The following is a 57,671-nucleotide window of genomic DNA, read 5'->3' on the forward strand; positions in this document are numbered from 1 at the left end:
ACTAGGATGAGAGAGTATATCAGTAAATATTCCAGTAAGGATTTCAGTGAAGAGGAAGCAGTGAAAATGGCTGTGGACGAATGCATAAATGAAGATGTGTTGCGAGAATTTCTGCTGGAAAATAAGGCGGAGGTGGTTAGAATGTTCTTGACAGAGTATAACGAAAAGCAGACATTAGAAAACACATATAATGATGGTGTTGAAGTTGGTAAAGAGAAGGGCATAGAAATTGGCAAAGCTCAAGGCATAGAGATGGGCAAAGTGCAGGGAATTGAATTTGGAGAACGCAAAAAACTTGTTGAAATGGTATATAAGAAAATAAAAAAAGGAAAAACTGTAGAAGAAATAGCAGATGATTTGGAAGAAAATATAGAAGTTGTCAAGCAGATTTGTGGTAATATTAATGCCGTCGGCATAAACAAGAACTTGGAAGTAATCATAGAACAATTAACAATGAAATAGAAAATAGAAAAAAGTCCTGCAAGTGTTTTGAAAAAATGGAACACTTGCAGGTTTTTTCTTTCCCACAAAAGACCTTTTAATGTTCCTATATACGTGTTAAAATTATAATAATATGGGTTGTTATTCCATATAAGAAATAATAACTTAAAAATTAGAAAAGTGAGATTAAAGTATGTACGATTTTTTAGTAGTAGGTGCAGGACTTTTTGGAAGTATTTTTGCACATGAAGCAAGTAAAATAGGAAAGAAAGTATTAGTAATTGATAAGAGACCACATATAGCAGGAAATATATATACAGAAAATATTGATGGAATCAATGTACACAGGTATGGCGCACATATTTTTCATACTAATAACAAAGAAGTATGGGATTACATACAGCAGTTTTCTGAATTTAACAGATATACCAACTCGCCTGTGGCAAGATACAAGGACGAATTATATAACTTGCCATTTAATATGAATACATTTAATAAAATGTGGGGAGTTTTCACACCGGATGAAGCGAGAAAGAAGATTAAAGAGCAGGTAGAAGAAGCAGGAATTACTGAACCAAAGAATTTGGAAGAACAGGCAATTTCAATGGTAGGAAAAGATATTTATGAGAAGCTTATTAAGGGATATACAGGTAAGCAGTGGGGAAGACCATGCGATCAGTTACCAAGTTTCATTATTAAGCGTTTGCCTGTAAGATTTACATATGATAACAATTATTTTAATGATAAATATCAGGGAATTCCTGTAGGCGGTTATACACAGATTATTGAGAAAATGTTGGCTGGCATTGAAGTGAGACTTAACGAGGATTTCTTTGACAAAAAAGAAGAATACAAAAACATAGCAGATAAAATTGTATTTACGGGAATGATTGATGAGTATTTTGATTACTGCTACGGAGAATTAGAGTACCGTTCATTAAGATTTGAAACAGAGGAACTTGAACAGGAAAATTATCAGGGCAACGCAGTAGTGAATTACACAGAGTACGAAATTCCATATACGAGAATTATCGAACACAAACATTTCGAATTTGCATGTCAGGGTGGAAACGAAGGCAGCATACCTAAGACAATTATTACAAAAGAATATCCTGCAACTTGGAAGAAAGGCGACGAACCTTACTATCCAATGAATGACGAGAAAAATAACAAGTTATATGCACAGTACAAAGAGTTAGCTGAAAAAGAATCAAATGTAATTTTTGGTGGTAGACTTGGAATGTACAAGTATTTTGATATGCACAATGTAGTGGAAGAAGCACTTAATTGCGTGAAAGAAAATATGTGTGCGAAAAACTAAGTCCAGAATACTAAGTATTCATAAGGCAAATTGAAAGGAAAGTCTAGTACAGCATACGGAGAAGATTATGGCAAAAGAAAAAAAGAAAGTGCTGCATATGGTAGAAGCAATGGGAGGCGGAGTCTTTACATTTATAGTAGAACTTGCAAACGGGTTGTGTAACGATTTTGATATTACCATTGCTTTTGGAATGCGTGAAGAAACACCAAAGAATTATGCAGATTTTTTTGACAATAGAATACAGCTTGTGGAAGTAAAGAATTTTACAAGAAATCTTAATCCAATGAAAGATTTGAAGGCGTATCTTGAATTAAGAAAAATCGTAAAAGATGTTCAACCGGATATAATTCATACTCATTCTTCAAAAGCCGGAGCTATAGGTAGATTTATGTTCCCAGGAAAATGCGAAAAAGTTTTATATACACCTCATGGATATAGCTTTTTAATGGAAGGCGTCTCAAAAAATAAAAAAAAATTATACAAGTTAATAGAAAAAATATGTGGTGCAAAGTCAAATTGCATTACCATTGCCTGCGGTGAAAGTGAATGGAAGCAGGGACTTACAGTTTGTAAAGAATCAACATACATTAGTAATGGCATCAATATGTCGAAAATGGACAGAATACTTGAAACTTTGCCATTGATAGGGAAAAATCATCAATACACAGTTTATACCTTGGGAAGAGTTACATACCAAAAAAATCCAGAAATGTTTAATGAAATTGCTAAAAGGCTTCCGGATATTAGATTCGTGTGGATTGGTGCAGGTGAATTAGAAGATAAACTGACGGCACCTAACATTTTTGTTACAGGCTGGGCAGATGGCGACTGTAGATATGATGTGGCAAATGCCGGAGATGTTTTTCTGCTACCGTCAAGATGGGAAGGCTTGCCAATAGCTTTGCTGGAGGCAATGTACATGGAGAAACCATGTGTGGTTTCAAACGTTACAGGTAACTGCGATGTGATAAAAAACAAGGTAAACGGTTATATGTGTAATACGGTGGATGAGTTTGTGAACGCTATTGAAGCGTGTAGGAATTATGCTCAGGACAATATTATAAAAGAAGCCAAAAAAAATATAAAAGAGAGTTTTAACACAGATATTTTGTGCAAAAAATATAAACAGGTTTATAATGGGGGATATTAAAATGAGGAAAGTAAAAGTATTGGTTCTGATTACAGCCATGGACAGAGGCGGCGCAGAAACAATGGTAATGAATTATTTGCGAAATATAGATAGAGAAAAAGTTCAAATGGACTTTTTAGTGATTAGAAAATATAAGTCAGATTATGAGGACGAGATTAAACAAATGGGAAGCAATGTATACCATTTAAATCCAATTTTTCTAAAGAATATAGGCAGATTCAAAAGAGAATTCAGAAAATTTCTGACGGAACATAGGGAGTATACGATTATACATTCACATTTAGAAGAGAGAAGCTATTTCCCAATGAAAATAGCAAAAAAAATGGGTGTTCCAGTGAGAATCGTTCACGCTCATTCAATACCAAATGACAAGGGACCAAAGCAGTGGGCGAGACTCTATATGAGAAATAGATTGAAGGGGCTGTACACTCATGGCTTTGCCTGTTCAGAAAAAACTGCTAAGTGGCTATTTGGCAACAATATGAAAAATATAACTATTATGAACAATGCAATTGATACTGAAAAGTTCAAGGCAAATGAGAAGACAGGTAAGAAGTTGAGACAGCAGCTAAAAATAGATGAAAAAACACTGGTAGTTGGTCACATAGGCAGATTTGTTAAACAAAAGAATCAACAATTTTTAATAGATATATTCAGAAATGTTAATAACCAAAGACCAAACAGCAAACTTTTGTTAATAGGTGGCGGAAAACCAAAAGCGGAGCAAAAGTATAAAAACGAAATAATGAAAAAAATCAAGGAACAGGGCTTGGAAAATAAGGTTAAGTTTCTTGGAGTTAGAGATAACATAGAAGAACTTTTGCAGGTGATGGATGTTTTAGTGATGCCGTCAACAAGCGAAGGCTTTCCGGTGACTTTGGTGGAAGCACAGGCAGCAGGTGTCAGATGTATTGCCTCAGACAGAATAGACTACAAGGTAAACATTACCGATGAAATTCAGTATGAAGCTTTAGAAAGTGATGCTGCAGACTGGGCTAATCGAATAATTTCATTTACAAATACTGAACTTGATGCTGAGGAAATGAACAGAAAAGTAAAGATAGCCGGGTTTGATGTAAAGGAAAAGGCGAAAGATTTAGAAGAGTTCTATATTGGTGTTTCGAAAAGTATTTAAAAACTATTTATCAATAGCGAGAAAATATTTAAACTAAACCTGTGAAAATAAAAGTTATAGATAGGACACAGAATTTACAATGCATGAAGATGGAGGAACCATGAAGCTTATAAAAATGTGGTGCCATTTTAAGGCGAATATAAAGAAGATAACATACAAATTAATATATGGCAAAAAACTAAAAATCGGAAAAGGGACTACGTGGCGCAATGAGTTTCACGTAGCAATTGAGAATGGTGGCACTGTTGAAATTGGAGAGAATTGTTTCTTTAATAATGGTTGCTCGTTGAATGCATTAGAGTTCATAAAAATAGGGGATGGAACCATCTTTGGTTCAAACAGTCACGTGTATGACCACAATCATGTGGTGAAAGACGTGGGACAGTCCATAAAAAGTCAGGGTTATACCTGCAAGGAGACTGTTATCGGAAAGCATTGCTGGATTGGAACTAACGTGGTGATAACCAAAGGCGTACATATTGGCGACAACTGCACAATAGGCGCAGGAGTTGTGGTGAGAGAAAACGTTGAGAGCGGAAGTGTAGTGAAGTAGTTGCATAAGAGGAGAAACATAGTGAATAGATATATCGCAAAAGAAAAACAAGGGGCTTGGCTAATAATAAAGATTCTTATAGCAACATCAGTGTTTTTATTAATATGCTCTCGTGCATCTTCCATGATATTGAAAACTTATGGGGATGATTCGGATATTTTTGTTATGTTAGGTAAACTTACAAAAGATGGAATGGTTCCATATAAGGAGTTCTTTGATCATAAAGGTCCGTTTATTATATTAGTAGAATATTTGGCATTTTTGTTACCCAATTATAAAGTGGGATTATTTGTTATAGAATTATTATTTATTGCAGCAACATTAATGGCGGAATATAACATTTTTAAATTATATTTTAATGAGAACAAGTCTTGTATTTTTACAATTGTAAGCTTATTTGTATTAAATATATATTATCAGGGAGGAAATTTTACTGAAGAATATTGTCTTCCATTTTTGATGTGGAGTACATTCTTTTTTGTAAAATATTCGAATAGAAAAAATAAGAAAAATGTGGAGCACAATTTAGGGTATGCCTTTTTTTATGGTATTACATTTACTGTATGTGCTTTAACTAGAATTACAAATGCTTTGCCGTTATGTGCGATAATACTGGTATTATTTGTATATGTATTATTTGAAAAAAGGTATGATATTATTTTAAAAAATATTCTTTGGTTTGCGTTAGGAATACTGGTTAGCATTACACCATTTGTTATATATTTTATTGCAAAAGGTGCTCTGAAGGATGCAATCTATGCAACATTTATATTTAATTTTAGATATGCAAAAGCAAGCACAAATGAAAAATATCTGTTAAAGGAACAAATTAAGACAATAGTTTATTTAATCCCAATTTTTACAGTATTTTTAGTAAGCTGTTTCAAAAAGAATAAGTTGAAGACAAAAAATATATTATCTATATGTATGGTTGTTATGAGTGTATTTGCGATAGCATTACAAATAAGTGGGCAACCATATCGACACTATCTTATAATATGGTTACCATTATTATGTATTGGTGTATGTATAGTTGACTTGAAATCGATAAAATATAGAACGTATAGATATGTTTTAATGCTTTTCCTTATTATAAGCTCGTGCATAGTGATAGGAAAAAATGTGAGTGTTTTAGCTGATAGTTGTAATCTTGTCACAAAAAATGAAGAACAAGATTATGCAAAATATGTTAATGATTTAAAGGAAAAAATTCCAGGTGATAAGTTAGACAGAGTTATTGCATATAATGTTTTAGCTAAGTTCTACATTATATCGGATATAAAGCCATGTTATAAATATTGTATATTACAAGATTGGCAGTGTAGTCATGATAGTGAAATGACATTAGAGTTTGAGAAAATGATTAAGTCGTTAAAGGCTCAGTACATTGTCATTACCAGGGATAGTATAAATGCTTATGACGGATATATTAATCAACATTATCATCAGAAATATGAAAATAAGTATTTTGAACTGTTAGAAATTAACTATAATACAAATTACGTTAAAGGAAGATAATATGAAAGCAATTCATGTTCTTGTTTTGGATACGGTAATGGATCGTGGTGGTGCAGAAGCCATGATTATGAATTATATGAGAAATATAAATAGAGACGTAGTGAAGTTTGATTTCCTTACAAACAGGGATTATCGGGCTGCTTACGAAGATGAAATTGAAAGCCTTGGTGGCAGGGTATACCATATGTGTCCAATGTATCCCGGCAAATTTCATCAGTATAAAAAAGAAGTTAAGGAGTTTTTACAAGAACATCCTGAATACAAAATTATACATAGTAATTTAGAAGAGAGAAGTTACCTACCACTTAAAGTGGCGAAGAAAATGGGTGTGCTTGTTAGAATATCCCATTCTCACAACAGACCGCTGGGAATTAATCTGAAACTTCTTGTAAGATATTATTTTAGATTCCTGCTGAAATACTACAATACGCACATGTTTGCCTGCGGAGAGGAAGCAGGGGACTGGCTTTATGGCAAAAAGAACCGGGATAAAGTTATCATTATGAAAAATGCCATAGATGCTAATGCATATAGATACAATGAAGCTGTTCAGGATGATATGAGAAAACAGCTTGGACTTACAAATAAGAAAGTAATTGGTCACGTGGGAAGATTTTTCCCACAGAAGAATCATGAATTTTTAATAGATATATTTGACGCCATTCACAAAAAAGAACCAGACACAGCGCTGGTACTAGTAGGTGGTGGCGAGACAGATGACGTTCTAAAAAATCACATTAAGGAAAAGGTAGCCAAACTGGGGCTGACAGATTCAGTGAAATTCCTTGGTGTAAGGGACGACGTGGAAAAAGTAGTGCAGACATTTGATGTATTCCTTTTGCCATCGTTGTTTGAAGGCTTGCCGGTAACAATGGTGGAAGCACAGGCAGCAGGTTTGCCTTGCGTAATATCAGACAGGGTGCCGGTGGAATGTGACATTACAGGTAATGTGACAGTGGTAACCTTAGACGAAACACCTGAAAAGTGGGCGGATGTTGTAATAAATCAAACAAACAATTTTGAGAAAAAAGATACTTACAGCCAAATTGTAGATGCCGGGTTTGACATTAAGGCACAGGCAGTATGGTTGGAAGAGTTTTATAGGAAAGCGTTGGAGGAGAATGGATTTAAGTTATCAGAGAATTAGACAAAAGAATAGAGATACAACATTGTTATTAATACCTTTGGTAGCAATACTTGCAAAATTTATTCACTTGTATATGCTTCCGGATAAATATTACTTTGATAGTTGGAGACTACTTACTATGCTTACAGGTGGTAAAGGAATGACCAATTGGGGAGGATATCAAAGCACAGTAGATTTTTATAAGGCAATAAATTTCTTTAATTGGACAACGTTAACACAATGGAGCATAGGACTTGGAATAATTCTCACACCAATAGCCATGATTATAATTTCCAGAACAAAAGAAATGGAAATGAGAGAATGTTTTTTTTCGTTGATGATTGTAGGACTATTAAATATATATGTGTTCAGTATTACTAAAGAGACAATTCAGATTTGTTTCTTCTTTTTGGTGTATTTGATTATTCAGTCGCCTTTAAAAAACACATTGCTTAAGGTAATAGGTTGTGCGTTAGTGTTTTATTGGGAGAGTACATTCTATAGGTCTTATTACATAATTATGGCGGCAATGACAATATTCATGTATCTGATTTTTGTATGGCTTAGACAGAGAGAAAAAATCAAACGAAAACATATAGTGATTATAGTGGTTATGTGTTTTGTGGCTGTGTTCGCATTCTTCTATGCAAGTCAGTTTGTAGCACATGATGATTACATAAGTGCATTAAATTCAAGAGATGGCACAACGGAAACGAATGAAGGCGCAAGTACAAGTATTGAGAATCCAATAAAAGTTAATGGTAACTTAGGAATCTTTATGTATGATTATGTAATTAATGCGGTGCGTATGATGGTGCCAATAGAATTGGCGTTTAAGGGAATATTTTACTTGCCCTTTGTAGTTTTTCAGTTTTTTATATTGTATTACTACTTTAAGGCGATTAAGAATATTAAAAGTTTGGATGACAACATGATTGTTGTTGTGGCGTGTTATAGTGCCTACTTCTTTGGCTCAGTAGTTTTTGAACCGGACTTCGGTTCGTGGGTAAGACATGAGGCTGCAACATTCCCAATATTACAGCTTTTGGCATACAAGAGTAATTCGTACAAAAATTTGGAAGAAAATTTAGAAGAAAAACCAAAGAAAAAAAGGGTGGTTATTTATGAAACAGAGGATGTATAACACTTTCTCAAGGATATTTAAAAATCATGCAATTGCAAAAGTGCTGTCGGAAGTGGGCTATGCGTTACTGATGGCTTATTATATGGTGGCGAGAAATTTTGTAAAGAGCAGAAAAAAGAAAATCTATGATGCTTCAAAAGTAAGGGAAGAATTACTTAGAGAGTATCCTATTGAAAATATGGAATCGGAAATAATTAATCTTCCAACAAATGAGCATGTAGATTTGTCGATTATTATGCCGGCATATAATGTAGAAAAGTATATAAAGGAAGCAATAGATTCTGTTTTGAATCAAAAGACAAAATACAATTATGAGTTAATAATTGTTAATGATGGAGCAACAGATAATACAAAGAAAATAATTCAGAGCATAGAATCTGACAAAATAAAATATATAGAGCAAAAGAATCAAGGGTTGTCAGGCGCAAGAAATACAGGAATTAACAATGCTGTTGGAAAATACATAACATTTATGGATTCAGATGACTTGTTAGAAGATGGTTCCATTGAAATCATGATGGATGCATTAATTAATAACAAGGCAGATGTTGTTGTGGGAAGTTATGCAATGTTTATGGATATTAATCACAAACAAAAATGTTTAAATGAACCTAAAATAATAGAAAATAATCCGGGACAGGCAGTGTGCAATCATGGGTATGCCTGGGGGAAAATCTTCAAACGGGAAATGTTCAATAATATTAGATTCCCTATGGGCAAATGGTATGAGGACACAATAATTTGCAATGTACTATTTAGAATGTCTTGTAAAATGGTGGTTTTGTCAGATATAGTATATGACTATAGAATTAATTACAGTGGTATAATTAGAAATGCACGCAATTCAATTAAGACTTTAGATCACTATTGGGTAATGGAAGATGCAATTAAACAGGCTGAAAATAATAACATAAAAAATGATAAGGTTTTGTACAATTTAGCTTTTGGACATTTATCATCATTACTGTACAGAAGAGTATCAAACCTTGACGACAAAGTAATAGAGGATGTTTTTGTTTTGGCATGTGAATTAATTAATAACATTAAACCAAGTGAATATGAAGTAAAAGGAAGAATTATTAACAAAGATATTCAAGATGCCTTTGAAACATATAATTATAAATTATGGAAATTAGCTAGTTTTATAGTATAGAAGCAGATATAAAAAACGGAGATAAAATGAAAAAGATTTGTTTTTTTTCAGGAGACATTACAAGAAGTGGTGGAACTGAAAGAGTTGGAACAGTTATAGCAAATGAATTACATAAAAAAGGACAGTTTGAAATAAGCATTGTTAGCTTATGGGAAGATAAGAAGAAAACATTCTTTCATTTAGAACAGGGCATAAAAAGAGATACATTGTTCTCAGACCATATCAGTGGGAAAAGAATATTAACTTATGTAAAAGCTGTTAGAAAATATGTAGAGAACAATCAAATAGATGTGTTGGTAGATATAGATGGAATACTTGATTTGTATTCAATACCAGCATTAAAGAAAAACAAGTGTAAGTTAGTGTCATGGGAGCAGTTTAACTACTATGTTAATCCTTATGTGAACTACAGAAAACTAACAAGAAAAATGGCAGCGAAAAAAGCAGATGCCATTGTAGTTCTTACAGATGAAGATAAACATTTTTATGAAAAAGAGACTGACGTGAAAACGAAATTAGTGAGAATTCATAATCCGATGCCTGGCAATGTTAACACTACAAGTTACAATATGGACAGCAAAACAATAATTAGTGTTGGCAGATATACAGAACAAAAAGGGTTTGACATTCTAATAGATGTTGCAAATCAAGTGTTCAGTAAACATTCTGATTGGAAATGGCTTATTATTGGTGATGGCGAAGATAAATATGATTTGCAACAGAAAATAGAAAAATATAAATTGCAAAAAAATATTATTCTGAAAGAACACGTAGATGACATAAATGAATACTATAGGAAAGCTGCAATGTATGTTTTAACATCACGCTATGAAGGTTTCGGACTTGTTCTTACTGAAGCTAAGACGCAGGGGCTACCATGTATTAGTTTTAATTGTCCTGCTGGTCCAAAGGAGATAATTGCAGATGGAATCAATGGTTATCTGGTAGATTGTTTTGATATAGAACAAATGGCAGGGAAAATTAATGAACTTATAGAAAATGAAAATAAGAGAAAATTATTTTCTGAAAATGCGTTGGTTGGAACAGAAAAGTTTAACTTAGAAGAAATTGTTGAACAGTGGAGTGAACTGTTTACACAATTGTTGACAAATGATTAGATTAGTGGAGAAAAAATGGAAAAGGTTTCGGTTATATTACCTATATACAATGTTGAAAAATATTTGAAAAATTGCATAGAGTCAGTCAGAAATCAAACTTATGAAAATCTTGAAATCATATTAGTTGATGATGGTTCAATAGACAATAGTGGAAATATATGTGATGAAATTGAAAAGACAGATGAAAGAATTAAGGTTATTCATAAGCAAAATGGAGGACTTGCAGCAGCACGAAATACAGGATATCTGGAAGCAACAGGAACATATCTTATGTATATAGATAGCGACGACATTGTGAAGAAAGATGTTGTAAAGAACTGCGTTGAAGCAATTGGAAAAGAGAACTCAGACGTTGTGATTTTTGGCTATGAAAAGATAGATGAAATAGGAAATATTATCGAAACATGTAAATGGAAAAAGGCAACATACACAAATGAGCAAATGCTTGGAAAACTATATGATTCGATTCGAGAAATGTCTTTTGGTTATGCATGGAATAAACTTTATCGTAAATCAGTAATAGATGAGTCAAAGATTCTTGGAGACGCAAAAGTAATTGATAGAGAAGATTTAATTTATAACTTGGAACTTCTTAATTATTGGAAAAAAATTACTTACATAGATTACGTTGGATATGAATATTTGCAACGAAGTACAAGCTTACTTCATAATTCTAATCTGGCAAGATTAAATGGAATTGAATATTTCGTAGAAAAAATATTTGATACAGAAATAAAAAATAATGAAGTAAAAAAGAAAGTTTTTAATATGGTTGTACTTCATTATATGGCGGATGCGATTACAAAAAATATTATTTGGAATGATGATTTGTCAGGAAGAGAAAAGAAAAAGCTGGTTAAGAAAATAATGGAAAGATGCAGTCATCAGGAAGAATTATATTTAGATGAAGATAATCCAAGATATTTGCAGCAGATGTATAAAAGTATTAAGAGTGGAAGAAGCGGATACTTTTATTGGTATGTGAAGTTGGGAGATTGGAAGAGAAAGGGAACAGATGGAAAATAAATATAAGTTTACAAAAGAACATACATAGGTTGCAAAAGGTGTAGCAATATTGTTGATGTTATATGATCATTTATATTGGATGAATCATGGAAAATATACTGCATTTATAAAATTACCAAACGTAAATGATATTCCATAGTTAATTGGCTCAGTAGGAAATATATGTGTAGCAATGTTTTTATTTTTATCCGGTTATGGAATGTTTTTTTCTCAACAAAAGAGAAGTTATTCGATAAAGGATTCATTAAAAAGAATATATAATATATGGATTCAATATGCTTTTATAACAATTATAATTATTGCACTTGACTCAGCTTTTGGAAAAATACAGTTAGATATTAGAAAAATAGTATTAAATGTTGTTGCATTAGATTATTCATATAATAAATTTGCTTGGTTTATGATTACATATATTGTAATTATTTTAAAGAGAGAAATATTTATCCTGAAATTATATATATAGATAACGAATATGCACAAAATATGGAATTAGAGGAAATCTTAAAGAAAATTGGAATAACTAAATACAAGATACAACAGATGCCAGAAGGTATTGTAATTAACGTTGAATAAAAAGGATATTGATATGAAACGTATGGCAGTGATTTCAGCAGGCTTTGTACCTGTTCCAGCGGTAGATGGTGGAGCAGGCGAAGTGCTTACGACAGAGCTGATAAATGGGAACGAAATAGCTGGAGATTTTTTTATGGATATATATACAATAGAATCTCCAAAGCTTAACAAAATTAAATACAAGAATGCAGAAATAATTCAAGTACATATTAATCCAATTAGGTGGTTTTGGTGTAAAGCAAGAAATGCTTTTTTGAAGTTGTTTAAGTTTAAGTATCGTTTTATACCATATAACCAGGAATTGATACATAAATACTTTCGGGATAATTATGACATTATTTTGGTAGAGAACAATATGCAGGTGTTTGAAGATATATATAATCATGCGAAACATGGGAAAAATCACATGATTTATCATATGCATAATGACATAGATGGAACTACAAAACCTGAATACCTATGTAGATTTATTGCAGATAAGGCAGAGAAAATACTGACTGTAAGTGATTATTTAAAAAAGCATTTTAATCAGGTTGCACCAAATGACAAAACAGAAGTTTTTTATAATTGTGTGGATTTAGCAGTTTTTAATCCAGACAAACTTAAGAAAACAGCGGAGTTGAAGGAAAAATATAAAATCAATAATAATGATTTCGTGTACATGTATACAGGAAGAGTTTGTCCCGAAAAAGGAGTGTTGGAATTAATTAGAGCTTTTAAAAAGGTGTTAGCTAAGGTGCCAAATGCTAAGTTAATGGTTGTAGGTAGCAGATGGTATAATCAAATTGATAAAGATGAATATTTTAATTCTTTAATTGAAGAATCAGAAGAAATAAAGGACAAAATTATCTTTACAGGTTATGTATATCCAGAGGATATGCCGGAAATATATGGCTTGGCTGACGTTTTAGTAATACCTACACTGTGTCAGGAAGCTTTTGGTATGGTGGCTCTTGAAGGGATGGTAATGAGAGTACCAATTATATCTACCAAGTCTGGAGGTTTAGTGGAGGTATTAAATGCCGATACAGCTATTTTAATAGATAGAGAAAATATTATTGATGAATTAGAATGTGCTATGTTGAAAATTAAAGAAGTACAAATAGCAGAAAAATTAGTTAGAAATGCTAGGGAGAAATTGGAAAGAACAAGAGAGTTTTGGAAAATCAATTATTATGATGAGTTTGCAAAAAGGGTAAGATAATATGAAGAAGATTGCAATTGTGACAAACGGTATATTGCCATTACCGGCAGTGAAGGGTGGTGGAGCTGAGACTTTAGTTCAGCAACTTTTAGACGAAAATGAAAAACAACAGAAATATAAATTTATTGTTTATAGTGTATTAGATAAACAAGCTGTACAAGCACAAAAAAAATATAAGTATAGTCAATTCATGTTTGTCCCACATAAACAAGATAATTTGTTGAGTAAAATAAAGCGTTTTTATAATAGAAAAATATATGGAATAAAAACATATCCGGAACCAATTGATTTTAAGAAAATAATTAAACTGATAGATAAGAGTAATGTGGATGAAATAATTTTGGAAAATACAATACAGCCGTTTATTTCTTATACAAAAAAATATGATAAGAAAGTTTGGCTTCATTTACATAATGATTTTATAAACACAGAGTTGGATAATAGATATGTAAATTTAATTAAAAATGCAGTAAACAAATCGGCAGGAATCATTACAGTAAGTAATTACATTAAGCATAGAGTGTTAGAGCTAGAAAATGTATCGAGTTCTAAAATAAGAGTATTAAAAAATTGTACTAATCTAGAAATATTTAGACCTTTGTCTTTTGAAGAAAAAAATAAATATAGAGCAAAATATGGAATCGGACAAGATGAATTTGCTATATTATTTGCAGGAAGAATTTCTAGAGAAAAAGGAGTAATGCAATTACTTAATGTGGTTGAAAATCTTAATAAGAAATATTCAAATATAAAAACAATTATTGTTGGGAGTTCAAAGTCAGGAACAAATAATATAGATAGTTATACATCTGATGTTATTGCTAAAATAAAAAAATTAGGCGATAAAGTTAAATTTACAAGCTATATAAAATATAAAGAACTAGGGAATGTTTACAATGTTGCTGATGTCGCTGTTTTTCCAGCAATATGGGAAGAACCAGCAGAATTAACAATTATAGAAGCTATGGCATGTAAAATACCTGTTATAACAACTTATTCAGGAGGAATAGTTGAATATACAGATAAGAACAGTAGCATTTTGTGTAATAAAGATGAAAGATTAGAGAAAGAATTAGAAGAAAATATTATAAAAATAATAGAAAACAAAAAGCTTAGTAATAAAATAGCTGAAAATGGCTATAAGAAAGCAAAAGAATATAATTTGCAAAAATATTATGAAGAATTTTGCAAAATAATTGACCGCAATTCGGAGAGTTAAAATGAAAGTAAGCATAATAGTACCTGTTTACAATGCAGAAAAGTATTTAGATAAGTGTGTTGAAAGCATAACAAAGCAAACTGAAGAAGATATTGAAATTCTTTTAATAGACGACGATTCTACGGATTCATCAGGCAGAATGTGTGAAGAATGGGCAAAAAAAGATTCTAGAATACGAGTGTTTCACATAGAAAATATTGGTGTATCTAATGCTAGAAATCAGGGAATCAAAAATTCTAACAGTCCATATATCATGTTTGTAGATAGTGATGATTGGATTAAAAAAGATATGGTGGGATGTCTGCTGAAAAATATTGAAGAATCCAAGTCACAAGCTGTGTTCTGTAATTATATAACTGTAAGAGATGGAGAAGAGATTCCATGCGAAGGTATATTAGAATACAAAGTATATCAGAGTGATGAAGTATCTAAGATAATCAGTAATATGTTTGGTGGAGGCAGATACTATTCATCAATATGGCGTGGAATTTATAAAAGAGAAATAATAGAAAATAGTAACATTTATTTTCAAAATCTACAGTTCGCAGAAGATTTGGTTTTCAATTTAGAATATTTGTTGAATTGTAATAGAGTAAAAATAATAAAAGACGAATTGTATTATTACAGAGTAAATAGTACATCAGCATTACAGTCATTAAAAAATAAAGTAGATGAGATTCAGAAAGTACCGTATGAGATTTATTCCTTAATAACAAAGTATAATTGTTTAGAAAAATATAGTGTGGAGATGCTTAGCGAATTGTCTTTGACGGCTAAGAGACTATTTGACATTAATAATAAGTATTCTAACTTTAAAGTAAACGCAGCAAATTTTAGAAAATGGAATTTTAAAGAAATAGAGAAATATTCAAATAACGACAGAATATCTAAAATGTATTTTCAAAGAAAATGGATAAAGTTGTATGTTTATTTGTGGATTGAGAAAATTAAAAATCATATACATAGAGAATAGTTGGAGAAATAGATGAAGATAGCAATGATTACTCCTGGGTATTTGCCTGTTCCGGCCGTAAAAGGTGGAGCTGTTGAGGTCTTAATAGAAGAATTACTAAAGGAAAATGAAATAGAAAATAAATGCACGATAGATTGTTACACAATTGATGATGAAAATATCCAAAAAAGAGGCTATAGAAATACAAATATTAAAGTAGTAAATATAAAAACATTTACAAGGATAAAAAATAAAATAGTTAATAGTCTGTATGCTTTATTTAAAATAAAAAAATGGAGAACTTCTTTTTCCAGAGAACTTATTAAGTTACTAAAAAAGGAAAGCTATGATTATATAGTAATACATAATAATACTATGGCGTACAGGGACATCTATGAAAAAACAGCCAATAAAAATAATTTGATTTACGTTTTACACAATAACATTGGTGATGACCCAAATCATATAATCATCGCAAAATTAATTGGAAAAACAGCAAGAAAAGTATTAGCAGTTAGTAATTATACAAAGAATGATTTTATAAAAATAACAGGATCAAAAAATGTAGATGTATTATATAATTGTATAGATTTTAAAAGATATTTGGTTAAGATATCCCATAAGGAAAAACAATATATGAGAGCGGAATATGGAATTAGTAGCAAGGACTTTGTTTTTATATATAGTGGAAGAATAGATATTTATAAAGGAGTCTTGGAATTAGTAAAAGCTTTTAAGAAAATAAATAGAGAAGATACAAAACTGTTAGTTGTTGGCAAATCATGGTTTGGCGAAGAAAATGTTAAGGATGAATATACTTGCAAAGTACAGAAAGAAGCAGAAAAGGTTAGAAACAAAATTATATTTACTGGTTTTGTTAATCCAGACAAAATGCCTTTAATGTATCAAATTGCAGATTGTTTAGTGGTGCCTTCTATTTGGGAAGAACCATTTGGAGTGGTGGCTTTGGAAGGAATGGCATCAGGACTTCCTTTGATTGTTACTAATTCTGGAGGCTTGCCCGAAATTGTTAATGACAAATGTGCAGTTATTGTTAATAAAGAAAAAGATATTGTCAATAACTTAACAGACGAGATGAACAAAATGATGATAAATGAGGCAAAAGCTAAGAAAATGGGAGAATGTGCAAGAGAAACTGTACAGAGTAATCTAGAGTATGATTCCAGAAATTATTTTGGATTGTTTTTAAAAAAAACAATAGGTTAAAATTCGAAGATTCTTATTGTTTTATGAGGTGACAGATTCTATGAAAAGAAAGAAAATACTTTTTTATTGTGATTCTATGAATAATGGGGGAACAGAAAAAGCTACACTAGATTTGGTAAACAATTTGTCTAGTGATAAATATGACATAACGGTTATACAATTGGAGCCAGACGGTAGATATCAAAAAGAATTAGGCAAACATATACACAATAAGCAAATTTTGCCGGTTGGGCCTGAAGATAATTTTAAATATTATTGGAGATTGAGAAGATTATATGAGTCAATACCTTTGAAATTGTTACATAAATTAGTAATAGGTGACAAATATGATATAGAGATAGGCTGTGGGTATAGTTTTCCAACAAAAATAATACAAAAGTCAAAGACGGCAAGAAGAATTTCATGGATACATATGGATGTGGAATTAGACAAAAATTATGTACCAAGTCTTACAAGAGAAGAAGGACAGGCATATTTTAAGGATGTAGATGAGTTTGTATGTGTGTCAAAAGATTGTGCAAAAAAATTTAATAACAAGTTTGGATTTAACGAAAAAACAAAGGTTTGCTATAATATTGTGCCTGTTAAAGAAATAGAAAATAAGGCAAAAGAAAAACCAGAAGTTTATTTAAATAAGGACAAATTTAATATTGTAAGCATAGGTAGATTGACCAATCAGAAAGGCTTTGATATTTTAATTGATGCTGTAGAACCAATAATTAAAGAAAATAAAAATTGTGAGTTATATATAATCGGAATGGGGGAAGATTATGAAGCGTTATCAAATCGAATTGAAAAGTTGGGCTTAAAAGATAATGTACATTTGCTTGGGTATGTGAAGAATCCATATTCAATATTGATTCAAGCAGACGTTTATGTATGCTCATCAAGACATGAATCTTTTAGTTTGACAGTGGCAGAAAGTTTAATATTAGGTATACCAGTTATTTCCACAAGATGTACGGGACCTATAGAATTACTTGAAAACGGAAAGTACGGTATGCTAATTGGACATGAAAGTTCAGATATTCAAAATGCTATTGAAGAACTAATAATGGATAAAGAGAAGCTAGAAAATTATAGAAAGATGGTTTCGCTAAGGAAAAGTTTCTTTGAAGTCGAGAAAAATATAAAAGAATGGGAGACAGTTTTGGATAGGTAAATTTGTTTGCAAATAAAACAATAAGTGAAATAGGAGTATATGTTGATTTTTTTTATGAATAATTGCGAAAATAATACTGTGGAAGCAAAGAAGGAACATAAAAAGCAAGTAAATTAATATGGAGAGTATGGGATTATGTAGAGTTGCCACTAAAAGAGAAGAGAGTTACTTTACATAACAAGGAGTGTTAGTTTAGAGAATGGATGGAAAATTAAAATGAAGGATGTAGAAGTGATGAAGAAAATTGGGATAATTACGTCAATAAGCAAAGGAAATTATGGAAATAAATTACAAAATTATGCATTGTTAAAAACACTGAAAGATTTAGGTTATGAGGTTGAAACTGTAAACAGAAAAAAGGAAGACAAAGTTAAATTAATATTTTATAAGTTAAAAACATTAATTAGGGACATATTAAAAATAAATTATAGATCAGGAATTTGTAGAAGAGAAAATATTTTTAGAAAATTTGACAAGAAATATTTAAATATAAGTAGGTATTGGACACATGAAAATCATTATAAAAGTGGGATCAATGAGGAATTCGATTATTTTGTATGCGGAAGTGATCAGATATGGAATCCGATGTATGATACATGTTTAGCTGATATGGAAGGAGCAACAGCATATTTTGCACCATCTGAAAAAAGAATTGCTTACGCTGCTAGTTTTGGGGTTGGCGAGTTACCAAAGAAATATATGAACATGTTTAAAGAACTTTTAAAAGATATGAAAAAAATATCTGTAAGAGAAGAATCTGGGGCAAGAATTATAAGGGACATACTTAATGTTAATGTTTCGGTAGTGCTAGATCCAACATTGCTTTTAAGTAAAGAAGAGTGGTGCAATTTTCAAAATAAACCTAATGTTGAATTACCAGAGAAATATATCGCAACTTATTTTATAGGAAATAAGAGTGAGGAAGTTAAAAGTTATATAGATAGTTTATCAAAAAGATATGATTATCCAATTGTAGATATATATAGTGAATGGTTGTGGGATAAGGATATTGATAATTTAAAATATTTTTCGTTTGATCCAACAGAATTTGTATATGTAATATCTCATTGTCAAATCTTTTTTACAGATTCATTCCACGGAAGTGTATTTGCAACAATTTTTGACAAACCTTTTAGAGTTTTTGAAAGAAATGATAATGTTCCAGATATGTGGTCGAGATTGGAAAACTTAATTAAGATTATTGGAAATAATAGCGTTATCGGACAGATTGATGAAAATTTAGACAATATAATAGGGGAAAAAATAAAATATAATAAAGAAAATATAGATATGTTAAAGGATAAATCAATTAGATATTTAAAGCAATCTTTAAATTTTGAGACAGAGTTATAAATTTGAGGAAAGAAAATGAAAATCGAAAGAACAAAAAACGCAACAAGAAACATAATATACGGAGTGTTCCTAAAAATTTATCAATTATTAGGACCATTCATTTTAAGAACTATATTTATATACACATTAGGCATGGAGTATTTAGGTTTGAACAGCTTGTTTACCTCTATTTTAAGTGTGCTTAACTTAGCAGAGTTGGGAGTTGGTTCAGCTCTTGTATTTAGCATGTACAAGCCGATTGCTGAAGATGATACAGAGAAAATTTGTGCCTTAATGAATTTGTATAAGTTATATTATCGAATTATAGGGGCAGTAATCTTAATAATAGGACTTATATTAGTACCATTCATTCCTAAGTTAATTTCGGGAAGTGTGCCTGAAGATGTAAATATTTATGTTTTATATTTAATGAATTTAGGAGCAACAGTTTTATCATATTGGTTGTTTGCCTATAAAACATGTTTATTCGGAGCACATCAAAGAAACGATATGATTGCTAAAGTTACGATTGTTTCATCAACATTACAATACATAATTCAGGCAATTTTTTTAATAAGCATATCGAATTACTATTTATATTTAACAATTACACTTACAACTGGGATATTTAATAATTTATATGCAGCATATAAATGTAATAAAATGTATCCTAAATATAAAGCAAGAGGAAATCTTGAAAGAACAGAGGTAAAAGAAATCCATAGAAAGGTAAGAGATTTGTTTACATCAAAAATAGGTGGTGCAGTAGTTGATTCAGCAGATACAATTGTCATATCATCCTTTTTAGGATTAACAACTCTCGCAATATATAATAATTATTTTTATATAATGTCATCCATATATGGATTTATAATGATTATTTTCAATGCCTGTATGGCGGGTGTAGGAAATAGTCTTATAGTTGAAAGTGAAGATAAGAACTACAATGATTTAAAGAAATTTTTATACATAGTTTGTTGGATAGCATCAGTTTGCACATGTTGCCTGCTTGGATTGTATCAACCATTTATGAAAATGTGGGTGGGCGAGAAGTCTATGTTAAGTTTTAATTTGGTTATTTGCATTTGCATTTATTTCTTTGTTCGAAATATAAATACACTTATTAATATGTACAAGGATGCAGCAGGAATGTGGCATGAGGATAAGTGGCGACCACTGGTAGTTTCTTTGGCTAACCTTGGCTTAAACCTAATATTAGTTCATTATATAGGCTTGTTTGGAATTTTGCTTTCCACAATTTTAACAATGGCATTTATTGGTATGCCTTGGTTAATATATAACCTGTTTACTGTTATTTTTAAAAGAAATGCAATTGAATTTCTTTTTAAGATGCTTTTCTACACAGGGCTGGTGTGCATTATGTGCGTAATTACTTACGCTGTTTGCGTACATATATCATTGTCAGGTGTAGTAGGATTTGTAGTTAAAGGAATAGTTATATTTGGCATTGCAAATATAATATTCTTAGGAGCAACCTTCTTGATGCCTGAGTTTGGTCAAACAAAGGAATTAATTTTGAAAATTATAAAGAGAAATTTCTAGAGTTAAAAATCATCACTCAATGCAAAAGAAGTAATAGATGTAAGGAAAAAACATGATTAACAAAAGTACAATTAAAGCCTATGCCTGTATTAATAAAAACACATCAATAAGACAGAAGAGTTCCTCCGGTGGATGTTATTTCGCTCTTGCAAAAGATTTTATTGAACAAGGTGGAATAGTGTACAGTGCAAGGTTCAATGATGGGTTTAGCGTGGAGCATGCAAAATGCTCCAGTGTAAATGAGCTTGCACAGTTTATGGGAAGTAAATATGCACCAAGCAGATTAGGAAATACTTTTAAAGAGATTAAGGAAGTTCTTGAAAAAGGAAAAAGGGTAATGTTTGTTGGCACTCCCTGCCAAAATGCAGGCTTAAGTTCCTTCTTAAAGAAGGATTATCCAACCCTTTTAAAGGTTGATTTTATATGCCATGGAATGCCTGATGAAAAAGTGTGGGACAGGTATTCGGATTACTTAAAAGAAAAAGGTGAAATAAAAAATATTTATTTTAGAAATAAAGATAAAGGTTGGTATGATTATAATTTTAAGGTAGAATATGTAGATGGAACCGTCTTTGAGGAAAATCATAGCGATAATATTTATATGCGTGGCTTTTTAGCAGATTTGTTTTTGAAAAAAGCCTGCTATGAATGTAAGAATCGTGGCTTTAATAGAGTAAGCGATATTACCTTAGCTGATTATTGGGGAATAGATGATGCCATACCTGAAATGTTTGATAACCAGGGAACTTCAGCAGTTTTTGTGAATACCTTAAAAGGCGAGAAAATATTTAATAAAATTAGTGAACAGTTTAGTATTAGACAGGTTAATCTAGAAGAAATAACAAAATATAATCCTTCATATTTTTATAATGCTAACATGCATAGAAACTATAATCAATTTATGGAAAAGTTGGATAATTGTAAGGATGTAATAAAGCTAATTGAAAACTGTTTAAAAGATAAATTTATTGTAAGGGCATTAAGAAAAGTTAAGAGAACAATCAAAAATCTCTTCCATATTTCATAGCCCCCACCCAAAGGAGAAATCATGAAGTACATTAAATATATAATAATTGTTATTTTTTTAGCAGCAACAATTACATATGTAATCAACTGGGCGTATACCAAATCTCACACCAATGAGAGCGCACCGGTTATATCTGTAGATAATGCAGGTCAGGTTAAAAAAGTATCGGTCAAGGACAAGGATGCTTTATTAAAAGGTGTTGTTGCAAAGGATAGCAAAGATGGTGATATTACATCAAGACTTGTTGTGGAGTCGATATCCAAATTTGTGGATAAGAAAAATCATATTTGTAATATTACATATGCAGTTGCCAATTCAAGAGGTGTAGTAACCAAGGCAACGAGAAAAATTCAGTTTACAGATTATAAGAAACCAAGATTCGTTTTGTCGCAGTCCTTGTGCTTTGAAACAGGTACAGATGTTGATGTTAAGTCGGTTATTGGAGCAACTGATGTGTTCGACGGCGACATTAGCAGAAAAGTAAAGATTTTGTCAAAGGATATTTCGACAAATATTTCAGGTGATAATACTATTACGGCTCAGGTAACTAACAGTTTGGGCGATACAGTGAAATTAAAAGCGGTTGTAGTTATTAAGCAGGATAATAATTTAAGCCCTGTAATTAAGTTGTCGCAAAACATTGTTTACACAAATGTTGGAGAGTCTTTTAATCCAAAGAAATATATTCAAAGCGTAGAGGATAATAGTGGAAAAGCGATTTCCAAAAACAATGTGCGTGTAACAAGTTCGTCTGTAAAAACAAAAAAAGCAGGTTGCTATTTAGTTGAGTATTCTGTAAAAGATTTAAGTGGAAATGAAGGAACAGCCTATTTGACAGTTATGGTTGAAGAGTAGCGAGGTTTAACAATGAAGAATAAAATTATTAATTTACGAAATATAGATTTGTTTAGCTTAGCCAAAGATGTTATTAGCAGTTGGTGGATAATCGTTATGGTGGCAGCAGCAGGAGTCATGTTTACCCATGCTTATATTAGCACTACTTATGTTCCTGAATATACAAGTACAGGTATTTATGTAGTTACACCAAAGCAAAGCACAGGCTATGTTTATACAAATAAAATTTTTGCACAAAACGTTGTGGGAATTTTTCAGAATTTAATGAATTCTGATATTATGAATAATAAAATTAAAGAGGACTTGCATGTATCGTCTTTAGATGCAACTATGAATGTTTCCCTAATTGAAGAAACTAATTTAATGAAAATTTCAGTTACATCAAAAGATCCTATTTTGTCATTTAAGACAGTAGGAGCAATTATGGATAATTATGCAGATCTGTCAGAGTATTTAACATCTGATGCAGTATTTGATCCTCTTGAGGCACCTATTGTGCCTACTTTTGCAGACAATTCACTTATGCCTAGAAAGAAATCTCTTCAGGTAGGTGGCATATGTGGGGTAATTACGCTTCTTGGATTATGTTTGGTTAGTATTTTAAGAAGGACAATTAAGACCGAGGCAGCAGTTGAAGAACAGTTAAACACAGACTTGTTTGGTACAATTTACCATGAAAATAAAAACAGAACTGTGAAATCAAAAATTGTTCAAAGTGTAAAAGCTCTGCTTATTACAAGTCCCATTATTACAACTAAGTTTATAGAATCTTTTAATAACATAAGAATAAAACTTGAATACGAACACGACCGCAAGCCATCTAAAAATGTTTATTTGGTGTCAAGTGTTTGTGAGAACGAAGGAAAATCTACGGTGGCGCTTAATATTGCCTTGTCTCTTGTAAAAGAAGGCAAGAAAGTTATTGTTATTGATGCAGATATGCGTAAGCCTGCCATTTGCAAGATGCTTGATATTCCAAAAGAGCAGGTAACTGATATGGTAAGACTTTTACAGGGGGAATGTGGTTTAGATCAAACCATGTATCGTGATAGGCAGGGGCTTAATCTTGTTATGCCCACAAAGGGCCATAGTAGCACTTATGAATTTGTAAAATCAGGTGCCATGAAGGACTTAATTAAAAAGTGTAGAAAATTTGCAGATTTTGTAATTATAGATACACCACCAATGTCATTACTTTCAGATACGGAAGCGTTGCTTGATGATGTTGATTTTTCATTGCTTGTAATCAGACAGGATTTTTCTTATGAAAAAGATATTGAAAACTGCATTAATATTATGAATGATGCAGATAGCAGATTCTTAGGCTGTATTTTAAATGATTATAAGAAGTTCAAAATAAGAGAAACTGCAAGTGTATTTAAGAAATTTGAAGATGGGGAGGAGGTTGCTCATGAATAGTTATAATACTAGGAAAGCTGTTGATAAGGAACCTATGGACCTGTCTCAGATTATTTCCAATTTTTTTAAGGCATTAAAAAAACTCTGGATAATAATGGTAGTTGCCATTGTAGTTTGTGGATTTATTGGTCACCATAATTATTCGGCGGGCTATTCACCTAATTATGAGACAAAGGCAACTTTCTCAATTACAGCAGCACAGTATGATGGTCGAGAGGACCGTTCATACACAAACAATACCCAGTTGGCATCTATTTTAAGTGTAAGTTTTAATTACTTAATTAACAACGAAGTTTTTTATGAGGTAATTAAAAAAGACCTGAACATTGACTATATGCCATCAACTATTACAATTTCGGCTGTACCTGATACAAATATTTTAAGTATAGTTACAGCAGGCCCTAATCCACAAATGAATTATAAGGTGGCACAGTCTGTAATGAAAAATTATGGCAGTGTGGCAGAATTTGTAATTGGTGACACAAAGCTTGAGGTGTTAGAAGAACCGGTTGTTGCTGAAGAACCAACGAATCCATATTCACCATGGAATCAGACTATTATATATGCTTTCATTGGTTTATTAATTGGAATTGTACCAAGTATTATTTACGGATTTTTCGTTAGAACTATTAGAAACAGGGAAGATGTTGAGAAATATCTGAATGTAAATTTTCTCGGCATTTTGCCGGGAGTTTCTCTTAATCAGAGAAAAAATAAATTGAAGAACTGCTCTATTTTAAATAAAGCTGTTGGTTTTAGATATTTAGAGGCTATGCGTTCTGTTAACTCAAGGTGTGAGAGAGAATTTGCAAAACATAATGCGAAAGTTATATTGGTTACAAGTACAGTAAAGGGCGAGGGGAAAAGTACAGTGGCTCTCAATCTTGCGTACTCATTGTCAAAAAGCCAACATACGGTAATGTTAATTGATGGAAATCTCCGTTCACCATCATTACACAAAATGGTTGAACAGGATACATACGATTTCAAAATGGATGATTTCCTTGCAGGTAAGTTAAAAAGCAGTGGGGCAATTGTCAACTTAGAGGGTACAAGAGTGCTTATGATTGCACCAACAATTCCATCAAAGGATCCCATTAAACAGTTGAATTCTGAAGCCATGGGGAATTTCATTAACAACGCAAAAGCAAAAGTTGACTATGTAATCATAGATGCACCGCCATGTAGTGAATTGTCTGATGCGGCAGTTCTTGCAAAACACAGTGATGGTGTAATTTATGTGGTAAAAGAAGACTGCGCAAAAGTAAATAAAATCATTGACACAATTCAGGAATTTTCATATACGAGAATACCGATTTTAGGTTGTATTTTAAACGGCTCTGCAGGAAAACTTAATATTACATACGGCTATAACTATGGAAAACATTATGGTTATGGCTATCGAAAAGGATATGGCAGCAAGTATTACGGAAAGTATGGCTATAATTATTATAGTGGTTATGGCACATACGGTGATTACGATGATGAAGAAAATCCTGTTCCTGGAGGTTACGGAAAAGTTTCAGAAAAAGAATTCGGAGCCAAAGAGCAAAGTGTTTCAAATAAAATTTATGTAAGAACCACTGACCACCAAAAAGAGAAAATGGCAAAAAAAGAAGGCGAGAAATTTGAAAAGTATGCCGAGAAAATGAATGATAAAGACAAAGCATAAACGTGGACGATATTGGGAAATACAAATGTAGGTCTGTATTTTAGATAGACTACATTAGTGATATCGATTGTGTTATCTGTTTTCTTGGAAAAAATAAAACAGGGAATACATTTTCCAATTTTACAAATTTTAAATTAAATATTAAATAATAAAAAGGCTCCTTAGGATAAAACCTATCATAAGGGGCCTTGATTTATATCAGTCCGCAGATTGTAAAAACTTCTTTTGTATTTTTGATGTCCTCATCACTTAAGGATTTGATTATTTTTAGTTTGGCTTTGCTTTTTTTATCAAAACGAAGCAATCGCTCTATATTAAGTCTTAACCAATACAGTGGCAGAAGCCATTTATGATTTTTCAGGAATGAACCGTAAAAATTAATCATTGTATCCATTGAAGGAAAGAGTTTGGCTGCTAAAGAGGTCTTCTTCTTTCCACTTTTGGCTAATGAACCGGCTTCCTGATTCTGTGAATTACCAAATGCTCCACCAAGGAAAATATATTTGGTTAAAAGTTGAACATCTTTATGGTTATCAAAATTATTCACACCATCAAACCAGTATAGGCAAAGGTTTTCTATTGTATTTTTGAACTGTAGAACACCTAAAACTTCAAGACAGGAATCCACCTTAGCACTTTCAATATATTTATTTTTATTCATAATATATAAATCCAGAAAATGCTTAATTCCGATGCCACCATTTAGAAAATGTTTTGCCATATGTATAACATGATAAATGTAAAAATCTTCTTTAGTCATTAAATATTGATTTGGTTTGTCAGGCAATGAACTGCAATGTCCCCAGATTTTTTCGAGATAGTTGTACCAAAGAGTGTAGCCTTCATCAATCAAGTGAGTTTGCATTTCAACTAGCAGGTGGTTACTTTTATTTATGCAACAAATATCTTTGGCACTACTGTGGGCAATGCCGTAACCCATAGCTTCGAATAATTTTGTGACTTCTTTTAAATCTGCCCCCCTAAAAAGTATATCAATGTCGTTCATTGGTCGCATTGAAGAATCAATGTAAAACTTTTTTGAAACACTTCCCTTTAAAAATATATAATCAATATTATTTTCGGCTAAAGTTTTTTCGATTCTCTCTAATTCGTAAGCTCTGTTGACATCTAAAACAATATTCTTTTTATAATCAAGAGAATATTCTTCAAGGTGAGTAATTGAACTCTTATAATCGTCAGGTAGTTTTGAAATACTAAAGTATAACGTTGAAGTCACCTTATGAAGTTTGGCGAATTTGTAAACAACTTCCCAATTAATTTCTTTTTCGGCAGGTTTCGGAACTATGTCCGCAACTGCACATTTTAATAAATATAAAAAATAGTTTATTTCTAATTGATATTTCATAATTATAATCCGTTTCTTAATAATAGTTGTAAATGATAATTTTTATCATAAAACATGGTTCAAATTTATTAGACTAAAAGTATAACCATGGTTCCACAATATAAAAACATAGAATTTTGTTCTCAAGTTATTAACGTATTTATATGGTATCATTTTAAATGCAAAAAAAAAAGGATGAGAACAAGTCTCATCCTAAAAAAGTTTCATTTCCTAATCATCTGACATTGGAATTCCACGATGTTCAACAGAAGTTGAGAAAACTATCTGAGTCTTAGTACTTCCAAAAGTTTGTAATTCGCCGATGAAATGGTCTAATTCCTCTGTACTCTTGAACATTACTTCAACAAGCATTGCATAATCTCCTGTAACACAGTTACATTCAACAACGTTGTTGCAGCTCTTAATATATGGATAGAAATCTTTCTTCTGATCCGGATTAACCTCCAAATTAATAAAAGCCTTAATGTGGTATCCAAGCTCTGCCGGATTAACCTTTGCAGTGTAGCCTGTAATAATTCCTGCATGTTCTAGTCGCTCAATTCTTGCTGAAACAGCAGGAGAAGATAAAAAAACCTGGCTCGCAATAGTTTTAAGGGGGGTGCGGGCGTTTTCGTGAAGAAGTTTAATTATCTGTTCGTCGATGTGATCTAATTCATGTCTCATATGCGTACTCCTTTCATATTTTTCAGTTATATTTAATTTTGTAAAGTAAAAACTTCACAAACCAACTAAAGTATAACATAAAAGTTAAGAAAAATAAAATACCAAATTGAAAAACAGAATATCTCAAGAAACAAAATAATATATTGAAAGGAGCAGGGATTATGAGTAAGGCAAAAATAAATCCAAGAGGTTCATCTTAGGATGAATTGGAAAAACAATTATTTACGCCAGAGGAAATTGCCGAAAGTAAAGTACGTGTTGACATTAAAAATATGTTTTTGCAGAAGATACATTATCACAAAGAGAAAATAATAACGGAAACAATATTCTTTGCCTAAACTTAATAAATTGTAGAAAAAGCACATTAAAACTTAATAAAATTAACTTTTATTAGTTGAAACATTACATAATTAATCACGACTAAAAACCTTTATAGACAAAAGGTACAAAATATTTTCACTTTATATGGTGAAAAATCGGAAATTTGAAATAAGAAAAAATTATTGAAATAATCAACCTTTGATGATAAAGTATTGAAATATCTCGAAAGTTTGTTATAATTTTAACAATACCGTGTTCAAAAAAAGATAGAGTGAGCATGGAAAAAGACAATGGAGAAAAAATCACTTCATTAATATTGAAAGGAGAAAACATGGAGAATTTAATTTATTTAGCTCCAATCGCTGGTATCATAGCTGTTATTTTTGCAGGAATTAAGGCAGCAATGATTAACAAAAGCGATGCAGGAAATGAAAAGATGAAAGAAATTTCCGGCGCTATTGCAGAAGGTGCAAAGGCATTTTTATTCTCAGAATACAAGATTTTAATCGTATTCGTTGCCATACTTTTCGTAGTGTTAGGATTTGGTATTGATTGGCTTACAGCAGTTTGCTTTATTGTGGGTGCTGTACTTTCAACATTAGCAGGATACGTTGGAATGAACGTTGCTACAAAGGCAAATGTTCGTACAGCAAATGCTGCAAAGGAAAGTGGTATGAACAAGGCACTTTCAATTGCATTCTCAGGTGGTGCAGTAATGGGACTTTGCGTTGTAGGTTTTGGTATTTTAGGACTTAGCGTAATTCTTGTTATCATTATGAACACAACAGGATTTACAGAAGAAGCAGTTAGCGTTCTTACAGGATTCAGTTTAGGTGCTTCATCAATCGCTCTTTTCGCAAGAGTTGGTGGTGGTATTTACACAAAGGCTGCTGACGTAGGAGCTGACCTTGTAGGTAAGGTTGAAGCAGGAATCCCTGAAGATGATCCTCGTAACCCAGCCGTTATCGCTGATAACGTAGGTGACAACGTAGGTGACGTTGCAGGTATGGGAGCTGACCTTTTTGAAAGTTATGTTGGTGCTTTAGTATCAGTTGTAACTTTAGCAGTTGCTTCATTAGTAGCAGGTGGAGATGATTTCGGAATGGAAAGAATCATGTTCCCAATCGCAATGGCAGCAATCGGTGTGTTAGCATCAGTTATTGCTACATTCTTTGTTAGAGGAAAAGAAGGTTCTGATCCTCAGAAGGCTCTTAACTTAGGAGAGTACACAGCTACAGCAATTCAGATTATTGCTTCAGCTATTTTAAGTTATACATTATTTGGTGAATTCAAGGCATTCTTTGCAGTACTTGCAGGTTTAGTTGTTGGTACAGCAATTGGTAAGATTACAGAAATGTACACATCAGAAAAATATAAGAGTGTTAAGGAAATCGCTGAAAGCTCAGAAACAGGAGCAGCAACAAATATTATTAGTGGTTTATCAGTTGGTATGAAGTCAACAGCTATTCCAATTTTATTTATCGTACTTGGTGTACTTGTTTCATTTGAATTACTTGGTATGTATGGCATCGCACTTGCAGCTGTAGGTATGTTATCAACAACAGGTATGACAATCGCAGTTGATGCTTATGGTCCAATCGCTGACAATGCCGGTGGTATTGCAGAAATGTCAGGACTTGACAGCAGTGTAAGAGATATTACAGATAAGCTTGATGCAGTTGGTAACACAACAGCAGCTATTGGTAAGGGATTCGCTATTGGTTCAGCAGCTCTTACAGCTTTATCATTATTCGTATCATACGCAGAAGTTGCAAAAATTAAGAACATTAACATTTTAGATTCAACAGTAGTTATCGGTCTTTTAATTGGTGGTATGCTTCCATTTATTTTCTCAGCTCTTACAATGAGCTCAGTTGGTAAAGCTGCTAACAAGATGATCGAAGAAGTTCGTCGTCAGTTTAGAGAAGATGACGGCATTTTAAAGGGAACATCAAAGCCTGATTACAAGTCATGTGTAGGTATTTCAACACAGGCTGCTCTCCATGAAATGATTATTCCTGGAGTTTTAGCAGTAGTTACACCTCTTGTTGTAGGATATTTACTTGGTGCAGCAGCACTTGGTGGTATGCTTGCAGGAGCATTAGTTTGTGGTGTTATGATGGCTATCTTCATGTCAAACGCAGGTGGTGCTTGGGATAACGCTAAGAAGTACATCGAAGGTGGTTTCGGTGGCGGAAAAGGTAGCGAAGCTCATAAGGCAGCAGTTGTTGGTGATACAGTAGGTGATCCATTCAAGGATACATCAGGACCATCAATTAACATCTTAATCAAGTTAATGACAATCGTTTCACTTGTATTTGCTATGACTTTCCCAGCACAGGGTTACTTATATCAGTTACTTGACAAGTTATTCTAGTTGGAAATTAATTTGATAATTAAATAGTTTGTTTGCCATGTGGAATTACCACATGATATATACAAGGCGCGGAGTACTCTGCGCCTTGTTTTTGGATTAATTGGATTTAATACAGCACCTTTTTATATATATTTGTGGGTTGTGTCAGTTTTGTTTTTTTCATATAATAATGGGAAACGTTGTTAACAATAATTTGTTTTACCTGGAGGGGTTATGATTTTCTCAGTTTATGAAATAATGCTTTTGTTTTTTATATACAGTTTTCTAGGCTGGTGTGTGGAAGTTGCCTTTGTAGCAGTGACTACAGGAAAAGTAGTTAACAGAGGCTTTTTAAATGGACCGGTGTGTCCTATATATGGTTGTGGAATGGTGGGTGTTCTAATAATATTACTGCCTGTAAAAAATAATGTATGGTTATTGTTTTTAGGAGGAATGATTATATGTTCAACTGTTGAATTATTTGGTGGTTGGATTCTTGACAAAATCTTCCACATGAGATGGTGGGATTATTCGGAGAAACCATTTAATATAGGAGGCTACATTTGTCTTCCTTTTAGTATAATGTGGGGATTTGCTGTTGTATTTGCGGTGAAATTCGTACACACACCAATTATGTTTTTAGTAAAAAAAGTGCCAGACATAGGCAAACTTGTTTTAATTATTTTCTTCGTGATTATTTTTACAGTGGATATGATTGTTACATTGAAAAATCTTATTGGAATCAAGAAGAGTCTTGGACAGCTCGATTTAATTGCAGAGGAGTTAAACAACATTGGAAATCAGATAAAAGATGTTGTGGGAAATTCAGCAATTGATATGGCTGACAAAGCAGAGCAGGCAAAAGATGAGTTAGGCAAGAGTAGCAACGAGTACATAGAAAAACTGAAAGAGAAGAAAGACGAGTTAGGCAAGAGCGGCAACGGGTATATTGAGAAACTGAAGGCAAGAAAAGCTGAACTTGAAAAGAGCAGTTCAGGTTACATCAATAATATTAATAAATATAGGAAACATATATTTAATACTCTTCCAACATTGAATAAATCAGGAAAGAGTATTAAAATACTAGAGTACATTAAAGATATTATAGAATCTAAGGAAGATAAAAAGGAAGATAAATCTGATTCTTAAAATAATACAATGGAGGTCATTATGAATTTTACAGGAAGACATTTTTTAAAGTTACTTGATTTTACACCAGAGGAAATTGGAGCATTAATTGATTTAGCAGCGGATTTGAAGGCAAAGAAGAAGGCTGGAAAATTAGTTGATGTTTTAAGAGGAAAGAACATAGCAGTAATTTTTGAAAAAACAAGTACACGTACAAGATGCTCATTTGAAGTGGCAGCTCATGATTTGGGAATGGGTGTTACATACTTAGATCCAACAGGTTCACAGATTGGCAAGAAGGAAAGTATTGCCGATACAGCCAGAGTTTTAGGTAGAATGTTTGACGGTATCGAATATAGAGGTTTTGGACAGGATTTAGTAGAAGAGTTAGCACAGTATGCAGGAGTTCCTGTATGGAATGGTCTTACAAATGAATTTCACCCAACACAGATTCTAGCAGATTTTCTTACATTAAAAGAAAAATTCGGCAAGTTAGAAGGCTTGAAATTTGTATACATGGGTGATGCAAGATACAATATGGGTAATTCACTTATGGTTGGATGTGCAAAAATGGGTATGCACTTCGTAGGTTGTGCACCAAAGAAATACCAGCCAAACCCTGAATTAGTAGCTGAGTGTCAGAAGATTGCAAAAGAAACAGGTGCAATTATTGAATTTGAAGAAGACCCAATGGTTGCCACAAAAGATGCTGATGCTATTTACACTGATGTTTGGGTTTCAATGGGTGAGCCTGATGAAGTATGGGAAGAAAGAATTAACGACTTGCTTCCATATAGAGTAACAATGGATTTGATTAACAATGCAAAGGGCAGCGTGGTATTTATGCATTGTTTACCAGCATTCCATGACTTAAAGACAAAGATTGGAAAACAGATTAACGAGAAATTCGGTCTTACAGAGATGGAAGTTACAGACGAAGTATTTGAGTCAGAACATTCAGTTGTATTTGATGAAGCAGAAAACAGAATGCATACAATTAAAGCTGTAATGGCAGCAACTTTAGGAGCTGACCTATAATCGATGAATATAAAGTACAGTCTGTGCTTATGGCGAGTGATGTTTATGACAAAGGGGCGCCATTAGCAGAGGCTGTTTTTTACTTAATAATAAATTCTTTCAGAATTTCTTATTAAGTAAAAAATGTTCCACTAGGGATGCACACTCGCGCGAAAGGAAAAATGTTGCTAAAGCAACACGCGCTCGGTGCGTAGAATGTCGCAAGGGACATTCTTTTTATTAGTTAAAATTCTTTATTGTTGCAAATATATGCATTTTTAAGTATAATTGTGTATAGTTTTGTAATAAAACCAATATACTTAGGAGGATAAAAAATAATGAAAAAATTACTAGCATTATTAATGACAGTAGTTCTTGCTACAACAATGTTTACAGCTTGCGGAAGCAGTAAGAGTGGAGATGATGGAGATAAGACATTAATTATGGGAACTAACGCAGAATTTCCACCATATGAGTATCGTGAAAACAATGAAGTAATCGGTATTGATGCCGAGATTGGTAAGGCTATTGCAGACAAATTAGGAATGGACTTCAAGATTGAAGATATGGCTTTTGATTCAATTATTCCTGCTGTTCAGTCAGGAAAAGTTAGCATGGGTCTTGCAGGTATGACAGTTAGCGATGAAAGAAAGGAAAGTGTAGACTTTACAGATTCATATGCAACAGGTGTACAGGCAATTATCGTAAAAGAAGGCTCAAAGATAAAGACTAACAAAGATTTATTAAAAAAGGGTGCCAATGTTAAGGTTGGTGTTCAGCTTGGTACAACAGGTGATATCTATTGTACAGATGATTTAAAGGAAGCAGGCTCAGGAACAGTTGAAGAATATAACAAGGGAGCTGATGCAGTTCAGGCACTTGTAACAGGAAAGATTGACTGTGTTGTAATCGACAATGAACCGGCTAAGGCTTTTGTTAAGGCTAACAAAGGACTTAAATTACTTAAAACAGCATACGCAGAAGAAGATTATGCTATCGCTGTTTCAAAGGATAAACCTGAATTAAGAAAGAAAATTAACAAAGCATTAAAAGAATTAATTGATGATGGTTCAGTTCAGAAGATTATTAACAAGTATATTAAGGCAGAATAATTAAAGAACAAAAAATACAAATTAGGAGGTGCCGCAATATAAAGTTAAGATATTACATTGTGAATATCCGATTTATATTGAACACCTCTTAATTTTTAGGAAAAAGAGGTAAAAATGGAGAGTTTATTAAACGTTTTAACAACAAAAGTTAATATAATTTCCGCAATATCTTTAAAACGTCAATTTGAAATAAGTTTTATAGATAAAGACAGATGGCAATTATATTTAGAGGGTCTGGGAAATACATTAATTGTAACTTTCTTTGCTTTAATTTTAGGTATTGTAATAGGTGCTGTTGTGGCTATAGTAAGAGCATCTTATGACAAGAATTATAGCGAAATGAAAGGTGGACTTGGAAAAATCCTTCTAGCTATTTTTAATATAATATCAAAAATTTATCTTACAGTTGTAAGAGGAACACCTGTAGTAATTCAGATTATGATTATGTATTACATTATATTTGCTACATCAAACAATAAGATTTTTGTGGCAATTCTTTCATTTGGTATTAACTCAGGTGCTTACGTTGCAGAAATCTTTCGTGGTGGAATTATGTCAATTGACGAGGGACAGTTTGAAGCAGGAAGAAGTCTTGGATTTAACTATGTTCAAACAATGGTTTATGTAATTATTCCACAGGCGTTTAAGACTGTACTTCCAACGCTTGGAAACGAATTTATTGTTTTATTAAAGGAAACAGCAGTTTCAGGTTACGTTGCATTAATTGATTTAACAAGAGCAGGAGATATTGTAAGAGGAGCTACGTATCAGGCATTTATGCCATTGTTTGGTGTAGCAGCAGTTTATTTGATTATGGTAATGTTTTTCTCTTGGTTACTTGGTAAATTAGAAAGGAGACTACGAAATGATGAACGATAATAGCTCTCTTATAGTTGTAGATGATGTGAAAAAATATTATAACGATGGGGAAATTAAAGCATTAGACGGTGTTTCCACAGATATTAGAAAAGGTGAAGTTGTGGTTATTATTGGACCATCAGGAAGTGGTAAGTCAACTCTTCTTAGAACTTTAAACCTTTTAGAACATCCTACAGATGGAAAAATTATTTTTGACGGTGTAAACCTAATGGACAAAAATGTAAATATTAACTTACACAGACAGAAAATGGGGATGGTTTTCCAGCATTTTAATTTATTCCCACACATGACAGTTTTAAAGAATATGACAATAGCGCCAATGAAGTTATTAAAGAAGTCAAAAGAAGAAGCTGAGAAGAAGGCTATGGAACTTCTTAATGTAGTCAATCTGGCTGACAGAGCAGAGGCATATCCTGCACAGCTTTCAGGTGGACAGAAGCAGAGAGTTGCCATTGCACGTTCACTTTGCATGGATCCTGAAGTTATGCTTTTTGATGAGCCTACATCTGCCCTTGATCCGGAAATGGTAGGCGAAGTTCTAGCAGTAATGAAGGATCTGGCAAATCAGGGCATGACAATGGCTGTTGTGACACATGAAATGGCATTTGCAAGAGAAGTTGCCTCAAGAGTAATTTTTATGGCAGACGGAAAGATTGTTGAAGAAGGAACACCAAGTGAAATTTTTGATAATCCAAAAAATGAACGTTTAAAACAGTTCCTTTCAAAAGTAATCTAAGAAGTGGCTAAAACTAATCAGGTTTAAAAACTTAATTAGAAGAAAGAGGTCGTAGCATGAAATTAAATGAAAAATCTAAACAGATTATATTTGAAATTGTGCCTATAATATTATTTGCGTTAGCATTAGTAATACGCTTTGCTGTTGATATTGAAAGACTACAGTGGGGCTTGATGGAAGTGGCAGCAATTCTATGGCTTGTAGATAATTTAGAAAAATACAAAAAAGAACATACAAAATTAAACTTACTGGATGTAATTGCATGTATTCTGCTAGTGATTGCTGGAATGATTTTGTTTATTGTAGGTTAGAGTAAAAAAAGATATCGGTTGTGAGACCGATATCTTTTTTGTATTATGGGAACAGATAAGTTTTTAGAAAAGACGTTACGGCAAAATGTTTTAATGAAAGAAATTAAATACTTAAATGATAAGCTACCGTTAGTTATTCAAGGAAGATATACATTTTCAAAAATTAAAACAAATCTTTGTTATCAGCTATTTTGCTAAATGATGATTACTATAAAATTTTATTGGAGGGCAAGACTGTTGCAAAGGGGCTTTCTGTTCTACGACCAGAGTATTTGATTAAATATATAAAAAAATTATCCATACATAATCTATGAAATGCACATAAAGAAAAGAATAATTTTCTGTGTCTTCCACATACTAACTCCAAAACTAATATATAGCAAAAGAGTGAAAATCGCTTTTGCTTGAATATGAAATTGGAGGAAGTAATAATGAAAGCAACAGGTATTGTTCGTAGAATTGATGATTTAGGGCGTGTAGTAGTGCCAAAAGAAATTAGACGGACACTTCGAATTAGAGAAGGTGATCCAATGGAAATTTTTACTAACAGGGATGGAGAAGTAATCTTAAAAAAATATTCGCCAATCGGAGAAATAGATGCTTTTGCAAAACAGTATGCGGAGAGCCTGGCAGCAGTATCCGGTTGTTATGTTGTTATTAGCGACAGAGATCAGGTTATTGCAGTATCAGGCGGTGTGAAAAAAGAATATATTGGCAGAAGAATAAGCCATGAATTAGAGGAAATTATGGAACAAAGAAGAACTGTTAATACAGACACTGATAATGTAAAAACAATAACAATAATTGATGGACAGGATGTTTCTGATATGGGACAAATAATTTTTCCAATAATATGTGAAGGTGATGTTATTGGGAGCGTGGTTTTGATGTCAAAAACAGAAAAACAGCAGGTTAGTGACACGGAAAAAAAGCTTGTATCGGTGGCTGCAGATTTTCTTGGAAGACAAATGGAATCTTAATTTGACTTAAAGTGAAAATGAAAACTCTCATAATTCGTCAATAAGCCCTTGAATAAAGGGGTTAAGACCATAAAAAATGGGTTTTACCTTGACAAAAACTGTATAATAGAGTATATAACTTATAGATACGCGCGTATGTGTCGCGTAGATGTATCGCAGAATTTATCAAGGAGGAAATACGATGAACAAGACAGAATTCGTAGAAGCTATTGCAAACGAAGCTGGATTATCAAAGACAGATGCAGCTAAGGCAGTTAAGGCTTTCACAGATGTTGTAGTTAAAGCTATGAAAGAAGGGGATAAAGTACAGTTAGTTGGATTTGGAACTTTTGAGGTATCAAAGAGACCTGAACGTCAGGGAATCAATCCTGCAACAAAGGAAAAAATCACAATTGCAGCAGCTAACGTTCCTAAGTTCAAAGCTGGAGCAGCTTTAAAGAAAGAACTTAACTAATCGATAAATATTAGTAAGTAATATAGAAAAGATCACTACATAGGTAGTGGTCTTTTTGTGGTTCTTTGTCAAGTATGGGGGTAACCCAAGTTTATAATGCTCTTTGTCAGGTATGGGGCTATTCTTTATTTATACATTTTCTAAAAATGTATAAATAACATACTATTATCAGAAAAAAGGTATCTTTTTTAAAAAAATTAAAAAAAAACAATTTTTCTAAAATTTAAAGACTTGATACCGATAACATTACGACATAGAATATTAATAACGTAATAGGCGGAGATTTTTTGATAGAATTAATAAGGAGGTACTTATGAAAATAGTTAGAAAATTGGTTAGTATGTTATTGGTATTTGCAATGACATTTAGCATGGCTATTTCAGGAAAAATTACAGGCATTACTCAGGTTAGTGCCAGAGAGGCTCTTGGAAGCAATGACTTTTTGAAGGTTAACGGAACACAGATAAGAAAACAAAAAGGAAAAGGAGATGTTGTCTATTTAAGAGGAACCAATGCAGGAGGATGGCTTGTTCAGGAAAACTGGATGAATCCAACCAATGCGTCTGACCAGAAGACGATGATGACAACATTGGCAAATAGATTTGGAACATCAAAGAGAGATGAGTTGGTCTCAACATACGAAAATAATTATTGGACAACACAGGATTTTGATAATTGTGCAGAAATGGGAATGAGCGTTATAAGATTACCATTTACATACATGAATCTTTGTGATGACAATGGAAATCTTAAATCTAATGCTTTTGACAGATTAGACTGGTTTGTACAAAATTGTAGCCAGAGAGGTATGTATGTTATTTTAGATATGCACGGAGCATTTGGTTCTCAAAATGGTATGGATCATTCAGGAGAGATTAATGATGGAAAACAGCTATATTACAATCAGAGCAATAAAGATAAAACTTTAAATTTATGGAAAAAGATTGCAGAGCATTTCAAAGGCAATCCGGCAGTTGCAGCTTATGATATCTTAAATGAACCGGGAATTAAGGCAGCTGCAACATATAGTTTACATTGGGATTTTTATAATGAAATTTACAATACAATCCGTTCAAAGGATAGCAATCATATTATTATAATGGAATCATGTTGGGATGCAGACAATTTGCCAAGACCTTCACAGTATGGCTGGACAAATGTAGCATATGAATACCATTACTATCCATGGAGTGCACAAAATAGCAGTGATGCACAGAAGTCATACTTTTCAAGTAAAGTTTCAGACATTGCAAATCACAATTATGGAGTGCCAACATTTGTAGGCGAGTTTACATGCTTCGAACAGGCAGAAGGCTGGAAGGCAGCAATGTCAACTTTCAACAGTCAGGGATGGCATTGGACAACATGGTCATACAAAGTTACAGGAAACAGCTCATGGGGTATTTATAATCATAACCCTGAAAAAGTTGATATTTATAACGACTCAGCAGACACAATTAAAAATAAATGGTCAGCTGTAGGTACAGCAAACGGATGGAAAAATGACAAGATTTATAATTTGGTAAAGCCATATCTTTCGGGAACAGTAACATCTACAGGTGGAAGCACAACAGATGATAGTGATAACAACAGCACATCAGGTGTGGCAACATTATATGAACATTCAAATTATGGTGGATGGGCAGTTTCATTGGAAGAAGGTTCATATGACTACAAAGATATTTTAGCAAAAGGAATTGCTAATGATCAGATTTCATCACTTAGAGTAAGTGACGGATACAAAGTTACAATATATGATGACGAAGGATTTAAAGGAACATCAAAAGAATTTACCAGTGATGCGTCATATGTTGGAAATGAAATGAATGACAAAACTTCATCAATTAAAATCGAAAAGATTAACAATCAGACATCAACTACAACATCATATAACACAGTTAAATTGCCAAATGGAAAATACAGCATAAAATCTGTTGCAAATGAAAAATATGTTGCAGCAGAAAATGGTGGAAGTGATCCAATAGTAGCAAACAGAGACAACTATAGCGGTTCATGGGAGACATTCTATATTGTTAATAATGATGATGGAACAGTAAGTATAAAAGCAGATGCAAATAACAAATATGTGTGTGCAGTTTTAGATGAAGAAAATCAACTGACACCTAGAAGCGACAGCATTAGTACATGGGAAAAATTTAAGATTTACAAAATAAATGACAGTGAATACGGCATTAGAAGTGCGGAAAATAGAAAATATGTAAAGGCAGACTTGGATAAAGGAGGCAAATTAATAGCCGGAAGTGATTCTATAGCAGGAGCCTGGGAAGCATTTCACATTGAAAAAGTCGGTGATACAACAAATGATAATGTAGCAACATTCTATGAAAATTCAAACTATGGTGGATGGTCAGTTTCATTACCGGAAGGTACATATAATTATAGAGATATCATTGCAAAAGGTATTAAAAATGACGCTATATCATCATTGAAAGTAAATTCAGGTTACAAAGTTACATTATATAATGATGCAGGATTTAATGGAACGTCAAAGGCATTTACAGGTGATGCATCATATGTTGGTGATGAAATGAATGACAAAACTTCATCAATTAAAATTGAAAAGTGGAATGGCTCATCAAGTGTTACATATAATACTGTTAAGTTATCAAATGGAAAATACAGTATCAAATCTGTTGCAAATGGAAAATATGTTGCAGCAGAAAATGGTGGAAGTGAAACAATAGTAGCAAACAGAGACAGTTACGGCGGTTCATGGGAAACATTTTATCTGATAAATAATGATGACGGAACAGTAAGCATAAAAGCAGATGCAAATAACAAATATGTATGTGCAGTATTAGATGAAGAAAATCAACTTGTTCCAAGAAGTGATAATGTTGGTACATGGGAGAAATTCCAAATTTATAAAATAAGTGATACAGAATATGGTCTTAGAAGTGCAGAAAACGGAAAATATGTAAAGGCGGACTTGGATAACGGAGGCAAGTTAATAGCCGGAAGTGATTCCATAGCAGGAGCATGGGAAGCATTTAATATTGAAAAATTGGGAGATGAGACATCTTCTGCAAAAGCAACATTTTATGAAAATTCAAATTACAGTGGTTGGTCTGTAGCATTAAGTGAAGGAAGATATGATTATGGCACAATGATTTCTAAGGGAATTAAAAATGATCAGATTTCTTCAATTAAGGTAGCAGATGGCTACAAAGTTACATTGTATAATGATGAAGGATTTGCAGGAAGTAAAAAAACATTATTAACAGATGCATCAGGTCTTGGAGATTTTAATGATAAAACTTCAGCGATCGTAATTGAAAAAGTAGAAAAGGCAGATTTTAATAATTCAAATACATATATTAGATCCATAGCAAACGGACAGGTAGTTTGTGCAGAAAATGGTGGAAGTGAAACAATAGTGGCAAACCGTTCATCATGTGGAGGTGCATGGGAAACATTCCAGATTGTAAATAACAATGATGGAACAGTATCCCTGAGATCCGTATCCAATGGAAAATATGTATGTGCTGTAATTGATGAAAACAATCAGTTATTGCCAAGAAGTGAAAGGGTAGGTACATGGGAGAAATTCATTATTGAAAAGATTTCAAATGGAGAGTATGCACTTTACTCATTGGCAAATGGAAAATATGTTCAGGCAAACTTAAATGACGGTGGTAAACTTTTTGCTACAAGTGAAACTGTTGCCGGAGCATGGGAAGTATTTGACATTAACAGAAATTAAAGTTAAAATTCATAATAATTAAACAATTCACAGGCTGTTTGCGTAGACTATATATGCAAACAGCCTGATTTTGGTATATATGTTAGTAAAAAAATAAAAATAAAAAATAAACAGAGGAAAAAACTTTGGGAGGAGAGAAAATTGAAAGGGTTGAAAGGTTTATTTTGGAAAAAAGGTGTAGCCGTGATTTTGTCGGTTGCCATGGTTTTAACAGGAGTGACTATTACGCCACAAAATGTTAAGGCAGATGCGGCCATTACGGCAACCAATGATGTAACAGCAGTTATTACTGATGACTCTAAAACAGGGTATAGCTCTGAAAAAGATGGAGATTTGTATAACTATGTAAGATATGGTGCATCAGCAGTGGCAGATGATAAAACAGGTGACCACGTGGCAAATAATGCAATTGATGGCAATGCTGATACAAGATGGGCAAATGAAGCTAAAACAAAAGGCCATTACATTACAATTGATTTAAAACAGTCATATGAAATTTCAAAAATAAATATAAGCTGGGAAGTTGCAAGCTCAATTGACTATAAAATTGAGGTATCTAACGATGGAGTTTTATTTAAGTCTGTTACAGCAGTAAGCTTAAATAATTATACTACAGCAAAAAACAGAATAGATACATTATCACTGAAAAATACCGTTATTGGGAGATATGTAAGAATTACAGATGTAGGAGAAAAATACATAACAGATTCTTCAAACAACAGACAATATGGAATATCCATTTGGGATGTGGGCATTTTTGGAAAAGATGTAAAAGCAACTAGAGAATCAGCGGTGGAAGCCACAAATTCTTTCAAAAAAACAACTGAAGGTGAAACTTTTCAGGATATTATAGATAGCAAATATTACAACTACACACGTTATAATGGTGTGTCAGCAACTGCAAGTGGTCAGGAAACAAATGACCGTACACCAAAAGCAGCAATTGACAATGATAAAAGTACAAGATGGTCTGCAACAAATGGTGATTCCACATATTACGTTGTTGATTTAGGAGAGACCTATAATGTTGAAAAATTATATTTAAGCTGGGAATCTGCAAATGCAACAGTTTATAACATATATAAATCGGTTAACGGCACAGATTATAGTTTGGTTACAACTGTAAATGCCATAGGAATATATGAAAACACTGCAACCAATGGAAATAGAGTAGACAATATAGAATTTGGAAGTGTAAGTGCCAGATACATTAAGGTACAAGCAGTACAGCGTTGCTATAAAGGGGCAAATTATGGTGGCGGACAATATAATGGAATGTCTTTATATGAAGTAGGTGTGTACGGCAAAGACATGGAAAAATCATACGAAAAAAAGGCATTTAACCAGTTTAGGGTAGGAAATAAAGAAACTATTGGAAATATAATAGAAGCAGAAAAGGCTGATGAAAAAGACAGCAATATAAAAGTAGAGACTGATAAAAATGCCAGTGGAAAGAACTTAGGTGGCCTTACAAACAACACATGGGCAGAATACAATATTAATTTTGACAGAAAAACTTCAAGAATTTATTTAAGATACAGTGTAAAAGATGGAAATGGTGGAACAGTAGAAGTATACGTTGATGACAGTACAATGTCTACAACTCCTGTAGCATCAATTGACGTAAATTCAACAGGTGGATGGTCCAACTATACTGATATTTCACAGGAAGTAGTTGTGCCATCAGGTAATCATAAAATATATTTAAAATTTGTAACTGATAAAGGAAATGTGTGCAATTTGGATTATTTTAAATTTGAATTTGCACCTGAAAGTATAAGCAGCACAGGTGATTTACACGAAGCAGAGAATGCACATGCCTTTGTAAGAGGTTCAGCAGCACAGAGTAGCTCTGTGGAAAGTTCTAAAAAATATTCAGGTGAAAAGGCTGTGGGCAAAATGAACACTTGGATTGAACATGACCGTTCTTATCTGACTACATATGTTAAAGCAGAAAATGCAGGATACTATCAGTTTGAAGTTCAGTATGCCGGAGCAATGACTACACTGCTTCAGTACAGAATCAACAGCAGTGATGACGACAAATGGAAATCAAAAACTATCAGCAGTGTGGATTCTAACTGGGAAAATACCAACAGGGCAACTATGCAGATAGAATTACGAAAAGGATTAAACAAGATTGATATATCAGGTGCTGTTTGGAAATGGGCAGCTGGTACTGAAACAGGTAGAACAGATGGCAAAAACGTAAATGCTGAATGGTTAAATATAGATAGTTTTTCATTAACATATAAGGGTGAAAATAAAAAAGCATTTAACAGTGTTTTAAATACAGATTTAAAAGGAAATAAAATTCAGGCTGAAGATTTTAATGAAAGCTCTGGGGATATAAAAGTTGAAGGAGAAAGCGACAGCTTTGTAGACGGAAAAAATCTTGGTGGTCTTACAAATGGAAAATGGGCAGAATACAATATTAACTTTGACAGAAAAGTTTCAAAAATTTATTTGAGAAACAGTGTAAGAGATGGAAATGGTGGAAAAGTAGAAGTATATGTTGATGACAGTACTATGTCCGGGACTCCGGATGCCACAGTTACTACATCTTCAACAGGCAGTGACTGGAGTAAATATACTGACACAGCAACGGCCATCAGTATACCATCAGGTAATCACGAAATTTATTTGAAATTTGTGGCAGATGGCTCAAAAGCAGTGTGTAATCTTGACTGGTTCCAGTTTGAATATGAACCTGAAACAGTAAAAGATTCAGGAGACATACACGAAGCAGAAAATGCACATGGATTTGTTCAGGGAGATGCAGAAACAGAACACACTCTTCAGGTAGATGGAAAGTTCTCAAACAATCTGGCTGTAGGTGGAATGAATGCATGGCCTGACAATGGAAGAGCATATCTTACATCTTATGTAGATGTGAAACATCCCGGTACGTATAAGCTGACAGTGGCATATGCATCAGGAAGCAATAAGGATACAAATATAGATTGTAGAGTAAATAGTGTAAACGATGGTGACTGGAAAAGTATATCAGCACCGACAACCGGCGGATGGACTACAGTAAAGAAAATAACTACTGAAGTGACGCTGAACAGAGGTGTAAATGTAATAGACATAACTGGTGCTGCAAATATTCCTTATGCAGAAAGTAATGCATGGCAACAGGTAAATGTGGATTACTTTACATTGGAAAGAGTGCCTGAAGATGGTGATTTAGCATATGGAAAAAATGTTGAAGTATCAGATTCTCAGAGTGGTTGTGATGGTTCCAATGCAGTGGATGAAGATGAGGATACAAGATGGGCAAGTAAAGAAGAAGGTGACAAGGCTTTTCTGATTGTAGACTTAGAAAAACTGTATGAAATTGAAAAAGTGAATATTATGTTTGAAAAGGCATATCCAAATGATTTCCAGATTCTTGTATCAAAGGATAAAACCAATTGGACTGTTGCGAGAACAGTAAGAAATTTTAGAGCAGGTGAAGTTGATAAAAAGGTATATGAATCAGATGGAGTTTGTCTTGGAAAAGCAAGATATGTAAAAGTACGATGTCTTAACATGGCATATCACAATGCAATGTCCATAAGAGATATAAGGATATATGGAACAAAAATAAAAGGACAATTGTCTGATCTTGCTCTAAATGCAGAAGTAAAGGTAAGCAGTTCGGATAGTAGTGCTGAAACTTCAAATCCTGCTAATGCAGTAGATGGATTGGATAATACAAGATGGGGAGCACCTAAGACAGATAGCAATCCATGGTATGAAATTAATTTAGGACAACAATGCAGAATAGATTCTGTTGATTTAAAATTTGAAAGGGCATATCCCAAGAGTTTTAGGATACAGATTTCTGATGATGGAAAAACATGGAAAGATTATAAAACCATAAAGGATTGGACTGAACCGGGAAATTCAACAGAAATTGAGAAATCGGAGTATTATGCCAATCTGGAATTTGGAAACAGTATCCATATGGGTGATGTAAAGACACAGTATATAAGATTGTATGCTGATGCAAAAATCAGAGACAACAACTGGGGAGTTTCAATTTATGAATTTGAAGTATGGGGAACTGAAGTGGCAAAGAAAGATTATTGGAGCAATCAGGCAAAGAAAACGTATGGAATTTATCCTGTTTCAAAATTGCAAAATACAGAAAATAACGGATTGATTGACAGTAGCCTTGTACAGGGTGATGTGATTGGAAATGGAGATATATATGATGTAGTTTATGAAGAAGGAAAGGACATATATTTTTATGTAAATCCAAGAGAACTATATTATAAACAAGCAGACCATCAGATTTGCTGGTCATCATCTGATTCCGGAAAGAATTTATGGGGGGCTACAAGTCATAATGAAAATATTTTGAAGTATGGAACCCAACAGGAAGCAACAGTTAAGTATACAATTCCGGCGGGTATTGATTTTGGAAACAGCGATTATGTAGAAACAGAAGTAGGCTGCCAGATTTATAATAAATCGGATCTGGAAAAGGAAAATGCCAGTCCGAAGTTTGAGTTGGTATTTAAGGTAAGGATCTGGAAATCCACCATAGTAATTCAGGATAAATTAAGCGAGAATGGAGAATTATGTGTAAAGAATCCTGAAAATGGGGCTACATATCAGTGGCAAAAGAGTGTCGATGGAAATACATGGAGTGATGTTTATGAAAAGAGATATGATTTGCAAATTCTTAGTGGAAGTGGAAATGATGTGGTAAATGTTGCTCATGACTTAGGCGGTGGACAGTATTATCGTGTGCGAAAAGTAGGAACAACCCAGTGGTCACATCCATATAAGGTTCAATATTACAACGACATTCAAAATGGTGATTTTGAATATCCGGCAATGTTTTCAACAGATGAAGATGATAAGGCATTTCCTTTTGAACCAAATGGAGATGAACAGCAGTATCCTAACGGATATGAAGGACTTGTGTGGAAGACAACTGCTCCGGGCTGGATGAGCAGACAAAAAAATAAAATAGGACATGATATTGAAATTGTAAATGGAAGAAAGTTAAAAACCTCAGGAGAAGAAGAACAGGTAGGCCAGTTCTCCGTAACACAGGATGAAATGTACAAAAACAATGAGCATGGTGATCAGTTTGCAGAATTAAACTGTGAAAATGTTGGAGCTTTATATCAGGATATTTTAACAACTCCTAATTCCCAGTGTTATTGGGACTTAGATTATGCAGGACGTTGGTGCCAGAATAGTATGTATGTTGTTGCAATGTCATCTAAAGATGCACAAAATTATACAACAACTGAACAGATTGAGGCATTAATAAGAAGAGATGATGTAAAGGCTATTACAACTAATCAGGAAGGCACAAAAGGTACAACAATTACATTGTCTGATGGAGTTACTGCTACGTTGTGGAAAGTTACAAGTAAGGAAACAGCAGGGCAGTGGAATGATCATAACGGTATATATAATGTTCCTTCCGATGAAAAAAATTATCTTACAAGATTCTTCTTTGTGTCAGCAGAAGGAGCAAAAAGAAACGATGGTGATACACCGGATAAGACTGTGGGAAGTTTACTTGATAATGTAAAATTCCAGCAGAAAAAGGATTATGTTATAGAGTATTATGTAAATGGAGTAAAAAATGATGGTTTGACTGTTAAAGGCACAGTAAACCCTTATGACAGAGTAAGCATACCGGCACCGGAGGCGGTAAGCAATTATACTTTATACGATGCAAAAATCAGTGGAGAAAATAATGCTGAAAGTAAGGCATTTTATGTGGATGATAAAGACAGAAACATGACAGTAGCTTATAACCATAATGTATTAAAACTCTACTATAAGAGTGGTGTAGTTGTTGCCAATGTAAAAATACAGGGATTTGAAGAATTACCTAACGATTATAGCGTAGTTGTAAATCTTAAAAACACTTCAGGAACGGTTTTACAGACACATACCATGAGTCAAAATGAGTTTACTAAAATTGAAAAACCAGAAGGAGGAGGAGTTGAAGGATACTTTGACACTGCTACTTTTGGAGGCGAAAATTTGAAAGTCGGAGAAAAATATACTGTTGAAGAAATTATCGTAAAAAATAACTATTTACCACACTATTTGGAAACAGTTGATAAAAATGGAACAAAGGAAGATGTTGGAATAGATAAAATAAACACTGATAAACTGTCATATACAGCAACATTTACGTATTCAGCGGAAACAGACAATTCAGTTAATTTTATTAATACTTATAACCCTATTCGAAAAATTACCATTAGCAAAAATGTTTCCGGAAATATGGTAGATGATGTCGAGAAAAATAAGTCATTTAACTTTAGTATTGAGATAGAAAAAGACGGAAATGCCATAGATGCAGCTGAAATAATAAGTAATAAGCTTAATAAGACAGCAACAGGACAGTATACATTTGCTCTTAAACATTCAGAAAAGGTAGAACTCTATGTATACAACAATTGTAAGGTAACTGTTTCAGAAGACGATTACAGTAAGAAGAAAGATGTGGATACAAAGATTTTCAGCGATGATTATTATGTAACTTCATGGGAGAAAGACTCTAAGGTTACAGATGGAAGAATCATAAGCATTGACAGTGTTAATTCAGATCAGGAACTTGTTTGCAACAATGTTTACAATGATTTAGGAGATGTTGAAGTACAGGGCTTCCAGATGAATGGTAATAAGGATTCAGGTGGTGTGTCAGAGTTTAGTCCATCATTCAGAGTAGTATGTCGTGTAAGTAAAAATACAATTAAAACAAAAAAAGTCAGCAAGTTTGGTGTGATTTATGCAATAGCAAACGCTACTGATGGAAAAACAAGAGCTGAACTTGAAGAAATGATGAAAATAGATAAGGCTGATAATAAGACAATAAAGGTACATGAGGAAACAGATAAAGGAATATATCCTTACTGGACTACAAAGGAAGATTCCAAGTATTCCGCAAAGTATTGGCAGTATTATGCCCTTACATTTAAGTGTCTTGATTATATGTTCTACACATTACAGGAAAATATAACTGTAAGGGCTTATGCTAAAATGGCAGATGGTACCTATGAATATGGGAATAGTATTTATACTGTAAATATGTATGAGATAGCAGATTATCTGTATAAAAACCAGAAAATGAGTACATTGAAGGGACATAATTTCTTATACAATAATGTGTTAAATCTTGTGACAATTAACAACAACAGACTTGATATATTAAAATCAATGATGAAGGCCTTAAATGTAACAAGTACATCAAATCCATACTATGCTACATTAAATAAATTGTACAATGACATGAACAATTATGTATATTGTCAGCAGGAGTACAAAGGAAAATATCAGGAAAGGGAAGAATTTGTTCCGGCAACACTTACAATTCAGGAGCAGAAAGATTTGTTAAGTGCCTTAAATGGCAAAACAGGAACTTCTTATTCAGATATAAATGATTGGATATACAATCAGACAGAAAAACAGGGGAAATATAAGGGCTATTATAAAAAAGTTCAATATGCATGGGACAATGGAATTTATGTTAAGTAGTACAGAATGAGGTGAAGGAAATGAAAAAAACAAAAGTTTATGAGACACCGGAATTGATAGTGACAAAGTTTGAGGTGTCTGAAAAAATTATGGACTCTGGATCATTTTTTGAAACTACCAATCCAAACGAAAAACCGGGAGATATAGTTACAAGAGCATGGGAATCCACTCCTGATGTTACAGTTGAGAGCCTTCCAGTTGGATTTTAAGAAAATTTGTTTAGAAATTAGGAGAAATTTATGAAAAGATTAAAGAAAATAATTGGAATAATACTTGCCGTCTCTTTTGTAATAACAGGAATACCACAGCTGGGTAGTGTAAGAATAAAAGCAGTTTCTACCACAAAGGAAAGCTATCCCGGATTTATAAAAGCAGATGGTAAGCAGTTAAAAAATGATAATGGTGATATCGTGCATTTGCGTGGAGTAAATGCAGGTGGTTATATGTTACAGGAAATCTGGCTGTGTGCAACATATGGTGGAAATATCAGATGCCAGAAAAACATTCTGGATACTTTAAATTCCAGATTTGGCAGTGAAAAGGCAAAAAATCTTATTAGTGCATATGAAGACAATTATTGGACAACCGGTGATTTCGAAAATTGTGCAAAACTTGGCATTAATTGTATCAGACTTCCAATTTGGTACAGAAATCTTGTTGATGAAAATGGCAACTGGTATGACAATGCCTTTGATAAAATTGACTGGTTTGTGGAAACAGCAGGTCGATATGGCATATATGTAATTATTGATATGCATGGTGCATATGGTTCACAAAATGGCAGTCACAACTCAGGTATTTACGGTGGAAGCACAAATCAGCAAAAAAAGGACAATTCAAAATTGTTCTTTGGAACAGACGCAAGTACAAATCAGGCAAAATATTTGGATATGTGGTTAAAAATTGCACAGCATTACAAAGATAATCCTGTTGTTGCAGGTTATGATTTGCTTAATGAACCAATGGCAGATTATATGAATGCGACAGATGTAAACGTATCAAAGGAGGAAAGACTTAGTACATTGTGGAATGTATATGATAAGGCTTACAAAAAGATAAGAACAGTTGACAGAAATCACGTTATTATTATGGAAGCCGTGTGGGATGCAGACACTCTTCCCGATCCTTCTAGTAAAGATTGGACAAACGTAATGTACGAATATCATCAGTATTTGTACAGTGATTACAGTGACAAAGACAAACAGGTTGCTGCAATGCAGAGCAAAATAAACAATATAAAAGGTGCAGGTTATAATGTGCCAAGTTATATTGGAGAATTTAATATGATGTCAAACAGTGATTCATGGAGTGAAGGTGTTAAATTATTAAATAACAATAATTTAAGTTGGACAGTTTGGAACTACAAATGTACAAAACAATATGGAAACTGGGGATTATTTAATACTCCGGGAAACGGCGACGGCAACGATGCTGATACTAAAAAGTATTGGGCAGATGTAGAAACTGATTCTTATGAAACCATATTATCAAAATGGTCAAATCAGGGAAGCGTTGAAAGAAATACAAATGTAACGGACAAAATAAAAAGTTATTTTCCGGGTACAGTGGACAATCTTGCAGAGTCTAAAAATAAAAGTGTAAGCCTTGTGAATGCTGATGGAATGTTAAACCAAATAGATGTAAACTGGTATCCAAAGGCAGATGTGGCTAAAGATACAAAGTACAACATTTATATTGATGACAGTACAACCAGTGTGGCAACTATATCCCAGTCTGATATAAAATCAGACAGTACAGTTATAAAGGCAACAGATTATACAGACCAAAGAGGGGTAGTAATTGACAAAGACAGTAGCGGAAATCCAGCAAATATAGGTGGCACTCACAATGGAGACTGGACAGAATACAAAGACATTTCAGTATCAAAGCCTATAACCTCTGTCACTTTTAACTATTCATGTGATAAAAATGCAAACGGTACAATTTATGTATATGATAAAAGTATGGATAGTGTTCCTATTGGATCTATTAAAATTACACCACCAACTGCAAATGCAGGATGGGGAGACTATGTTACAAAAACAATTGACTTGTATGAGCCTTTAAAAGAGGGGAAACATACTATTTACTTAAAATTTGTAAATGATATTTCAGGCAATGTTGTGAATTTAAAAGATTTTACATTAATAAGTTCATATGGAAATGTGAAGCTTGAAAATGTGGCTGCAGGAAAGCATACAGTTACTGTACAGGCAACTTTAAATGAACAGGTATCAAAAGGAACAACATCAAATGAAGTTGAAGTTGTGTCAGAAAATACAATGTTAAAGTCTGACAGGATTACAGTTGAGGGATTTCAGATTAAAACAAATGGAAATAGGTATTACAACACAAAGGGCGAAGTTATATTTGATGAAGAAGGAAGTGAGAAAAAAGTAGCCTTTAGAACAGTTTGTAAAGCACCTGATATTGGACAGACTATTACAGTTTCAGGAAAGAATTACACCGTAAAAAATACAGGGGTAATATACACAATCGACCCTAACAGTTCAGGAAAATCGGCTGATGATGTATTGGATAACACATATTCAATACTAAATACTCAGGCTATTAGTGGTAATGAATATACCTATAGAGGAGCAAGGCAATACAACAACATGGATTATACATTTGGCTATGTGACAACAGACAATGGAATATTAAGCAAAGAAGATGGCACAATGAAGTATGTCAGAACAATGAGTAACAACTCATATTATGGTAGCGATGGCACACTAAATGTTATGACAAATTCATTCCATATAAGAGGTTTTGTTGTGGCAGAAGATGGTACTTTGATTTACGGCACGGATACAGTAACAATGTCCATACCTGAAGTTGCAAATTACCTTTACAAAAATGTGTTGTCATCAAACTACAATGGTCACGCATATCTTTATGATACAATTTTACACAGAATAAGTTCTGAAAATCCTTACTATTGTGATGAGAATCATAAAGTGGATTACGGTTGGAATGACAACCTATATAATCCTGGCAAAAAATAAATATAGTCTTTATAGAAAATCAAACATATATTATAATAATGCCGGAGAGAAAAAATCTCCGGTATTATTTTTATACGTAAATAGGAAATTATTTTTTAAAATGTAAATTTAATAATATGGAAAATTATATTATAAAAATTAACCTAATAGTAGAAAAATATATATTCTAAGCACATAAATTTAAAAATATTAATTAGAACAAAAGGAGATAACATGAGAATAGATAAATTTTTAAAGGTTTCAAGAATAATAAAAAGAAGAACAGTGGCAAATGAGGCATGTGATGCAGGAAGAGTTTTGGTAAACGGACAGCCGGCTAAGGCTTCAAGAGATGTAAAAGAGGGAGACAAAATAGAAATTCAGTTTGGTCAAAGAACTGTAAAGGTGGAAGTTTTAAGCACAAAAGAAACAGTTAAAAAAGAAGAAGCAGTAGACATGTACAAAGAGATTGATTAAAATGCAACTGCAAGACATATTTCTCACATAACCTAATATATTATTATATAGAAAACTTTTCGAGGTTAATATGGAAGCAGGCAGTACACCAAGAACCCACAAACTTTCAATGGACAATAGAAAGCAGATGAATTTGACAGGGATTAAAGACGTAGTGGCTTTCGACTTGAATCAGGTTTTACTTGAATCAAATTTAGGTATGGTACATATAAAGGGCAGCGACCTAAAGGTAACTAAGCTTACAATTGAAAAAGGCGAGGTAAATATTTCAGGAAAAATTGACAGTATTGTTTATTCAGACGTAAAGGATTATGGAGAAAAAAGTAAGTCTATTTTGAAGAGGATGTTTGAATAATGAGTCCGCAGATTTCTCAGGAAGCATTGCTTATTGTAATGAGCCTGTATGGTGGACTTGTTTTAGCTGTCTGCTATGATATGGTTCGGGTTTGCAGAAGAATTTTCAAAGTGGGAATTGTTTCCATGATTATTCAGGATGTTATTTATTGGACGATTTCTGCAATATTTATGTTTAATATATACTTGAAATACAATTACGGCAGACCTAGATTCTTTTCAATAATCTTTACATTAGGCATAATGGCTTTGTATGAATGGTTAGTTGGAAGAAAAATTGTTGACAGGGTTGCAAAGTTTCTGTGCAAAGTAAAAACCAAACTTTCTAAAATGTTAAAAAAATTAAACACTTGCGTGTTTGGTAAAGTAAAGAAAATTGTGACAAAAATGTTAAAACCATTGCAAAAGTTATACAAATTAGATAAACTAAAAAGAGTTAAAAAAGAAAAAAGGAAGAGAAAATGGCAACAGAAAACAGAAAAGTATCAACAAGAAGATTAAGCAACGCAAGAAGAAAGCGTATTCAAAATAGAAGAATGATGATAGCTATATCAGCAGTAGTTGTGGCATTTTGTATTGTCATTGGTGGACAGATGATAAGCAAATACAGCACATTGGCTGATTTAAGAGAGCAGGAAAGAAAATTAAAGAATCAATATAAGAAAGAACTACAGTTATCTGAAGAATTAAAGGATCAGGAAGAATATGTTAAAACAGATGATTATGTAGAACAGATGGCTAGAAATTTAGGTTTATTATATCCTAACGAAGTAATTTTCAAGCCGGAAGATTAATAAATCAGTAGAATGAAGAATCAATATTAGCGAATAAGATATGAATTTAATAATTTAAACAATAGGATAGTTAAATTTTATTACGAGGTTAAAGAGATGAAACAGGTGTATGAAACAAACGATGAAGTAGAACTACAAATGCTTATAGGGCTTTTAGAAAGCAACGGTATATATACACAAATATACACAGACGGGGCTGGAGATTATCTTAGAATAAAAGGTTCTGATTTTATGATACCTAAAGGCGTGCTTGTAAAAGACAAAGACTGGAAAGAAGCATTAGAGATAATCAATGCAAATGGCTTTGGAAAAAAGAAAAAAGTAAAAAGAGTCAGAACGCAAATTTGGGCAGCAAGAATAGCTTTAGTATTATTTTTAGCTGCTATATTAGGAAACATAATTTATAGTTTAATTGAAAACCTATAGCAATATTGAAATTGAATAGAAATTAACAATATAAGTGAAGATTAAATGATTATATTAAAGAATTAAATAACGATTAATTATAAATGCCATATTAAAACCCAGTGGAATGCCAAAAGTTTTGATATGGTTTTTTTAATAAGAAATTTTTTTTCAGAATATTCTGTTAAAAAAATACGTTCCACTAGGGATGTATTTTAACAATCTAATGTCGAAATATCTAACGATTATCATACCTTGCTTTGACAAAAAAACATAAACAGAGCTTGTATACTATTTCTTGTGAAAAAAACAAGGAGGGATGGTATGCAAAAAATATTAAAACCAATATTGATAATAGCCATGAGTGTATTAACCTGTTTAATGCCAATGCTTGGTTACTATACAATAGGAGAAAGCTGGTATGGGGCATTGTGTCAAATGAAAGGCGTGCCTTTAGTTACATTGCCACTTATGATGTACACAATATTTATAAACGGTGGTTTTATGGTTGCAGTGAAATACGGCACGATTATGGCAACCACCGGTATATGCATAACCCAGTATAAAAAAATCAGCAATCAGTATAACCCATACGTAGTGGCGGTAATTGCCACAGTTATTACTGTGCTGGTGGAGGCGGTTGACTGGTCAATAGACGGAATGATGAAAATTGACTTATACGGTTTAGTACCAATTGTAATGCTTACCTGGTCAATGACAGTAATTTTTACATACTTTATAAAATATGTAAGTGATTATGTTCCAAACCATAAGTCGTTGCAGGAGGCAATAAGCAAACAGGAAGATATAAGAAACGAAAGTATTTTACGGACCTCAAAGGCATTTAAAAATCTTGCATCAGAGCTTAAAAGAATGAGTGGTATTGACAGGGATTACGACGTATCCATGGAAGGTTGTGTGGAACAGGAGATTGCAAACAGTGCCTGTAGAGGTTGTGCCAACGGTCAGATTCAATATCTGGAGCGGGCAAAAATAAATTACTTATGGTACAACAAACTTCTGGAAACAAGAGAAGCAATGGCTGTGCAGTTTAATGAAATGGCAAAAGTAATGGAAAATTACACTAAACCAATTTACAGCGAAAAGAAAACAATTCTAGGAATGGACGATTATATAAAACATAAGTTACGGGAAAACAAAGTTATAGCAAGAAGAATTTATATAAATGAAAATAGTAAAGGCATGTTAGAGGTGAGACTTTTTGCCAAAAAAAAGAAAAAAACTGATGTTAAATCAGATGTAATTAAAAAGGTAGTAAGTCAGGCTTTAGGCAAAAAGGTACGCCTTTCCATAGACAGCATTGTTAATATTACGGAAGATTACAATGAGTATGTTTTATTAGAAGAAGTAAATTTTATGACAATAAGTGGAACTGCCAGACAGACAAAAAATAACGAGAACGTTTCAGGAGACAATTTCGCTGTCATGAATTTAAACAGTGGGCAGACTTTTATGAGTATATGTGACGGTATGGGTTCTGGAAAAAGAGCAGGGGGCTATAGTGAACTTATAATTGATTTGCTGGAAAAAATGATAGACAGTGGCTTTGAAGAGGGAACAACTTTGAAACTTGCCAACTCGATAATGCTAACAGGAAATCAGTGGCAGGAGCCGGCAGCAGTGGACATGGCTTTAATTGACCAATACTCAGGAACGTGTCAGTTTTTAAAATTAGGTGCAGCCTGTACTTATATTAAACGTGGAAACTGGGTAGAATGTATTAAGTCCACATCCCTTCCAATGGGAGTATTCCAGGAAGTGGATATGGAAACTATAACGAAAAAACTGTACGATGGCGATTTTGTAATCATGGTTTCAGATGGAATTGTAGATGCCCTTGATGAGCCTGACAAGGAGGAGGCTATGGGTAGAATTATCATGGACATTAAAACATCCAATTCAAAACAAATGGCAATGGAGATTTTAACCAGAGCATTAGCCAGGTCAAAGGGGGTGCCGGAAGATGACATGACAGTTATTTGTACGGGAATCTGGGAGAAAATCTAATAAATTAGTCATAAAAATAGTTTTACTTCTTTGAAAGTTTGACATCGAAACACCCATAAAGTATCATAGAATTATGTTGAAAAAAGTGATAAGTTACATTGAAAAAAATAAAATATTACAAGATGGAGACAGCGTCTTACTTGGAGTTTCCGGGGGCGCTGATTCTGTCTGTATGCTACATGTGTTGTACAGTTTAAGAGAAAAGTATCACTTGAAGCTATACGTTGTTCACGTAAATCACGGAATCAGAGGTAGCGAGGCAAAACGCGATGCAGATTTCGTAGAACAAATGGCTGAAAATTTGCAAATACCTTTTAGAGTTGTGACGGCAAATATACCTGAAATGGCAAAAGAACAGAAATTATCAGAGGAGGAAGCCGGAAGAATATTCAGATATAACACTTTTGAACAGGTGGCAAATGAAGTTGGAGCAAACAAAATAGCAGTGGCTCACAACTTAAATGATAACAGCGAGACGGTTCTTTTTAATTTGTTTAGAGGTAGCAGACTGAAAGGTTTAACGGGAATTTCTCCAATGAGAGGGCAGATTATCAGACCGCTACTTTGCTGTAGCAGAAATGAAATAGAGCAGTATCTACAGGAAAACAATTTGAGTTACTGTACTGACAGCACCAATAAAGAGACAGATTACAGCAGAAACAGGATTCGCCTTAAGCTAATGCCCTATATAAAAGAAAATATTAATCAAAAAGCGGAATATAATATAGTAAATGCGGCTGAAAATTTATCTCAGGTGTATGAATATATTTACGGTGAGGCACAGAAGGCATATAAGATTCATGTGAAAGATAATGTTTTACTTAATTCGGCAGAAGATCTTAATGTTGTAATTTTACAGGAGGTCGTCAGAATGTGGATTTTGGAAAACACCGGTAAACTAAAAGACATAAAGGCTAATCACGTTAATATTGTAATTGGGTTATTGTCAAATCAGGTCTCAAAGAAATCGGAACTACCATACGGCTTAAAGTTAATTAAAACATACGAAGGTGTGAAAGTTTTACCTGAAAATAACGAAGGAAAAGATAGCAACAGGCAGACGATTATTGAAGGCGGTAAGATTTTTAACACAGAAAAGATTACAGTTACAGTGGAAAATGAAAGTTTTGACAAATCAAATATCCCTGATTTGTTATATACTAAATGGCTTGATTATGATAAAATAAAGGGATTGACACTGAGAAAAAGACTTCCGGGAGATTATATTGAAATTAGCGGAAGTGAATCGGGAAGAAGTGTAAAAAAGAAACTGAAAAAATATTTTATAGACAATAAAATTCCACAGGAAGAAAGAAACAATATATGGTTGCTGGCAGACGGGAATCATGTTGTGTGGATTGTTGGATATAGAATAAGTGAGATGTGCAAGGTAACAGATAGTACAAAAAGAATTATTAAAATCACATACAATAAGGAGTAAGGATTATGATACACAAGATTTCAGAGTACATTAGTGAAGAAAAATTAGATAAGAGAATTAGAGAGATTGCAGCAGAAATCAGCAAAGATTATGCAAAGAAAGAAATCAGACTTGTTTGTATTTTAAAAGGAAGTATTTTCTATACATGTGAGTTGGCAAAAAGATTAACTGTTCCTGTTACACTTGATTTTATGAGTGTTTCAAGCTATGGCTCAGGAACAGAAAGCTCAGGCGATATCAAAATCAAAAAAGATTTAGATGAAAGCATTGAAGGCTTAGATGTTATTGTAGTAGAGGATATCATTGACTCAGGCAATACATTAAGCAAATTAATTCCAATGCTAAAGGATAGAAATCCTGCAAGCATTAAGGTAACAACATTACTTGATAAGCCTGACAGAAGAGAAGTTGACATGAATGTTGACTATGTAGGTTTTGAAATTGAAGACAAGTTCGTAGTAGGTTATGGTTTAGATTATGACCAGAGCTACAGAGATTTACCATATATTGGTATCGTAGAACTTTAATATAAATTGACACAGATTATGAAATGCGAGGAGGAAGATTTGAACAGTATAGGCAGAAATAGATTTTCTAAGTTTTATTTTTTAGGGATTGTAGTTTTGGTTTGCTTAATCATCTACAGTTTTAGCCAGAGCTTTGTAAACAATGATTATGCTTACAGTGATTTCTTAACAGACTTAAAGGCTAACAACATTAAGCAGTTGACAATTAAGCAAAACAA

The 57,671-nt window shown here is 33.0% G+C and carries 47 protein-coding genes (2 of these 47 only partly in view); 45 read left to right on the forward strand and 2 right to left on the reverse strand.

Going from position 1 to position 57,671, the window contains the following annotated elements:
- The 23 genes from DWZ69_RS00810 to DWZ69_RS00920 all read left to right on the forward strand — a co-directional run.
- Positions 1–462, forward strand: the 3' portion of a protein-coding gene (locus DWZ69_RS00810) for a hypothetical protein (protein ID WP_118435634.1). 540 nt of this gene lie to the left of the window's left edge; 462 of the gene's 1,002 nt are visible here — the last part of the coding sequence; its start codon lies off the left edge, out of view; its stop codon occupies positions 460–462.
- Positions 463–634: 172 nt separating this feature from the next.
- Positions 635–1,762: a UDP-galactopyranose mutase gene (gene glf, locus DWZ69_RS00815; RefSeq protein ID WP_118435637.1), complete on the forward strand. Its 1,128-nt coding sequence runs from the start codon at positions 635–637 to the stop codon at positions 1,760–1,762.
- A 67-nt stretch (positions 1,763–1,829) separates the two neighbouring features.
- Complete coding sequence (locus tag DWZ69_RS00820; RefSeq protein WP_118435640.1) at positions 1,830–2,912, forward strand: glycosyltransferase; 1,083 nt, start codon at positions 1,830–1,832, stop codon at positions 2,910–2,912.
- A 1-nt stretch (position 2,913) separates the two neighbouring features.
- Positions 2,914–4,047, forward strand: coding sequence for a glycosyltransferase (locus DWZ69_RS00825; protein WP_158573333.1), 1,134 nt, complete (start codon positions 2,914–2,916; stop codon positions 4,045–4,047).
- A 100-nt stretch (positions 4,048–4,147) separates the two neighbouring features.
- Complete coding sequence (locus tag DWZ69_RS00830) at positions 4,148–4,600, forward strand: acyltransferase (RefSeq protein WP_199640853.1); 453 nt, start codon at positions 4,148–4,150, stop codon at positions 4,598–4,600.
- 21 nt (positions 4,601–4,621) lie between these two features.
- A complete protein-coding gene (locus DWZ69_RS00835) occupies positions 4,622–6,118 on the forward strand; it encodes a hypothetical protein (protein WP_118435646.1) in 1,497 nt (498 codons plus the stop codon).
- 1 nt (position 6,119) lies between these two features.
- On the forward strand, positions 6,120–7,265 hold the full coding sequence (locus tag DWZ69_RS00840) for a glycosyltransferase family 1 protein (protein ID WP_118435649.1): 1,146 nt from the start codon (positions 6,120–6,122) through the stop codon (positions 7,263–7,265).
- Positions 7,240–8,388 carry a hypothetical protein gene (locus tag DWZ69_RS00845; RefSeq protein ID WP_118435651.1) on the forward strand — a complete coding sequence of 383 codons (1,149 nt, stop codon included), beginning with the start codon at positions 7,240–7,242 and terminating at the stop codon, positions 8,386–8,388. The genes DWZ69_RS00840 and DWZ69_RS00845 overlap by 26 nt, the downstream gene beginning before the upstream one ends.
- Positions 8,369–9,541, forward strand: coding sequence for a glycosyltransferase family 2 protein (locus tag DWZ69_RS00850; RefSeq protein ID WP_118435653.1), 1,173 nt, complete (start codon positions 8,369–8,371; stop codon positions 9,539–9,541). The genes DWZ69_RS00845 and DWZ69_RS00850 overlap by 20 nt, the downstream gene beginning before the upstream one ends.
- Before the next feature lie 26 nt (positions 9,542–9,567).
- Positions 9,568–10,659: a glycosyltransferase family 4 protein gene (locus DWZ69_RS00855; RefSeq protein WP_118435655.1), complete on the forward strand. Its 1,092-nt coding sequence runs from the start codon at positions 9,568–9,570 to the stop codon at positions 10,657–10,659.
- 15 nt (positions 10,660–10,674) lie between these two features.
- Positions 10,675–11,685 carry a glycosyltransferase family 2 protein gene (locus tag DWZ69_RS00860; RefSeq protein WP_118435657.1) on the forward strand — a complete coding sequence of 337 codons (1,011 nt, stop codon included), beginning with the start codon at positions 10,675–10,677 and terminating at the stop codon, positions 11,683–11,685.
- 160 nt (positions 11,686–11,845) lie between these two features.
- Positions 11,846–12,148: a hypothetical protein gene (locus DWZ69_RS00865; protein ID WP_347497425.1), complete on the forward strand. Its 303-nt coding sequence runs from the start codon at positions 11,846–11,848 to the stop codon at positions 12,146–12,148.
- Between the two features lie 123 nt (positions 12,149–12,271).
- Positions 12,272–13,462, forward strand: coding sequence for a glycosyltransferase family 4 protein (locus tag DWZ69_RS00870; RefSeq protein ID WP_158573334.1), 1,191 nt, complete (start codon positions 12,272–12,274; stop codon positions 13,460–13,462).
- 1 nt (position 13,463) lies between these two features.
- Positions 13,464–14,681 (forward strand): glycosyltransferase family 4 protein, encoded by a 1,218-nt coding sequence (locus tag DWZ69_RS00875; protein ID WP_118435661.1) that lies wholly within the window; start codon positions 13,464–13,466, stop codon positions 14,679–14,681.
- Position 14,682: 1 nt separating this feature from the next.
- Complete coding sequence (locus DWZ69_RS00880) at positions 14,683–15,654, forward strand: glycosyltransferase (protein WP_118435662.1); 972 nt, start codon at positions 14,683–14,685, stop codon at positions 15,652–15,654.
- Between the two features lie 12 nt (positions 15,655–15,666).
- Positions 15,667–16,860, forward strand: coding sequence for a glycosyltransferase family 4 protein (locus DWZ69_RS00885; protein WP_118435664.1), 1,194 nt, complete (start codon positions 15,667–15,669; stop codon positions 16,858–16,860).
- A gap of 40 nt (positions 16,861–16,900) precedes the next feature.
- The gene (locus tag DWZ69_RS00890; RefSeq protein ID WP_118435666.1) at positions 16,901–18,022 is read left to right on the forward strand and encodes a glycosyltransferase; all 1,122 of its coding nucleotides are present in this window, start codon (positions 16,901–16,903) and stop codon (positions 18,020–18,022) included.
- Positions 18,023–18,238: 216 nt separating this feature from the next.
- Positions 18,239–19,375 (forward strand): polysaccharide pyruvyl transferase family protein, encoded by a 1,137-nt coding sequence (locus tag DWZ69_RS00895; RefSeq protein ID WP_118435668.1) that lies wholly within the window; start codon positions 18,239–18,241, stop codon positions 19,373–19,375.
- 15 nt (positions 19,376–19,390) lie between these two features.
- On the forward strand, positions 19,391–20,917 hold the full coding sequence (locus DWZ69_RS00900; RefSeq protein ID WP_118435670.1) for an oligosaccharide flippase family protein: 1,527 nt from the start codon (positions 19,391–19,393) through the stop codon (positions 20,915–20,917).
- A 52-nt stretch (positions 20,918–20,969) separates the two neighbouring features.
- Positions 20,970–21,944: a Coenzyme F420 hydrogenase/dehydrogenase, beta subunit C-terminal domain gene (locus DWZ69_RS00905; RefSeq protein ID WP_118435672.1), complete on the forward strand. Its 975-nt coding sequence runs from the start codon at positions 20,970–20,972 to the stop codon at positions 21,942–21,944.
- Between the two features lie 21 nt (positions 21,945–21,965).
- A complete protein-coding gene (locus DWZ69_RS00910; RefSeq protein WP_118435674.1) occupies positions 21,966–22,799 on the forward strand; it encodes an immunoglobulin-like domain-containing protein in 834 nt (277 codons plus the stop codon).
- A gap of 12 nt (positions 22,800–22,811) precedes the next feature.
- Positions 22,812–24,218, forward strand: coding sequence for a polysaccharide biosynthesis tyrosine autokinase (locus tag DWZ69_RS00915; protein ID WP_118435676.1), 1,407 nt, complete (start codon positions 22,812–22,814; stop codon positions 24,216–24,218).
- Entirely contained in the window at positions 24,211–25,890 is a 1,680-nt protein-coding gene (locus DWZ69_RS00920) for a polysaccharide biosynthesis tyrosine autokinase (protein ID WP_158573335.1), read from the forward strand. The genes DWZ69_RS00915 and DWZ69_RS00920 overlap by 8 nt, the downstream gene beginning before the upstream one ends.
- Positions 25,891–26,083: 193 nt before the next feature.
- On the opposite strand, the gene DWZ69_RS00925 is transcribed toward DWZ69_RS00920, so the two are convergent.
- Together DWZ69_RS00925 and DWZ69_RS00930 are read right to left on the reverse strand one after the other, a co-directional pair.
- Entirely contained in the window at positions 26,084–27,256 is a 1,173-nt protein-coding gene (locus tag DWZ69_RS00925; protein WP_118435680.1) for a nucleotidyltransferase family protein, read from the reverse strand.
- A 210-nt stretch (positions 27,257–27,466) separates the two neighbouring features.
- Positions 27,467–27,919, reverse strand: a complete 453-nt coding sequence (locus tag DWZ69_RS00930) for an Lrp/AsnC family transcriptional regulator (protein WP_022166176.1) — start codon at positions 27,917–27,919, stop codon at positions 27,467–27,469.
- A 652-nt stretch (positions 27,920–28,571) separates the two neighbouring features.
- On the opposite strand from DWZ69_RS00930, the gene DWZ69_RS00935 reads away from it, so the two are divergent.
- From DWZ69_RS00935 to ftsH, 22 genes are all read left to right on the forward strand, one after another.
- On the forward strand, positions 28,572–30,617 hold the full coding sequence (locus DWZ69_RS00935; RefSeq protein ID WP_118435941.1) for a sodium-translocating pyrophosphatase: 2,046 nt from the start codon (positions 28,572–28,574) through the stop codon (positions 30,615–30,617).
- 213 nt (positions 30,618–30,830) lie between these two features.
- Positions 30,831–31,745 (forward strand): hypothetical protein, encoded by a 915-nt coding sequence (locus DWZ69_RS00940; protein WP_118435682.1) that lies wholly within the window; start codon positions 30,831–30,833, stop codon positions 31,743–31,745.
- Between the two features lie 21 nt (positions 31,746–31,766).
- Positions 31,767–32,762, forward strand: a complete 996-nt coding sequence (gene argF / locus DWZ69_RS00945) for an ornithine carbamoyltransferase (protein WP_022166181.1) — start codon at positions 31,767–31,769, stop codon at positions 32,760–32,762.
- 317 nt (positions 32,763–33,079) lie between these two features.
- Positions 33,080–33,853, forward strand: a complete 774-nt coding sequence (locus DWZ69_RS00950; protein ID WP_118435684.1) for a basic amino acid ABC transporter substrate-binding protein — start codon at positions 33,080–33,082, stop codon at positions 33,851–33,853.
- 114 nt (positions 33,854–33,967) lie between these two features.
- A complete protein-coding gene (locus tag DWZ69_RS00955; RefSeq protein ID WP_022166183.1) occupies positions 33,968–34,732 on the forward strand; it encodes an amino acid ABC transporter permease in 765 nt (254 codons plus the stop codon).
- Positions 34,719–35,468: an amino acid ABC transporter ATP-binding protein gene (locus tag DWZ69_RS00960; RefSeq protein ID WP_022166184.1), complete on the forward strand. Its 750-nt coding sequence runs from the start codon at positions 34,719–34,721 to the stop codon at positions 35,466–35,468. The genes DWZ69_RS00955 and DWZ69_RS00960 overlap by 14 nt, the downstream gene beginning before the upstream one ends.
- Positions 35,469–35,524: 56 nt before the next feature.
- Positions 35,525–35,779, forward strand: coding sequence for a hypothetical protein (locus tag DWZ69_RS00965; RefSeq protein ID WP_022166185.1), 255 nt, complete (start codon positions 35,525–35,527; stop codon positions 35,777–35,779).
- 431 nt (positions 35,780–36,210) lie between these two features.
- A complete protein-coding gene (gene spoVT / locus DWZ69_RS00970; protein WP_022166186.1) occupies positions 36,211–36,759 on the forward strand; it encodes a stage V sporulation protein T in 549 nt (182 codons plus the stop codon).
- Positions 36,760–36,940: 181 nt separating this feature from the next.
- Entirely contained in the window at positions 36,941–37,213 is a 273-nt protein-coding gene (locus tag DWZ69_RS00975; RefSeq protein ID WP_118435686.1) for an HU family DNA-binding protein, read from the forward strand.
- A 313-nt stretch (positions 37,214–37,526) separates the two neighbouring features.
- Positions 37,527–40,937 (forward strand): cellulase family glycosylhydrolase, encoded by a 3,411-nt coding sequence (locus DWZ69_RS00980; RefSeq protein ID WP_118435688.1) that lies wholly within the window; start codon positions 37,527–37,529, stop codon positions 40,935–40,937.
- Between the two features lie 141 nt (positions 40,938–41,078).
- Entirely contained in the window at positions 41,079–48,440 is a 7,362-nt protein-coding gene (locus tag DWZ69_RS00985) for a discoidin domain-containing protein (protein WP_118435690.1), read from the forward strand.
- Between the two features lie 20 nt (positions 48,441–48,460).
- A complete protein-coding gene (locus DWZ69_RS00990; RefSeq protein WP_117999357.1) occupies positions 48,461–48,649 on the forward strand; it encodes a hypothetical protein in 189 nt (62 codons plus the stop codon).
- 30 nt (positions 48,650–48,679) lie between these two features.
- Entirely contained in the window at positions 48,680–51,448 is a 2,769-nt protein-coding gene (locus tag DWZ69_RS00995; RefSeq protein ID WP_118435692.1) for a cellulase family glycosylhydrolase, read from the forward strand.
- Between the two features lie 213 nt (positions 51,449–51,661).
- Complete coding sequence (locus DWZ69_RS01000; protein ID WP_022166193.1) at positions 51,662–51,904, forward strand: RNA-binding S4 domain-containing protein; 243 nt, start codon at positions 51,662–51,664, stop codon at positions 51,902–51,904.
- A gap of 70 nt (positions 51,905–51,974) precedes the next feature.
- Positions 51,975–52,259 carry a sporulation protein YabP gene (gene yabP / locus DWZ69_RS01005; protein WP_022166194.1) on the forward strand — a complete coding sequence of 95 codons (285 nt, stop codon included), beginning with the start codon at positions 51,975–51,977 and terminating at the stop codon, positions 52,257–52,259.
- Complete coding sequence (gene yabQ / locus DWZ69_RS01010; protein WP_117999360.1) at positions 52,259–52,759, forward strand: spore cortex biosynthesis protein YabQ; 501 nt, start codon at positions 52,259–52,261, stop codon at positions 52,757–52,759. Before yabP ends, yabQ begins: the two co-directional genes overlap by 1 nt.
- Positions 52,720–53,052 carry a septum formation initiator family protein gene (locus DWZ69_RS01015; RefSeq protein ID WP_022166196.1) on the forward strand — a complete coding sequence of 111 codons (333 nt, stop codon included), beginning with the start codon at positions 52,720–52,722 and terminating at the stop codon, positions 53,050–53,052. Before yabQ ends, DWZ69_RS01015 begins: the two co-directional genes overlap by 40 nt.
- A gap of 96 nt (positions 53,053–53,148) precedes the next feature.
- Positions 53,149–53,478: a DUF2007 domain-containing protein gene (locus DWZ69_RS01020; RefSeq protein ID WP_117999361.1), complete on the forward strand. Its 330-nt coding sequence runs from the start codon at positions 53,149–53,151 to the stop codon at positions 53,476–53,478.
- Positions 53,479–53,781: 303 nt separating this feature from the next.
- Positions 53,782–55,485, forward strand: coding sequence for a SpoIIE family protein phosphatase (locus DWZ69_RS01025; protein ID WP_118435693.1), 1,704 nt, complete (start codon positions 53,782–53,784; stop codon positions 55,483–55,485).
- A gap of 73 nt (positions 55,486–55,558) precedes the next feature.
- Positions 55,559–56,926: a tRNA lysidine(34) synthetase TilS gene (tilS, locus tag DWZ69_RS01030; protein WP_117999363.1), complete on the forward strand. Its 1,368-nt coding sequence runs from the start codon at positions 55,559–55,561 to the stop codon at positions 56,924–56,926.
- 5 nt (positions 56,927–56,931) lie between these two features.
- Positions 56,932–57,453 (forward strand): hypoxanthine phosphoribosyltransferase, encoded by a 522-nt coding sequence (gene hpt, locus DWZ69_RS01035; RefSeq protein ID WP_022166200.1) that lies wholly within the window; start codon positions 56,932–56,934, stop codon positions 57,451–57,453.
- A gap of 48 nt (positions 57,454–57,501) precedes the next feature.
- Positions 57,502–57,671, forward strand: partial view of an ATP-dependent zinc metalloprotease FtsH gene (gene ftsH / locus DWZ69_RS01040; protein ID WP_347475071.1) — the 5' portion only. Its footprint extends 1,651 nt past the window's final position; 170 of the gene's 1,821 nt are visible here — the first part of the coding sequence; the start codon lies at positions 57,502–57,504; the stop codon falls past the right edge of the window.

Source organism: Eubacterium sp. AF34-35BH, from assembly GCF_003477765.1.
Lineage (GTDB): Bacteria > Bacillota > Clostridia > Lachnospirales > Lachnospiraceae > Eubacterium_G.

Excerpts from the sequence above, each read along its gene's own strand:
- glf (WP_118435637.1), top strand. The coding sequence starts at position 635 with ATGTACGATTTTTTAGTAGTAGGTGCAGGACTTTTTGGAAGTATTTTT.
- DWZ69_RS00820 (WP_118435640.1), top strand. The coding sequence starts at position 1,830 with ATGGCAAAAGAAAAAAAGAAAGTGCTGCATATGGTAGAAGCAATGGGA.
- DWZ69_RS00825 (WP_158573333.1), top strand. The coding sequence starts at position 2,914 with ATGAGGAAAGTAAAAGTATTGGTTCTGATTACAGCCATGGACAGAGGC.
- DWZ69_RS00830 (WP_199640853.1), top strand. The coding sequence starts at position 4,148 with ATGAAGCTTATAAAAATGTGGTGCCATTTTAAGGCGAATATAAAGAAG.
- DWZ69_RS00840 (WP_118435649.1), top strand. The coding sequence starts at position 6,120 with ATGAAAGCAATTCATGTTCTTGTTTTGGATACGGTAATGGATCGTGGT.
- DWZ69_RS00845 (WP_118435651.1), top strand. The coding sequence starts at position 7,240 with ATGGATTTAAGTTATCAGAGAATTAGACAAAAGAATAGAGATACAACA.
- DWZ69_RS00850 (WP_118435653.1), top strand. The coding sequence starts at position 8,369 with ATGAAACAGAGGATGTATAACACTTTCTCAAGGATATTTAAAAATCAT.
- DWZ69_RS00855 (WP_118435655.1), top strand. The coding sequence starts at position 9,568 with ATGAAAAAGATTTGTTTTTTTTCAGGAGACATTACAAGAAGTGGTGGA.
- DWZ69_RS00860 (WP_118435657.1), top strand. The coding sequence starts at position 10,675 with ATGGAAAAGGTTTCGGTTATATTACCTATATACAATGTTGAAAAATAT.
- DWZ69_RS00870 (WP_158573334.1), top strand. The coding sequence starts at position 12,272 with ATGAAACGTATGGCAGTGATTTCAGCAGGCTTTGTACCTGTTCCAGCG.
- DWZ69_RS00875 (WP_118435661.1), top strand. The coding sequence starts at position 13,464 with ATGAAGAAGATTGCAATTGTGACAAACGGTATATTGCCATTACCGGCA.
- DWZ69_RS00880 (WP_118435662.1), top strand. The coding sequence starts at position 14,683 with ATGAAAGTAAGCATAATAGTACCTGTTTACAATGCAGAAAAGTATTTA.
- DWZ69_RS00885 (WP_118435664.1), top strand. The coding sequence starts at position 15,667 with ATGAAGATAGCAATGATTACTCCTGGGTATTTGCCTGTTCCGGCCGTA.
- DWZ69_RS00890 (WP_118435666.1), top strand. The coding sequence starts at position 16,901 with ATGAAAAGAAAGAAAATACTTTTTTATTGTGATTCTATGAATAATGGG.
- DWZ69_RS00895 (WP_118435668.1), top strand. The coding sequence starts at position 18,239 with ATGAAGGATGTAGAAGTGATGAAGAAAATTGGGATAATTACGTCAATA.
- DWZ69_RS00900 (WP_118435670.1), top strand. The coding sequence starts at position 19,391 with ATGAAAATCGAAAGAACAAAAAACGCAACAAGAAACATAATATACGGA.
- DWZ69_RS00905 (WP_118435672.1), top strand. The coding sequence starts at position 20,970 with ATGATTAACAAAAGTACAATTAAAGCCTATGCCTGTATTAATAAAAAC.
- DWZ69_RS00910 (WP_118435674.1), top strand. The coding sequence starts at position 21,966 with ATGAAGTACATTAAATATATAATAATTGTTATTTTTTTAGCAGCAACA.
- DWZ69_RS00915 (WP_118435676.1), top strand. The coding sequence starts at position 22,812 with ATGAAGAATAAAATTATTAATTTACGAAATATAGATTTGTTTAGCTTA.
- DWZ69_RS00920 (WP_158573335.1), top strand. The coding sequence starts at position 24,211 with ATGAATAGTTATAATACTAGGAAAGCTGTTGATAAGGAACCTATGGAC.
- DWZ69_RS00925 (WP_118435680.1), bottom strand. The coding sequence starts at position 27,256 with ATGAAATATCAATTAGAAATAAACTATTTTTTATATTTATTAAAATGT.
- DWZ69_RS00930 (WP_022166176.1), bottom strand. The coding sequence starts at position 27,919 with ATGAGACATGAATTAGATCACATCGACGAACAGATAATTAAACTTCTT.
- DWZ69_RS00935 (WP_118435941.1), top strand. The coding sequence starts at position 28,572 with ATGGAGAATTTAATTTATTTAGCTCCAATCGCTGGTATCATAGCTGTT.
- DWZ69_RS00940 (WP_118435682.1), top strand. The coding sequence starts at position 30,831 with ATGATTTTCTCAGTTTATGAAATAATGCTTTTGTTTTTTATATACAGT.
- argF (WP_022166181.1), top strand. The coding sequence starts at position 31,767 with ATGAATTTTACAGGAAGACATTTTTTAAAGTTACTTGATTTTACACCA.
- DWZ69_RS00950 (WP_118435684.1), top strand. The coding sequence starts at position 33,080 with ATGAAAAAATTACTAGCATTATTAATGACAGTAGTTCTTGCTACAACA.
- DWZ69_RS00955 (WP_022166183.1), top strand. The coding sequence starts at position 33,968 with ATGGAGAGTTTATTAAACGTTTTAACAACAAAAGTTAATATAATTTCC.
- DWZ69_RS00960 (WP_022166184.1), top strand. The coding sequence starts at position 34,719 with ATGATGAACGATAATAGCTCTCTTATAGTTGTAGATGATGTGAAAAAA.
- DWZ69_RS00965 (WP_022166185.1), top strand. The coding sequence starts at position 35,525 with ATGAAATTAAATGAAAAATCTAAACAGATTATATTTGAAATTGTGCCT.
- spoVT (WP_022166186.1), top strand. The coding sequence starts at position 36,211 with ATGAAAGCAACAGGTATTGTTCGTAGAATTGATGATTTAGGGCGTGTA.
- DWZ69_RS00975 (WP_118435686.1), top strand. The coding sequence starts at position 36,941 with ATGAACAAGACAGAATTCGTAGAAGCTATTGCAAACGAAGCTGGATTA.
- DWZ69_RS00980 (WP_118435688.1), top strand. The coding sequence starts at position 37,527 with ATGAAAATAGTTAGAAAATTGGTTAGTATGTTATTGGTATTTGCAATG.
- DWZ69_RS00990 (WP_117999357.1), top strand. The coding sequence starts at position 48,461 with ATGAAAAAAACAAAAGTTTATGAGACACCGGAATTGATAGTGACAAAG.
- DWZ69_RS00995 (WP_118435692.1), top strand. The coding sequence starts at position 48,680 with ATGAAAAGATTAAAGAAAATAATTGGAATAATACTTGCCGTCTCTTTT.
- DWZ69_RS01000 (WP_022166193.1), top strand. The coding sequence starts at position 51,662 with ATGAGAATAGATAAATTTTTAAAGGTTTCAAGAATAATAAAAAGAAGA.
- yabP (WP_022166194.1), top strand. The coding sequence starts at position 51,975 with ATGGAAGCAGGCAGTACACCAAGAACCCACAAACTTTCAATGGACAAT.
- yabQ (WP_117999360.1), top strand. The coding sequence starts at position 52,259 with ATGAGTCCGCAGATTTCTCAGGAAGCATTGCTTATTGTAATGAGCCTG.
- DWZ69_RS01015 (WP_022166196.1), top strand. The coding sequence starts at position 52,720 with ATGGCAACAGAAAACAGAAAAGTATCAACAAGAAGATTAAGCAACGCA.
- DWZ69_RS01020 (WP_117999361.1), top strand. The coding sequence starts at position 53,149 with ATGAAACAGGTGTATGAAACAAACGATGAAGTAGAACTACAAATGCTT.
- DWZ69_RS01025 (WP_118435693.1), top strand. The coding sequence starts at position 53,782 with ATGCAAAAAATATTAAAACCAATATTGATAATAGCCATGAGTGTATTA.
- tilS (WP_117999363.1), top strand. The coding sequence starts at position 55,559 with ATGTTGAAAAAAGTGATAAGTTACATTGAAAAAAATAAAATATTACAA.
- hpt (WP_022166200.1), top strand. The coding sequence starts at position 56,932 with ATGATACACAAGATTTCAGAGTACATTAGTGAAGAAAAATTAGATAAG.